Source organism: Croceicoccus marinus, assembly GCF_001661675.2.
Lineage (GTDB): Bacteria > Pseudomonadota > Alphaproteobacteria > Sphingomonadales > Sphingomonadaceae > Croceicoccus > Croceicoccus marinus.
Genome location: NZ_CP019602.1, coordinates 2,007,137 through 2,061,662 on the forward strand (window position 1 = coordinate 2,007,137; position 54,526 = coordinate 2,061,662).

Consider the following 54,526-nt stretch of genomic DNA (forward strand, 5'->3'; position numbering starts at 1 on the left):
TCAGATGATCGACCGTCGCGGGAATATGGTGACGATAGGCCCCCGCCCCCAGGAAGAACGGCGCATCCGCCGCCGACAGGTTCTGCGCGGCCAGCTTCTTCATGTGCCGCTCGACCGCCATCTCGCTGGCATGCATCGGCAGGCCCGAAACCGGGTCTTTCAGCAGCGCTTCTGCCGGAACATCGGCGAACAGCGCATCGACATCGTCCACGCCGATGGCCGCCAGCATGGCGGATCGGTCGCTCTGGGTCAGCGGAAGGTAACGCATCAGGTAAAATCCTTAAGGGATCCGCCCATCACAGGCTCTCGAGGAACTTCTTGTAGGCGTCTTCGTCCATCAGCCCTTCCAGTTCGGACGGGTCGGACAGGGCGACCTTGAACAGCCAGCCATCGCCCTCGGCATCGCTGTTGACCAGCTCGGGCTCGTCCTCCAGCGCGCCGTTCACCTCGGTGATCGTGCCCGATACGGGGGTATAGACGTCGCTGGCCGCCTTGACCGAATCGACCACGGCGGCGCTGTCGCCCTTGCCGAAGTCGCTGTCCTTTTCAGGCAGTTCGATGAAGGTGATGTCGCCCAGCTGTTCCTGCGCGTGGTCGGTGATGCCCACGGTGCCGGTCTTGCCTTCGACGGCGATCCATTCGTGGTCTTCGGTGAAATAGATGGTCATGGCGTAGTGGTCCTTTGCAGGGGAAATTCAGGATTGGGCCGTTTGTGCGTTTCGGCGGAAATAGCGATGCGGCACAAAGGGCATGTCGGTGACGGTCGCCGCGATCTGCTTGCCGCGCATCTCGATGGTCAGCGCCGTGCCGGACAGGGCATGCCCCGCCTCGACATAGCCCATGGCGATGGGCTGGCCGACGCTGGGCGCGAAACCGCCGCTGGTGACGGTGCCGATCCGCGCATTGCCCGCATGGATGGCAGCTCCCTCGCGCGCGGCCATGCGGCCATCTATCAAAAGGCCGACCCGTTTCGCGCTGGGCCCGTGGTCCAGCAGGTGCAGGATCTTGTCCGCGCCCGGAAAGCCGCCGGTCTCGCGCCGCTTCTTCGACAGCGCGAAGGCAAGATCGGCGGTGACCGGATCGGTCTCCTCGTCGAGGTCGTGGCCGTACAGCGGCAGCCCCGCCTCAAGCCGCAGCGAATCGCGCGCGCCAAGGCCGACCGGCTTCACCATGTCCTGCGCGCACAGCGCCTCGGCCAGCGCCTCGACCTGTTCGGCGGGAATCGACAGTTCGAACCCGTCCTCGCCGGTATAGCCCGAGCGTCCGACGCCCACGTCGACGCCGTTCCATTTCGCATTGCCCGCCTGCATGAAGCTCAGCTCGGCAGCGATGCCGGGGATGACCCGCTCCAGCGCCTCGGCCGCGCGCGGGCCCTGCAGCGCCAGCAGCGCGCGGTCGTCCAGATGGCTGATCGCGATCTCGTCGGGCAGGAATTCGCGCAGATGGCCGATGTCGTCCCACTTGGTCGCGCCGTTGACGACCAGGTAATAGGTCGGCTCGCCGTCCTCCTGCGTGACATTGGTCACCATCAGATCGTCGAGAATGCCGCCATCCTCGTTCAGCAGCAGCGAATAGCGCACGCGTCCCGGCTTCAGGGCGGAGATGTCGCCCGGCAGCAGATTCTCCAGCGCCTCGGCCGCGCCATGGCCCGATACGATCAGCTGGCCCATGTGGCTGACGTCGAACAGGCCGGCTTTGGTGCGCGTCCATTCGTGCTCGGCGATGATGCCCCCAAGCTGACCAGGGTACTGGATCGGCATCAGGTAACCGGCGAACGGCACCATGCGCGCGCCGCGTGCGCGGTGCCACGCATCCAGCGGCAGCGTTTCGGGAGCGGGGGCTTCGAAAGCGTCCTGCTCGTCGATGTGGTCTTCGGAAATACTCTCGGTCAAGATAAAGGCTCCGTGAATAGGCAGGCCTGCGCGTCCGGCAGGCGGATACGCGCAAAACCCCCTCTGTCGCGGAAACCTGAGAGCTTCGCCGGTGGCCTTTTCAGGCAGCCGGAATACCCCTTCGGTGGCCTTGGCATGTCCGCCGCGGCACTTTCCAGAGCATCGCTATCGACCCACATGGTCCCTGTTGCCTGAGAGTTTCCGGGGCGGTTGCTCCTTCGGCGGCGCGCACCCCCGCCAAAAATGGCGAATCGCGCGCTCTCTCCCACACGGGTCAGCGATGTGGCGGCAAATTCCTATGCTGCGCCCGCAAAGTCAATCTGAGCTGCTGCATTTAGCCGGGCAAAGCGCGTGTTATTCGCCCGCCAGCGCCGGCTTTTTGACTGAGCCGCGCAGCTGCGCGGCACGGATCGCGTCATTGTCGTGCACGAAACGGCCATCGGCGCGCATCTGCGCCATCGCCAGGATCGCATCGGCGACCACGCCCGCCGGGATCGAGCGGTACTGCCGCAGCGATCCATTCATCAGCAGGTCGGTCACCGGCGACAGCATGGCGGCCAGCCGCTCCTTGCCGCGCGGATCTTCCTCGCGCCTGCCCTTCAGCAGGCCGGGGCGCAGCATGTCGACGCGGGCGAAGGGCAGCTTCTTGATCGCCTGCTCCATCTCGCCCTTGGTCCGCAGGTACAGGTTCCTGGAAAACCGGTCCGCCCCCACTGACGACATGCCGATGAACTGCCGCACCCGCGCCTGCGACGCGCCCTCGGCGCAGCGCAGCACTAGCTGAAGGTCGACCGCCTGGAACGCCGCCTCGTCGCGGCCTGCCTTGCGAAAGGTGGTGCCCAGCGCGCAGGCCAGCACGTCGGGTGCCAGCTGCGCGATCACCTGCCCCCAATCCTCGGGATCGGCGATGATCATCTCCATGCGCGCACCGCCCGGCAGCGGCACTTCGCGCCGGGCGATGGCGGTCAGGCGGATGTCGGGACGCTGGCCGCTGCGCGCCATGATCCGGCGCCCCACCAGGCCGGTCGCGCCGACCAGCACCATGTGGACCGCACCGCCCCCCATGCCGCCGCGTTCAGACATTGCTGAGCTCTTCGGGCGCGTGCCCAAAGATCTCCGCATGGGCGCGGATCGCATAGCGGTCGGTCATGCCCGCGATGAAATCGGCGATGTGGCGGCTGCGCTGCGGCTCGCCCTCGGGCAGCGCCGTGCGCCAGTCTTCGGGCATCAGCGAGGGATCGTCCGCATAGGCCGCGAACAGCCCCGCGATCAGCGCGTCGGCCAGCTCGGCGGTGCGCTTTTGCGCGGGGTGGTAATAGAGCTTCTCGTACATGAAGCCCTTCAGCGCCCGCTCCGCCTCGGCCACGCCGAGCGAGAAGCCCGCCAGCTGCATTCCCGCTTCGCGCACGTCCTGCGCAGTCTCGACCCCGGCCTGCGCGATGCGGCCCCTCGTCTCGGCGATCACGTCGGTCACCATCCAGCCAATCTGCGAACGGATCAGCTCGCGCTGCAGCCGGTCCTTCGCGACGCCGGGAAACTTGCGATTGATGGCGTCCCACTGGTCCGCGACGAAGGGCATCGACAGGATCTGGTCGAGCGAGAGGAAACCGGCGCGGATCCCGTCCTCGATATCGTGATTGTCATAGGCGATGTCGTCGGCCAGCGCCGCCACCTGCGCCTCGAGGCTGGGCCAGCCCGCCAGGTCCAGCGGGAACGCCCGGTCCAGTTCGCGCAGCGCCCACGGCATCGGCTTGTCGCCCGTCACCGGTCCGTTGTGCTTGGCCAGCCCCTCCAGCGTCTCCCACGACAGGTTGAGCCCTTCATGGGTGCAGTACGGGCTTTCCAGCCGCATCAGCACGCGCAGGGTATGGGCGTTGTGGTCGAACCCGCCATGGTCCGACCCGCCATCTGCGGAAAGGGCGCGCTGCAGCGCCCGCTCGCCCGCATGGCCGAACGGGCCGTGGCCGATGTCGTGGGCCAGGCACAATGCCTCGGTCAGATCCTCGTCCAGGCCCAGCGCGCGGGCGATCACCCGGCCGACCTGCGCGACTTCCAGGCTGTGGGTCAGCCGCGTGCGGTAATGGTCGCCATAGGGCGCGACGAACACCTGCGCCTTGTGCTTCAGCCGGCGAAACGCGATCGAATGGATGATGCGGTCGCGGTCGCGCTGGTATGCGCTGCGCGGGCCGCGCACCCCGCCCTCGACCTCGCCGAACTCGCGCCCGCGCGTACGCGCCGGATCGGCGGCATAGCGGGCGCGCGGATTGCCCGCAGGCACGGTGTCGGCTTCGGCCGGTGCAAGAACGTCGTCCATCGCTAGACCCGATGGCAGATCGCGGCGATCACGCAAACGGGATCAAAACCGGAACGCGCGCGCAAATCACCGCAAACCGGCGAAAAAGCGCCGGCTTTCAGCCCTGGGCCGCATCCTCGCCGATGATCCAGTCCGCCGCCGCAGCCGCATGGATATGCCCGGAATCGAAGATTGGCAGCACGTTGGCGCCTGTGTCGATCAGCAGGTCCAGCTCGGTACAGGCCATCACCACGGCCTCGGCCCCGGCCTTTTCCAGATTGGTGATCATGGTGCGCAGCTCGCGCTCGCTGTCACGGCGCACCTTGCCGTGCATCAGCTCGTCATAGATGATGGTGTCCAGCGTCTCGACGATGTCCATGTTGGGGGGCAGCAGTTCGATATCCTCGACCACCAGCCGCTCGCGATAGAAATCCTCCATCATCACGTTGCGCGTGCCTAGCAGGGCGGCGCGCTTGATGCCCTTTTCGGTCATGCGGGCGGCGACGCAATCGGCGATGTGGATGACCGGAATGCCGATCGCCTCTGCCACGCGGTCATAGACCGCATGCATCGAATTGGCCGCGATCACCAGCGCCCCCGCGCCCGCGTTTTCCAGCCGGCGGGCCGAATCGATCAGCACCTGCGCGGCATGGTCCCACTGATCGGATCCGTGGGTGCGGTACAGGCGCGAGAAATCGATGCTTTCTATCAGCAAAGGCGCGCTGGCCGTGGGGCTGACGCGGCGCTGGATGATCTGGTTGATGTCTTCGTAATAGGCTCGGGTCGAAACCCAGCTCATGCCCCCGATCAGGCCGAGTTTTCGCAACAGTCGCAGCCCCCTGAATAATGATCGTCCCGCACCATGCCTACGCAAAAAGGCCCCGCATGCCAACCGGCAGCGTGGCCCATTCGCCGCGGTGTGACGGATGATATCCCCGGAAACTGGCCCGGCCCTGCGGGCGGGCCGCAGCGGCCGGGGCGGCGGATCAGGCGATGATCAGCACCACGACGGCCGCCAGGATGGCGACGACGATCGAACCCCATTTGAACCATGCGATGAAATTCGCATAGGTCGACCGCGCCTTTTCGATGGGTTCGTGTTTTGCCATGGCCCTGCAGTTCCTTTTGAATATGTGCCAGTTCGAATCCTGGCCAGTTCGAATCTTGGCCGGTTCGAATTTTAGCCAGTCACCATGCCCGGCCCCTTATGGCTGCGGGCCGCATGATGGCCACCGCCTCTAATGCGCCTCGCCGCGCGCGACAAGACGCCTTGGACAGCTCGCTTGCGCGGGCGAACGGCGGATGCGCCGGGCCCGATTGCATCTTCCGCGCGGTCGCGGCAAACCCGGTGCCGCCGGTCCGGAACCCGAAGCGCGGGATGCGCGTTGAGCACCTACCGCACTGCTGCCGACCTGTCCCTAAACAGGATAAACAGCTTATTCATTATATCCCGTTACAGCCGTCAGGGGGCGGCAACGGGTTTCCGTCTCCCGATACGGGGCAAGCAATGGTGGATGACGAACCGCGCCTGATGCTTCTGGTGGCAGACGATGCCAGCCAGATCAGGCAGATCAACGCTTTGGCAGGCCGTGCCGGCTGGCGCATGCGCACCGTCCCTGACGGAGAGACGGCGCTGCGCATGCTGGACGATACCAGCGACGAAAAACCCCAGGCGCTGATGCTGGACAGCTGGATCGCGGGCGACGAATCGTGCCGCCTGATCGGGCGCTTCCGCGCCGCTGCCCCCGAAATGCCGCTGTTGTTCCTGACAGGCAGCACCTCCCCGCTGCTGGCGGTAGAGGCGATGCGCGCGGGCGCGACCGATTATCTGATGAAGCCGATCGCATCCGAACGGCTGATCTATGCGCTGGAAAGCAGCGTGCAGCACGCGCTTGCCAGCGACGAGCTTGCGCCCCTGACCGAAAAGATCGAGGCGACTCTCGATTTCGACCTGATGATCGGCTCATCGCCCAATTTCCGCACCGCGCTGGCCCGCGCGGCCAAGACGGCGCGCGGCCATTCGCCGCTGCTGATCGCGGGCGAGCCGGGCACGGGCAAGGAACTGCTGTCGCGCGCGATCCATTCGGCCAGCCCGCGCTCGCGCGGTCCGCTCAGGATACTGCACACCACGGGCATGGCGCCCGCCGCGATCGAATCGGCTCTATACGGCCATGAACGCGGCGCTTTTCCCGGCGCGTTCGAACAGCGCACCGGCGCGTTGCAGGACGCCGACGGCGGATCGCTGATGATCGACGATCTGGAACGCCTGCCGCCCGCGCTGCAGCACCGGCTGGCCGACACGATCATGACCGGCATCGCCAAGCCGCTGGGCGCGGCGCACAGCTTCCGCGTCGACGTCCGCATCCTGGCGACTGCGGGGCACGACGCGCATACGCTGGCGCAGCAGGGGGTGATCGAACCCGTGCTGGCCGAATCGTTCAACAGCAATTCCATTTCCCTACCCGCGCTGCGCGACCGGCAGGTCGACGTCGCCCCGCTGACGCGCCATTTCCTCAAGCTGATCGGCGAGCAGCCGGGCCTGCGCCATCTGGGTATCACCGACGACGCGCTCGCCCTGCTGGAAGGCTATGGCTGGCCGGGCAATCTGCGCCAGCTTCAGGCGGTGCTGTTCCGCGCCGTGGTATTCTGCGACCGCGACGCGCTGACCGAGGCGGATTTCCCCCAGCTGGCCAATATCGTGGGCGAGATCGGGCCGCGCACCGCCGCCGCGGCGGGCGGGGTGACATTGTTCGGCCCCGACGGCCACCTGCGCTCTCTGGAAGAGATCGAGGCCGATGTCATCCGCCTGGCCATCGGCCATTACCGCGGCCGGATGAGCGAGGTCGCCCGCCGGCTCGGCATCGGGCGCTCGACATTGTATCGCAAGCTGTCCGACCTAGGTATCGATAACGCGGCCTGAAGGCCGCTCGGGGCATCGATAACGCGGCCTGAAGGCCGCTTGGGGCATCGACAACGCCGCCTGATCGCGCCACGCTGCCGCGCATGGCAGCAGATTTGGACTTTTCGAACCGCAACGCGCTGGTCACCGGCGCGGCATCGGGCATCGGCGCGGCCACCGCGCACTGGCTGGACCGGCACGGCATCGCGCGGCTGGTGCTGGTCGACCGCAACGCCGACGGGCTGGCCGCCCTGACCCTCGGCTGTCAGGTCGAGCTTCTGCCGGGCGACGTATCCGACCCCGATTTCTGGAGCGGTTTCGGAGGTCGGCCCGCCTTTGATCTCCTCGTCGTCAATGCGGGCATCCCCGATGCCGTGGCCGCTGGCTTCGTCATGGCGAAAGGCCGGCGCCGCCCCCCTCGGCCCATTCCGCTATCCGGCTTACCGCATCGCGCGCGCTCATGAAGGTAGTTGCGAGAAATCCGTCAGCGCAGCGTCGCGCAATCCCCGCCATACATGCATCGCCTGCACCGTCTCCGCCGCATCGTGGGCGCGAATCATCTGCGCGCCCGCATCCATCGCCCGCATGGCGACCGCCAGCGATCCGCCCAGCCGCCTGTCCGCGGGTGCCTCGTTCGACAGCGCGCCGATGAAGCGCTTACGACTTGCCGCGAACAGCAGCGGCTGGCCCAGCGCATGGAACAGCGGCAAAGCCTCGATCAAAGCGAGGTTTTCCGCCAATGCCTTGCCGAACCCGATACCGGGGTCGAGCACGATCCTGCCGCGCTCGATCCCAGCCGCCAGCGCCGCATCGCGCCGGGCGCGCAGATGGTCGAACACGTCGAATACCACGTGATCGTATTTCGCGTCGGCATGCAGGTCCGCGCCCTTTCCGGGCGCATGCATCAGCACCACCGCCGCGCCTGCCTCGGCCACGATTTCGGCGCCGCGCGGATCGTGGCGCAGCGCTGATACGTCGTTGATCATCGTCGCGCCCGCGGCCAGCGCCTCGCGCATTGTCGCGCCGTTGCGCGTGTCGACCGACACCGCCGCCCCGCCGCGCGCCAGCCTTTCGACCACCGGCACGACGCGCGCGATCTCGTCGCCTTCCCACACGGCCGCCGCGCCGGGACGCGTGCTTTCGCCGCCCACGTCGATGATCGCCGCGCCCGCTTCCAGCATGTCGACGCCGTGGCCGACCGCGGCTGCCACATCGTCATGCGCTCCGCCGTCCGAAAAGCTGTCGGGGGTGACATTCAGGATGCCCATGATTTGCGGCTGGTCCAGCCGGATCGTCCGCTCGCCCAGCTGCAGCGGCGGATGCGCCGTGCGCAGGCTGGCATATTGCTCCTCGCCATCGGCAGCCAGATCATCGGGCAGCGACGCCAGCACCGGCGCGATTTCCGACGGGCGCAGCACCTGCCGCCGCGTCACCCGCGCGCCTTCCCTAACGATCAGCGCGATCTGCGAGACATAGCACATCGTGCCCGCCAGCCGGATCACGTCGGGCGGATCCCTGCCCTCGTCGAACGCCTGCGGAGAAGGCGCGAAGCCCAGCGGCAATAGGTAGAGCTTGCTCATGCGCCGCTGGCTAACGGATCAGTCTTCGGTGGCCAACAGGTAAAGCTGCCGCGCATCGTCGAGCGGCTGCAGCCCCTTCTCGCCCTCCATGTGCCAGAAGGTCCAGCCATTGCACGAGGGCGCGCCCTGCAGCGATGCGCCGAGGCCATGGATCGACCCGCTTTCCTTGCCCGACACGAGCGACCCGTCGGCGCGCACGGTGGCGCTGAAGCGGCGCTTCTTGTCGGTGACGGTGCTGCCCGCGGGCACATAGCCTGCCTCCACCAAAGCGCCGAATGCCACGCGCGGGGCGGAGCGCTTCGACTGCATCACCTTCAGCGCGCTCTCGTCCAGCGGCAGCGCGCTTTCGATGCGTTCCAGCGCGGCCTCGCGGTAATTGCCCTCGCGCTCGCAGCCGATCCACTGGCGGCCGAGCCGCTTGGCGACCGCGCCGGTGGTGCCGGTGCCAAAGAACGGGTCCAGCACGACATCGCCCGGATTGGTCGTCGCCAGCATCACCCGGTACAGCAAAGCCTCTGGCTTTTGCGTCGGGTGAACCTTGGTGCCGCCCTTCTTCAGCCGCTCCTGCCCGCCGCAGATCGGCAGCACCCAGTCGCTGCGCATCTGAAGCTCGTCGTTCAGCGTCTTCATCGCGCGGTAGTTGAACGTATATTTCGCCTTCTCGCCCATCGACGCCCAGATCAGCGTTTCATGCGCATTGGTGAAGCGCGTGCCCTTGAAATTGGGCATCGGGTTCGACTTGCGCCACACTACATCGTTCAGGATCCAGAAGCCTGCGTCCTGCATCGCCGTGCCGACGCGGAAGATATTGTGATAGCTGCCGATCACCCAGATCGAACCGTTCGGCTTCAGGATGCGCCGTGCCTCGCCCAGCCATCGCTGCGTGAAATCGTCATAGGTCGCAAAGCTGGCGAACTTGTCCCAGTCGTCGTCCACCGCATCGACGCGGCTGCCATCGGGCCGGTCGAGGTCGCCGCCCAGCTGCAGGTTATAGGGCGGATCGGCGAAAATCATGTCGATCGTGCCCGATGGGATGCTGCGCATCGCCTCTACGCAATCGCCGTCCAGGATCTGCCCCAGCGGCAGCTCCACGCTCATCTGGCGCGGCTGCTCTCGCGGCTGGATCAGCGTGGTGCGCTGCACCGTGCGGGTCTTCAAAATCGTTGCCATGCCGTCCCTTACGGGGCCTTCTTCAAGGCCCGCCCCCTGTGGATAAGTCCCCTTAGTGAATCCACACGGACTCGCCGTCAAGCGCGGATCGGCCAGCCGAATCCGCTTCGCGCCGCCCGGTGAGTCCGTGCCGCAACAGCCGAAACAGCGCCCGGCGCAACATGTTGAGTCCCCCTCGCACGGCCGGACTCATCATCTTGGGGCTGTGTCCCCGCGGACTCGCCGCCTGCCAAAACCGAAATCTGGCGCAAGTGGATTGCGGACGCCCGCCGCCGCGCGCATGTTCGGCCAGCGTCAGGGTCGCGACCTGATACGGGGGATGAACCCATGGCACTCGAAGTGATCGGCGCCGGGCTGGGCCGCAACGCGACCTTCACGCTGAAATTCGCGCCGGAGAGACTGGGCTTCGGCCCCTGCTTCCACATGGCGGAACTGTTCGCCGACACGCGCCGCCGCCTGCCGCTGTGGCTGGACGTGATCGACGGCAGGCCAGACTGGGATGCGGTGTTCGAAGGCTTCCGGTCGGTCACCGACTATCCGGCCTGCACCTACTGGCGCGAACTGTCCGAACATTTCCCCGATGCCAGGATCGTCCTCACCACCCGCGATCCCGACAGCTGGTTCGATTCGGTAAGCGAAACGATCTTCAGCCCGCGCATGCAGGCAGGCTTTGCCGGAACCCCGGTGGAAAGGATGATGCAGGGCGCGATCTTCGATGCCTTTGCGGCGGGCTCCATGCAGGATCGCGCCTTCATGACCGACTGGTATCGCCGCCGCAACGAAGAGGTGATCGCCAGCCTGCCGCCCGAACGGCTGCTGGTGTTCCATCCCAAGGAAGGCTGGGAACCCCTGTGCGCCTTTCTGGATGTGCCGGTGCCCGATGGTCCCTTCCCCCGCGTCAACAGCCGGGACGAGCTGGGCACGGCCAATGACGAGGCAGGCGGTCTGCCCGCCGATTTGCAGGAACTGGAACAATGGGGGCAAGCCTATATCGACGCCATGCGCGCCAAGGCCATGGCCTGACGTCTAGGCTGGCGGCAGCTCCGGATCGACGCCGGTCATCCGGACCGACAAATCCCACAACCGCCCCGCCAGCTGCGGATCGCGTGACGCCGCGCTGCGCCATGCCGGACCCGACGGGCCGCGCGCCTCGAACAAGCCGCGCGATCCGACATATTCGCCGCCCTCCAGCGCTGGATCGCAGGCCGCTTGCAGCGCGGGCCACGCGCCCTGCCTTGAAGTGTTGAGCACCAGCCCCGCCAGCGGCGTGAAGAAACGGCGCAGCGGGATATGCCGGGTCAGTTCGCTTTGCGCGACGCCGGGGTGGCATGCGATCGCCTTCACCCGGCTGTCTTGCGCCCGCAGCCGCCGGTCCAGCTCCGCCGCGAACAGCAGATTGGCCAGCTTCGACTGCTGATAGAAAGGCATGCGCGCATAGCCCCGCGATCCATCCAGATTGGCAAAGTCGATCCGGCCCTTCTTGTGCGCGATGCTGGCGGTCACGACCACCCGCGCCTCGCCGTGATCGGCGGCGGTCTTATCCAGCAGCGGCAGCATCAGCGCGGTCAGCGCGAACGTGCCGAGGTGGTTGACCCCGAACTGCATCTCGAACCCGTCCTTCGTATAGGACAGCGGCGGCACCATCACGCCCGCATTGTTGATCAGCGCATCGATGCGCGGTTCCGCAGCCGCCAGCGCCGCGGCCTTGCGCACCGACGCCAGATCGGCCTGGTCCAGCGGCATGAACGCCAGATCGGCGGCGGGATGGCCGCGCCGGATCCGGTCCATCGCCGCTCGGGCGCGCTCCTCGCTGCGGCAGGCCATCACCACCCTCGCATGTTTCGCGGCCAGCGCCTGCGCGATGGCGAATCCGATCCCGGCATTCGCGCCGGTCACGACGAAGCACTTGCCCGACTGATCGGTCAGGTCGGCACCGGTAAACTCGTTCACAGCCGCATCTCCATCTGCGCGACGGGGGCGAAACTGCGGCGGTGCAATGGGGTAGGACCATATGTGCGCAGCGCCTCCAGGTGCTCCGGCGTGCCGTATCCCGCGTTGCGGTCCCAGCCGTAATGCGGATGCCGCGCCGCCGCCTCGCGCATCATTCGGTCGCGGTGTTCCTTGGCGATGATCGATGCGGCCGAGATGCAGGGCTCCTTCGCGTCGCCCTTGACGATGGCGCGCGCGGGCCAGCGCCATTCGGGGCGGCGGCCCGCGGGCGTCAGATTGCCGTCCACCAGCACCTCCAGCGGGTCGCAGCCGATCCGGGCGCATACCGCTTCAACCGCCAGCGTCATCGCCAGCATGGTCGCGCCGAAGATGTTGAGCCGGTCGATCTCCTCGACCTCCACCACCCCTACGCCCCAGGCGCAGCGGCGCTTGATCGTGCCTTCCAGCTCGGCGCGTTTTTCGCGGCTCAGCACCTTGGAATCGGCCAGCCCTGCAGGTCGCGGCTTGCACAGCAGCACGGCAGCGGCCACAACCGGCCCCGCCAGGGGCCCGCGGCCCGCTTCGTCCACCCCGACAATCACGGGCGGACCGCCAAAGCGTACCGCGCCCCGCAGCAGGAAACATCACGAACCATGGAGCTTATATCAGTGCGTCTTGCCAGCATCGCCCTTGTTTCGCTTGCCTTCGCGCCGCTTGCAAGCTGCCAGGAGGCCGCCACCCCCGCCGCCGGTGGACAGGCCGGGGATAATCCCGCCAGCGTCGATTTCGCGCGCGAGGACATGGGCACCTTCGACGAGCCATGGGCCATGGCGTTCGAACCCGGCACCGGCACATTGTTCGTCACCGAAAAGGCCGGCACGCTCAAGTTCCGCAAGGCCGACGGCACGGTGGGCACCGTCAGCAATGTGCCCGAGGTGGATTACGGCGGCCAGGGCGGGCTGGGCGACATCGTGTTCGCGCCCGACTATGCCAGCAGCCACGCGGTCTATCTCAGCTTTGTCGAGGCGGGGCCCGGCGACACCCGCGGCGCGGCGGTGACGCGCGCGACGCTGCAATGCGACCAGCCCGACAGCTGCACGCTGCGCGACCCCCGCGTGATCTGGCGTCAGGACGAGAAGGTGACCGGCAGCGGCCATTTCTCGCACCGCATCGCCTTTTCGCCCGACGGCGACTTCCTGTTCATCGCATCGGGCGACCGGCAGAAGATGCAGCCCGCGCAGGACCTGTCGAACAATCTGGGCACCATCGTCCGCCTGCTGCCCGACGGCAGCCCCGCGCCGGGCAACCCCTTCACGGCCGAGGCGAACGCCAACGAGGAAATCTGGTCCTATGGCCACCGCAACATCCTTGGCCTCGCCTTCGACGCGCGCGGGCAGCTGTGGGATCTGGAACACGGGCCGCAGGGCGGGGACGAGCTGAACCTGGTGGAGCGCGGCGCGAACTATGGCTGGCCCAACGTGTCGAACGGCATCCATTACGACAACGCGCCGATCCCCGACCATGCGCCGGGCGATCCCTATGTCGCGCCGGTCGAATGGTGGGACCCGGTGATCGCGCCGGGCGGCATGATCTTCTATTCGGGCGCCCTGTTCCCCGCATGGCAGAACAATGCGCTGATCGCCGGCCTGGTCAGCCAGGGCCTGGTGCTGGTGAAGATGGATGGCACCGCCGCCACCGAAACCGCCCGCTACGATTTCGGCGAACGCCTGCGCGCCGTAGCCGAAGCGCCCGACGGTTCGGTCTGGGTGGCCGAGGACGGGCCGGAGGCGACCATCTGGCGCCTGACCCCCGGTAGCTGAACCTACCCCCGGCAGCTGAACCCTGCCCGCCATCCAGGCGGCCAGCCATGGTGACAGGGCAGAATATCATCGACAGCGCCGCGCGGGGTTCCTATTCGCGCGGCGCTTTCGTTTCCGCCCGTTACGTCCTGCCAGAGTCGCCATTCCCCATGCCCACCATCATCCCGCTAGACCAGGTCGACCCCGCCATGGTCGAGGAACTGCTCGACCGCGCGTTCGGGCCCGACCGCCACGGACGCACCGCATACAGCGTGCGCGATGGGACCGAGCCGCTGGGCGCGCTGTCCTTTGCCGCGCTGGACGACGACGACTGGCTGGCGGGATCGATCCAGTGCTGGCCCGTCGCGCTGACCGATCCGTCGGGCCGACCGCACCCGATGATCATGATCGGCCCGGTCGCGGTCGTGCCCGAACTGCAGAACGCCGGCTATGGCAAGGCGCTGATGCTGGCGAGCATCGCCGCGCTGCAGGCGGGCGGCGCCGTGCCGCTGCCGCAGGTGCTGATCGGGGACGCCGATTACTATGGCCGCTTCTTCGGTTTCGTGGCCGAGCCGACGCAGGGCTGGAGCCTGCCCGGCCCCTATGACCCGGCCCGGCTGCTGGTGCGGTGCGAAAACCTGTCCGTATTGCCTCAGCTCGGCGCGCTGGGGCCTTGGCGCGGCTGACCCGATCTGGCATCGCCTGTCGCTGCGATGCCTTATGAGATACCCCCCGATCTGGCAGGCCTCGGCCTTGCCGAGATAGCCGAAGCGGTCGCCGCCCGCCGCCTGCCCCCCGTGGACGAATGGCAGCCCGATGCCACCGCCGACAGCGGCATGGAAATCCGCGCCGATGGCCGCTGGTTTCACGAAGGAAGCGAGATACGCCGCCCCGGCATGGTGCGCGCCTTCTCCTCGCTGCTGCGCAGGGACGAGGACGGCTTCTGGCTGGTCCTGCCCTATCAGAAGCAGAGCATCGCGGTTGCCGACGCGCCCTTCGTCGCGGTGGATGTCAAGCAGGACGAGGAGGATGGCGCGCCCGTGCTGACCTTCCGCCTCAATACCGACGAATTCGTCACCGCCGATGCCGAACACCCCATCACTGCGCGCGGCGATGCCGACACGCCCGCGCTCTATGTGCGGGTGCGCGGTGGGCTCGACGCACGGCTAGACCGCTCCACCTATGCCCAGCTGGCCGAGATCGCGATCGCCCGCGATCCCGATACGCTTGCCGTCGAAAGCCGCGGCGCCGCCTTCCCGCTGGTGCCGCGTTGAGCGAACTGCACGACCGCCTCGCCTCGCTCTACCGCGCAGGCCATCGCCGCACGGTCACGGGGCTGCGCGACGACGCCGAATGGCTGCCCGAGGGGGAACGTGCGCGCCGCGCCGCCGTGCTGGTCGCGATCACCGACCGCCCGCTGCCCGCAAACGAACCCGCCAGCCCCGGCCCCGGCATCCTCTTCATCCAGCGCCCCACCCGCATGCGCCGCCATCCGGGCCAGGTCGCCTTCCCCGGCGGCGGCATCGACCCCGGCGAAACCCCGATCCAGGCCGCTTTGCGCGAGGCGGAGGAGGAGATCGCCCTGCCCCCCACCCGCGTGAAGATCATCGGCGAAAGCGACCGCTATCGCACCGGCAGCGGCTTCGACATCTCGCCCGTGCTGGCGATCGTCCCGCCCGACCTGCCGCTGAACGCCAACCCGGCCGAGGTCGACAGCTGGTTCGAGGCGCCGCTCTCCTTCCTGCTCGATACCGGCAATGTCCGCGTGGGCACGGGCGAGCTGAACGGCAGGAAGCGCCGCTTCCTGGAAATGCAGTACCAGAACTACCGCATCTGGGGCGTCACCGCGGCGATCCTGTATAATCTGCGCCGCCGCCTGCTGCGGGGGCCGCAGCTATGAGCGAGACCGTGATGCCCGCCGCCGATTGGGCCGAGCGCGACGACCTGCCCGCGCTGGTCGCTGCGCTGGGGGCCGACGATTGCCGCTATGTCGGCGGCTGCGTGCGCGACGCGCTGCTGGGCGTGCCCGCCAGCGACGTCGACATCGCCACCCGCCACCGGCCCGAAACTACGCAGAATTTGCTGAAACAGGCCGGCATCCGCAGCGTGCCCACCGGCATCGACCATGGCACAATCACCGCGATCCTGCCCCGCGGCCCGGTCGAGATCACGACCCTGCGCAAGGATGTCGATACCGACGGCCGCCACGCCATTGTCGCCTTCGCCAATGAATGGTTCGACGATGCCGCGCGCCGCGACTTCACGATCAACGCGCTCTACGCCCACCCGGAAACCTTGCGAATTTCGGATTATTTCGGCGGGCTCGATGATCTAGAGGCGCGCGTGGTGCGCTTCATCGGCGATGCCGAGACCCGCATCCGCGAGGATCATCTGCGGATCCTGCGCTATTTCCGCTTCCAGGCGCGCTTCGGATCGAAAGTGGACGACAAGGCCGAGACCGCCTGCCGCGACCTCGCCTCCACGCTCAAGGGCCTGTCGCGCGAACGCGTCGCTGGCGAACTGCTGGCGATCCTTGCCCTGCCCGATCCCGCCGCCAGCTTCGAACGCATGGCGCAGCTGGGCGTGCTGCCCGTGATCCTGCCCGAGGTGGACGACGAAGGCATCGCTACCCTCGCCGCGCTGCAACAGGCCGAGAGCCGCGAACACTTGCCCCCCGATCCCATCCGCCGGCTGGCCGCACTGCTGCCGCCCGATGCCGAACAGGCCCGGCAGGTTGCATCGCGCCTGCGGCTGTCGAACGCGCAGAAGAAGCGCATCGGCCTTGCCGCCGACCGGCAGACGCATGACGGGGACGATCCCCGCTCGCTCGCCTATCGCCTGGGCATCGAAACCGCGCGGGATCGCCTGCTGCTGCTGGGCGAAGGCATTGGCCCGATCACCGGCTGGACCGTTCCCCGGCTGCCCGTATCGGGCGGCGACATCATGCGCGCCGGCATCGGCCAGGGCCCGCTGATCGCCCGCACGCTCCACGCCATCGAAGGGCGCTGGATCGCCGAGGGCTTTCCCGACGCGGAACGCACCCGCGCCATACTCGTAGAGGAAGTCGGGAAGGCGCGCATGTAGCGGCGTCTTACGTTTCATCCAGGCCGGTCATGCGGGCGAAAGCCTGCCCGTGCTAACTCCATTGCATGCTATCTGGGCGACACATGGACCTCGAACGCCTTTCCCAGCTTCCCTATGGCGAGCTTTTCGCCAGCAACCCGCTTCTGATGGGGGCGCTGATCGCGCTCGGCATCTCGATCGTGGGCGGCGCGATCATCCGCACCATGCCGCGCATCGGCTCGCTGATGCGGGGCCTTGGCAGTTTCGGCCTGGCCGTGGTGCTGGTGCTGACCATTATCGATGTCGCGCGCCTGTCGGGCGGCAGCGATTTCGCGCGCAGCCTGTCGGTCGCCGAACTGGGCATGCCCGAACAGGTGGTCGAGGGGGGCGAGACGCAGGTCCCGCTGTCGCGCGACGGACATTACTGGCTGGAAGGCACGGTCAACGGCCATCCCGAACGTTTCCTGATCGACACCGGCGCCTCGCTCACCGCGATCTCGCCCGACACCGCCGAACGCGGGCGGGTAGAGGCGAATCCGATGCGCGGCACCATCGCGCTGCAGACCGCGAACGGCGCCTCGCCGGGCCGCGTCGCCACCATGCAGGAACTGCGCGCGGGCAATATCCTGGCCCGCGACCTCGACGTGGTGATCGCGCCGGGGCTGAACGGCATCAACGTGCTGGGCATGAATTTCCTGTCCCGCCTGCAGGGCTGGCGGGTGGAGAACGGCACGCTGATCCTGGTGCCGCACAACCCGCAGCCAGCCTGATCCGCGCCTGTTATCGCTTGCCAAATTGCTGCGTGTGCGAATTTCATTGCGCAATATGCAAATGATCCCTATCTAGCCGCTTGTGACAGTGTCGGACGAACCGGCACCTTCGTATGCCCGCGTGAGCCGCGCCGACCTTAAACGGCGAATTCTGGCCCCGCATGCGAACCGTGGATCAAACCGCGGGTGCACACCGCAGCTTCCCGATCACGCTAAGGGTCGCCGTAAGGCCCCGCACGTCCGCAAAAGGCGGATCCGTGCCCATGTGAGTATAGATATTTGTCCTATTTTTCGGATCTCGGCCTCGCCGAGCCCATTACACGCGCTCTGACCTCCAAGGGTTATGACGAGCCGACCCCGATCCAGCGGCAGGCGATCCCCGCCCTGATGGAAGGGCGCGACCTGCTGGGCATCGCCCAGACCGGCACCGGCAAGACCGCTGCCTTCGCGCTCCCCTCGATCCACCGCCTCGTCGAAAACGAAAAGCGTCCGCAGGCGGCCTCGTGCCGTATGCTGGTGCTGTCGCCGACGCGCGAATTGGCGGCGCAGATCGCCGACAACATGCGCTTCTATGCCAAGAACACGCGGCTGCAGGTGCAGTGCATCTTCGGCGGCGTTCCCGCCGGCAAGCAGGCGAAGAAGCTGGTCGCTGGCACCGACATCCTCGTCGCCACGCCCGGCCGCCTGCTCGACCTGATCGACCAGCGCGCGCTGACCCTGCGCGATGTCGAGATTTTCGTGCTGGACGAAGCCGACCAGATGATGGACCTTGGCTTCATCAAGCCGCTGACCCGCGTTGCCGCCCTGCTTCCGCAGGACCGGCAGAGCCTGTTCTTCTCGGCCACCATGCCCGATGCGATCGCCAGCCTCGGCAAGCGCTTCATCAAGGACCCGGTGAAGGTCGAGGTCGCCCCGCAGTCGACCACCGCCGAGCGGGTCGAGCAATTCGCGATCCACATCGACCAGAGCGAGAAGCAGTCGCTCCTCACCCTCTCGCTGCTGAAAGGCATTGAGAGCGGCGAGATCGACCGCACCCTCGTCTTCACGCGCACCAAGCACGGCGCCGACCGCGTCGTTCGCCATTTGGCCGCGGCGGGCATCAATGCCGCCGCGATCCACGGCAACAAGACGCAGGCACAGCGCACCCGCGCACTCGACGGCTTTCGCGACGGCAAGGTGCCGGTGCTGGTCGCCACCGACATCGCGGCGCGCGGCATCGACGTTTCGGGCGTTTCGCACGTCTTCAACTTCGAAATCCCGAACGTGCCCGAACAATATGTCCACCGCATCGGCCGCACCGCGCGTGCGGGTGCGGACGGCATGGCGATCAGCTTCGTCGCGCCCGATGAAAAGCCGTATATGCGCGACATCGAGCTTCTGACGAAGAACAAGCCCGCGATCCTGCCGATCCCGGAAAACTTCGTTGCCAATGCGGCGAAGCTGCCCAAGCCCACCCGCGCGCCGGCCGGTGCCGAACGCAACCCCGACGCACGCGGCGGACGCGGGCGCGGCGGCGGCGGCGGCGGCGGCGGACGCGGTCGCAGCGGCGGCGGCGGATCCAAGCAGTTCGAGGATCGCCAGCAGCGCAAGTCGGCCGAGAACCGCGGCGACGGCCTTCCGCGCGACGACATGGGCCGCAAGCGCCGCTTCCGACCCAAGGGCGCGAATGGCGTGGGCGCACACAAGGGCGCGGTTAAGGCCCGCTAAGGCCAGGCCGGACTAAGAAAAAGGGGCGGGAAGGCAGATGCTTTCCCGCCCCTTTTCATGTCCGGCTTCGGCTGGGGAGTTTTCAGCTGGGCCGGTGCAGCTTGCGGAACAGCGCGGCGCGCTTGCTCTTCGCGCCGACGATCGGCTCGAAGAAATCGCCCGGATCCTCGGGGTCCAGCCATTCCTCGTCCGCCATGCGCTTTTCCAGCTCGTTCAGCTCGCGCGCGGGCAGCGGCTTCAGCCTGCGTCCCGGCTGCGGATGCTGCGCGATCATCGCATGCATCGATCCATAACGCTCCAGCAGGCCTGCGATCTCGCCGGGCTCGGCGCCGATATGCTCGGCCAGCAGCGAGTGGCGGATCGCCCGTATCTGCTCTCCGCAGCCCGCATTGGCCGGGCGGGTCGCATCGATCAGCAGGTCGCATTCGCTGTCCAGCCCAAGCGAACGGTTGTTCATGTTGGCCGAGCCCACCTTCATCATCTCGTCATCGACGATGGTCAGCTTGGCATGGACATAGATCGGCCTGTCGCCGGCGGTATGCGGCACATAGATGCGGAACCGCTGGTGCGTATCGACCGCCTTGATCGTCTCCACCAGCCGCGCACGCGCAGTATCCATCGCCTCCTGCTCCAGCCAGCCATCGGCGAACAGCGGGTTCACCAGCACGATCTCGGGCGGATTCGGTTCGGCCACGCGCTCCGCAATCACCTCGGCGATCTTGCGCGACGCGAAATACTGGTTCTCGGCATAGATGAAGCGCTTCGCCTTGCGGATCATGTCGAGGAACAGCGTCTCGATCTCGGCAATCTCGCCATTGCCGTTCCACTTGGCGCGGGTGCGCGCGATGCCGATCTCGATGTCGGTGAACTGCGGCTCCAGCCCGTCGGGCCACGGGCTTTCGGGCTGGTGAGGCAGCTGGCCGATGGCCTCGCCCCCGGCGATGCGCCAGCGATTGCGCCCCAACTCGTCCAGCGCGCCCGCGACCTCGCCCTCCACCAGCATGGTCAGGTCGTGCCACGGCATGTATCGCCGCCCGCCCGGCGCACGGCGCAGCCGCTCGCCGTCGCCATGTTCGCGGGTGTCCCAGCGGTCGGCGGTCATGTCGATCCCCCCGCACACGGCGAAGCGGTCGTCGATCACCACGATCTTCTGGTGATGGCTGCACCCCATCGGATGCGCCGAATCCAGCTTCAGCTCGATCTGCCTGTTTTTGTACCAGCGCCACAGGTCCAGGATCATCGAGCCGCGGAAGAACATCTTGAACGCGGCGAAATTCCATTTCAGCACCCGGATCTTCAGATCGGGGTTCTGCCTGGTCAGCCACACGATGAACGCGCCCAGCCTTCGCGGCGGGTGGCGGCGCTTGAAGATGTTCAACCAGCCCCGCCCGCGCCCCAGCGCGATGCGCGTGTCGAAATCCCAGCCGATCAGCATGATCCGCCGGCGGGCCTTCATCATCGCTTCCTGGATCAGCAGGAAATAATCCGCGGCATCGACGACCAGCGTCGCGCGGGTGCAATGCTCATAGCGCCAGACCCCGCGCGCCTCGCTTTCGGAGTCGGCAGGGCCTGGTTCGTCTTCCGCGGGCCACAGCGATCCCGGTTCTGCCTCGCCATCGGGCGAGAGCGGCCGTGGCCGCCTTTCTTCATCAACGCTCGTCAATCCCACCTCCGGCGGTAGATGCGGAAAAAAGCGGGTGCTTACTCCTTTGCATCCTCCATGGCGACAGGCGTCACCTCGGCTTCCTCGCATTCCTCGGCCTTGCGGCGGTCGAACACCTCGCGCATGTGCTCCTTGTCCGCATCGGTCAGATATTGCTCATAATCGGGGAAGTTCTCTTCCTCTTCCTCGTCGATGTGGTGGGTATAGCGGTGCTCAAGCTTGTCGAACTTGGTCTTCCAGGCGCTGCTCGACATGTCGGTCGCGGCCAGATCGTTGAGCATTTCCTCGATCTCGTGATGCTCGGCGACCGAATGGCGCGTCTCGTCATTGGTCGGCGGCTTGCGCAGCATCGTGGAATACAGCGCCATTTCCTCGGCGGCGGCATGGCTCTTCACCTCCTTGGTGAAGCGTTCCAGCAAATCGCGCCGCTCGTCGCTGTCGCCCTCGGTCTTGCTCATCTGCTTGAGCAGTTCACGGTGCTTATCGTGGTCCTCGATCAGTCGGGCGAATATCTTGTCTGCCATGGGGCGGCTCCTGTTGATGGGTGTTTGTCCGATCAACAGGCGAAGGCACGCTGGGGTTCCACAAGCTTCCCATGGGGGCAGAAACGATCATGCCGGCCCGAACCGCTAAAGCCGCATGCCGAAGCGGGCCCTCGTCCAGGTCATCGCGCCATACACTACGATGGTCAGGGCGCAGCCCGCCGCCAGCGATCCCCCGAAACCGAACCCCTGCCGCAGCAGCAGCGGGATCACCAGGAACATCGGCAGCGACGGCAGCACGAACCGGAAAATCGCCCCGGCATGGGCGGCCATGTTGGCGGGGTCCGGCCTGTCCTTCCACAGGCACATCATGCCCAGCCCTGACACCAGTGGCAGCGAGGCGATCTACGCGCCGAAACCCGGATAGCGCTTGGCGACTTCGGAAATGATCGCGATCAGTTCGGGATAAGGGATGCCCGCGCCCCCCGTCACCCCCGTCCCTAGATCCCCGCATACCATTCGTATGCGCCGCGATCCTCCCAATAGCCGCCCTGCCCTCCGTTGATCGGTGCCAGCGAATCGACGATCTCGATCCCCTCGACATATTTGGCGTGCTTGTATCCCAGCTGCCGCTCCACCCGCAGCCGCAGCGGCGCGCCATGCGGGATCGGCAGCAGCCCATCGTTCATCGCCCACGCCAGGATCGTCTGCGGATGGAACGCGTCGATCAGGTCGATCGATTCGTAATAGGGGATGCCGTTGTACAGGTCGGCGCAGCGGAACACCGCATAGCGCGCATTGGTCTTCAGCCCCACCGCCTGCAGCAGCAGCGACAATTGCGGCCCGTGCCACTTGCCGATGGCGCTCCACCCCTCGACGCAGTCGTGGCGGGTGATCTGGGTGCGCGCGGGCATGGCGCGGATCTGGTCCAGCGACAGCACCATAGGCCTTTCGACCAGCCCGGTGATCGGCAGGGTCCAGTCGGCAAAGCCGTTCGCCGCCATCGCATTATAGCTGGGCGTATCGGGATCGCGCGTGCCGTTGGAGCGGAAGATCGGCGACATGTCGCTCTCGTCGAATTCGCGGGCCAGCGCATTCCGGTCCATGATCGTGCGCTGCAGCGCCTTGTTCGCGGTCTCTCCGCTGAACAAGATGGCGCGGCCGACATCGCTCTGCTGGAAAGCGTCGCAGCCGGTCAGCGCCGCGCCCGCCAGACCGCCGATTATTGCGCGCCGGGTCAGGCGGATATTGGTGGGATCAGCGCTCATGCGGAACTCTCCAGCGGCCGGTGATCATCGACCTGATTTCGTTCACCGGCCCCGCCAGCACCACCAGCAGGACGTGGACGACGATGAAGGCCATCACCAGCCAGCAGGCGATGAAATGGATCGAGCGCGCCGATTGCCGCCCGCCGAACAGGTCGAGCAGCCAGGGCCACGCCGCATCCATCGCGGGCGACAGGGTCAGCCCCGTCAGTATCAGCAGGGGCAGCGCCACGAAGATCACGCCCACATAGGACAGCTTCTGCAGGATATTATAGGCCGTGGGCCGGTCGGGATCGTGGAAGCGCAGCCGCAGATGCGCCTTTGCGTCCGACCACAGATGCGCCGGGCGCACTTCGGCCAGGCGAATTCGCAGATCGCGCGCGATATGGCCATTGATCGCGCTCCAGATCATGAACACCAGCAGGTTGAACGCGAACAGCAGCGCAAAGGTCAGGTGCCAGCGCCGCGCCATCGCCAGATTATAGTCGCTGGGAATGGTGATCCACCCCGGAAAGCGCGGCGGATCGAGCCATGACGGATCGTAATTCGCGCCGTATTCCCCCCAGTAGAGATGCGGATGCGCGTTCGAGATCATCAGCCCGCTGCCGATCGTCACGAACACCGCCAGCACGTTGATCCAGTGCCACAGCCGCGTCGGCACGCGGTGGCGATACACCGCCCTTCCCGATGCCAAATCCGCTTCGGCGGGCGCGCTGCCACTTTCCAGGCTGGCCTCGGCCAAGCTGCTTCTCCTTCGCTGGATCGTCCCTGCCATGCGCCAGCCTAGCCGCGCCCTTCCCTTTCGTCACGGTGGTCGCGCGGGCTTTTTTCGCCGCGGTGAAAAATTCGGCCACGCGGGGGGTTGCCAAGGTCCCGGCCCCGCCGTATTGGGCCCCCTCCACGGCGCGCCCGTAGCTCAGCTGGATAGAGTACCTGACTACGAATCAGGGGGCCGGAGGTTCGAATCCTTCCGGGCGCACCAATAAAACACCCGGCTCCTCGCATGAGGGGCCGGGTGTTTTGTTTTGGGGCCAAGCAGGATCCCGGCGGTTCGAATAGGGCCAAGGCGAGGCCGGGCCCATCCTTCCGGGCGCGCTGCGGAAGGCCTAACCGCCGAACCCCGCCCGCAACTGCCCCAGCAGAACCCGGTCCAGCGGCGCCAGCTCCAGCGATTCGATCTGGCGAATCGCGAACCAGCCCAGCTCGCCGCCTTCCAGTGGAGCCGGGATTCCGGTCCAGATTCGGCAGCTGTAAAGAAGCAATACAATCCCGCGCGGCGGCTGCGGGGGCGAAAAATCCCGCATCTCATGCGCGAATCCGCAAGGCTGAAAAGCGCTGTCGCAAATCGAAACGCCCAGCTCCTCGGTAAGCTCGCGGGCCAGCGCGGCAGGCGGGGTCTCGCCGATCTCGACCTTCCCGCCGGGAAATTCCCACAAGCCTTCCAGATGCTTACCCGGCGGCCGCCGATGCATCAGCACAAGCCCCGCCCGATTGACCAGCGCGCCGGCGACCACCAGCAGCGGCGGCATCACCGGCCCCGGCCCGGCGCCCGCGTCACCCTGTGTCGGCCCGCTTTTCAACTCATGCTCCCCCATCAACCAAATTTTAATTCCTGTCGGCGATTTTAATGATCGGACCACACGGGGAGGCCCGGCGAGCAATGACGACCATGATTTCAAGGCTGCTGCAGGACGAGCAAGGCGCGACGGCCATCGAATATGGCCTGCTCTGCGCTTTGATCGCCATTGCCACACTCGGCGCGCTACAGTCATTCGCCGGATCGACAATAACTATGTGGATGCGAGTTTCTAGCGAAACCTTGGATGCAAACGCTGAAAATTTCAAGTAACCGTTTACTGAAAATTCAGGGTTTTATTCTAGAAAGTAGGAGCTTGATCCAGACTTTGGGGGCACCAGAGGTTACGAAGACTTCTGCCAAATACGGAATGAGCTGGTGAATTGAAGTACTTTATTTGACCAGGAGAACGACCATGAAGCTTTTCAACGAAATTCTGAACGACGAATCTGGCGCGACCGCGATCGAATACGGCCTGATCGCTGCGCTGATCGCCGTCGCCCTGATCGCTGCCCTCGGTTCGCTGGGCGGTTCGCTCAACAACACCTTCAATGGCGTCGGTGGTGAGCTGAACACCGCCAACAAAAAGATGGCTGACTAATTTAACGGATCATCCGTTACTGAGCGGAGGGGCGGCAGGAAACTGCCGCCCCTTTGTCGTTGGTTCACACTTCAAGCGCGATCAATAAACGACCAGCTTCACCTTCTGTCCCGGCTGCAGCACCGCGTTCGTATCCAGCGAGTTCAGCACCAGAAACCGTTCCAGCTTGCCATTGTCGTAAGCCATGCGGTTCGCCAGCCCCTGCAGCGTATCGCCCGATTTCACCGTCACCACATCGATCTTGCGCGGCTTCACCGCCGCCGCCTGGCTGGCCGAGATTCGGCGCATCGACTGGTACATCGGGTTGAACACGCCCGCCTGCCCGGCCTGCGTGATGGTGACGAAATGGAACGCCTGGCTGTTCGAGAATTCATAGGCGAACACCGTCACGTCGACCGCGCCATTGCCCGTATTGGCCCGCGCGGTGCCATAGGCGGCAGGCAGGCCGTTGACCGTGGTGCGCTGGATCTGCGCAGGCTGGACCTGCGGCTGCCCTTCGCCCGCCAGCTGCCCGAACACCTTGCCGACATAGTTGTTGAGATCGCCCGAATAGGGCGCCCCCGCCAGCTGGCCGCGGCCCGACTGGCCCGAGATCGACACCGCCTGCGTGCCATTGACCAGGAAAAAGCCATTTGGCGCGTCGAAGGCGAAGCGCAGCTCGGGGTGCACGAAGCTGTTGCCGTCGACGATGCCCTGCTTGGGATCGTCGCCATACAGCATGCCGTCGACCGCGGTCAGGAATGCGTCGCGATTCGTCACCGTGCCCGGCATGCCCTGCGCTTCCTGAAAGGCGTCGCGCACGCGGCTGGCAGGATCGGGGTGGGTGCTCGCCCATTCGGGCACCGCGTTCGAGCCCGAGGACCCTGCAAGCCGCGCATCCAGCGTGTTCTGCTGCGCCAGGCTTTCCAGCACCGATGCCATCGCCATCGGATCATATCCGGCGCTCGACAGATAGGCGATGCCAAGGTCGTCTGCCTGATGCTCCTGGCTACGCGAATATTTCAGCGTCAGCAGCTGCGAACCCTGCATCGCCAGTTCCTGGCCCAGCTGGCCCAGCTGCGAATTGCCCAGCAGCACGCCCGAAACGACCGCCCCCAGCACCCCCAGCAGCGAATTCTGCTGCTGCGCCTGCTGGCGCGTTTGCGAATGGCGCGCGGCGACATGGCCGACCTCGTGCCCCAGCACGGCGGCCAGCTCTGCCTCGTTGTCCATCAGGCCGACAAGCTGGCGGGTGGTGTAGATATAGCCGCCGGGAATCGCGAAGGCATTGTTCACCGGGCTGTTGAGCAGCGTCACCGTATAGGCCTCGCGCGCGGTGGCGAGCCCGGATTGCGCGGCGATGTTCTTGCCCACGCGCTCGACGTAATTGGTCACCGGCGCGTTATATTCGCCGCCGAACTGCGCCAGAAGCTGCGGATGCGCCTCGGCCCCGTACTGACGCTCCTGCTGCGTGATCGATCCGGCCTGGCCGGGTACCACCGGCGGGGTGGTGGTGCCGGCGCAGGCGGACAGCGCCAGCGCCATGGCGACGGCACCCCCCTTGAAAACTGTCTTGCGGCGGCGTGACGGAACGGCTGACGGCTTGGGCGCGGCAGCGCGGGATTGGCGGTTCATTGGCATCGGCTCCCTCGAAGAAATTACCTGCATTACAGGATCAATCGGCGCCGCCCGAGCCGAGCAGCGCCGAAGGTCCCCATGCGGGGTAAAACCGAGATATGACAGCAATTGTTCCCGCAAGCTGAACGGGAATCGCGCCGAGCCGTCCGGCGACAAAGGCCTAGAAGCGCGATCCGATCTGCAGGAACCGCTCGGCCCGGCGCGAGCGAAGCTGCGCCGCGCCCTGGCCCGCCAGCCTGCCCAGCTCCTCGTCGATCGCCTTGCCCAGCGCGTCCGCGGCCGCGGCATGATCTCGGTGCGCGCCGCCCAGGGGTTCGGGCACGATCCGGTCGATCACGCCCAGCTCCTTCAGGTTCTGCGCGGTCACCTTCATCGCCTCGGCCGCGTCGGGCGCCTTTTCGGCGGTGCGCCACAGGATCGATGCGCAGCCTTCGGGGCTGATCACCGAATAGACCGCATGCTCCATCATCATCACGCATTCGGCCGATGCCAGCGCCACCGCGCCGCCCGATCCGCCCTCGCCCACGATGGTGGCGACCATCGGCACCGGCAGGTCCAGGCAGGCCTGCGTCGCGCGGGCGATCGCCTCGGCCTGTCCGCGCTCTTCCGCCTCGATCCCCGGAAACGCGCCCGACGTATCGACCAGCGTGACGACCGGCAGGCCGAAACGCCCCGCCATCTCCATCAGCCGCACCGCCTTGCGATAGCCTTCGGGCTTGCCCATGCCGAAATTGTGGCGAAGCCGCGACTGGACGTCATGGCCCTTTTCATGGCCGATCAGCATCACCTTCTGCCCGGTCTTCAGCGTGGCGAAACCGCCCAGGATCGCCTGGTCGTCGGCAAAGCTGCGGTCGCCGCCCAGCGCCATGAAATCGTCGGTCAGCTGCGCGACGTAGTCCTTGAAGTGCGGGCGCTGCGGATGGCGGGCGACCTGCGTCTTCTGCCACGGCGACAGCTGGCGATAGATCTGCGCGCGCTGGTTGGCGGCCTTCGCCTCAAGCTTCGACACTTCCGAACTGATATCGACGACATCGTCCTTGTCCGACGTGTCGCGCAGCGCCTTGATCTGCGCTTCCAGCTCGGCCAGCGGCTTTTCGAATTCAAGATAGGAAATCATGGCCGGAGCGCTAACCGCACATCGTGCAAACGGCAAGAGGCTGCCGTTCAGCGCGCACCGCCGCCACCCATCCCGCGTGCGAGCGGATGCCGCGCATTGACCAGTTCCACCAGCCGCGCCGAATCGACATGGGTATAGATCTGCGTGGTCGAGATATCGGCATGGCCCAGCAGCGTCTGCAGCACGCGCAGATCCGCCCCGCCTTCCAGCAGATGAGTGGCGAATGCGTGGCGCAGCACATGCGGGCTGATCGCTTGCGGATCGATGCCCGCGCGCCCCGCCAGTTCGCGCAGCAGCTGGAACAGCCGCACCCGGCTGATATGCCCGGTGCGCGATGGGAACAGGAATCGCGCACCCCCGGAACCGACCGCGCCCGAATTCGCGGGCACGACGCGCTTCGCCAGCCATGCCGACAGTGCCTGTTTCGCGCGGGTCGATACCGGCACCATGCGCTGCTTGCCGCCCTTGCCCGTCAGCGTCAGCAGCGGCGCATCGCGCGGCACGCTGCTCAGCGGCAGCGACACCAGCTCGGTCGCGCGCAGCCCCGATCCATACAGCAGTTCCAGCAGCGCCAGCATTCGCACCGCCTCGGGCCTTTCGGTCCGGGCCTCTTCCTCGGCGGCGGCGAACAGGGCGGCAATCTGGTCATGCGTCAGCAGGCGAGGCAGCGGCCGGCGGGTTTGCGGGCGGGGCAGCGCGTCCGACGGATCGTCCTCGCGCAGCCTCTCGTCCACCAGGAAGCCATAGAACTGGCGCAAGGCCGAACAGCGCCGCGCCAGGCTTGAAGGCGCCAGATGCGCCCATTCGCCGCCCAGCCCGGCCAGCGCGGCGCCGCTCGCATGGACCAGATCCGGCACCGCCTCGCGCGCAGCTTCCAAGTCGCGGGCATATGCCGCCAGCGTGTTGGTCGCCGCCCCGCGCTCCGCCGCCAGATGGGCCAGGAATTCGCGGATCTCGGCGCGGCTCATGCGCGCGGGCGCCCCTTACGCCCTGGCGACGGCTTCGGCCGCGATCATCCGGGCCTCGGCCTCAAGCCCCGCGGCCTTCATCGCCGAGACGATGTGATACAGGTGCAGCGGCGTCATCTTGGACCAGCTCGACCCCTGCATGCCAAGCCCCGCCAGCATGGTGACCAGCGCCGCATTGCGCCGCTCGCCCGCCCGCGCGATGGCGCGGGTCCAGGCGGTCTGGCGCGACAGGTCGAACCCCATGTCGCCCGACAGCTCCTCCGCATTCGCCTGCGTCATCCGGTCCAGCCCCGCCAGCCCCGCGACCAGCAGGCGCGATCGCAGGCCGTCTCCGTCATTCTCCATGAAGCTGCGGACGCCGCTTTCCTCGACCGGCGTCCCCCGGCCCGGCGCCGCCAGCGCCAGCTGCGCCCAGCCGCTGCTGCCCACCGGCACCACGCCGGCCCAGCGCAGCGCATTGCGGTCCAGCCCCGCCGCCAGCATGGATGCGATCAGGTCTCCCGCCGCGTCCGCCATCTCGGCATTCACCGGCATGCGCGCGGCGGCATAGGCGGTCAGCACCTGGCGCGCATAGCGGTCCTCGCCGTCGCCCCAGATGTCCTGCATCGCGTCCAGCCGCTGCGCCGGCGTCCCGACATAGGCCTCGCGCAGCAGGGCGGCGCGCGCCGCCTGGTCGCCCGAAAGCTCGGTATCGTCATAGATCTGCGAATAGAGATCGACCATCGCGGTGCTGGAAAAGATGCCGCGCCGCGCGGCCAGGTCCGATGCCGCGGCACGGGTGACGATGTCGACCGAAGGCGACAGCGCCGCCAGCAGCCGGTATTGCGGCCCGCCCGCCGCGCTCAGCCCCTCGGGCACCTCGGCCCCGGTCGCGGTCGCCAGCGCATAGCGCCACGGCGTCAGCGCATCGACCTCGTCCCATTCCAGCGTGACCGCGCGGCGCTGCCGCCCGACCGCGCCCGCGTATTTCTGCGCCAGCAGCGCGTCGAAGCGCCCCTCGCCGCCGCGCCTGACCACGCGCTCGATCCGGTCCATCCCGCCGCTCTCGCCCGAATAGGTCGAGCACAGCGCGCGCCACAGCTCCCACTGCTCGTCGTCGCGGGTCGCGCCGTGCAGCCGCATCATCGGGCAGGCACCGGTGAAATCGCCAGTACCGATATAGGCGTCATAGGCCGCGGAAATCAGCGGCTGCGTATAATCGGCGGTATCGACTTCCTGCACCAAGGCGCGGGCGACCACCGGCTCGCCCAGCCGGTTCAGCAGACCGGCGCGCAGCGCGGCGAATTCCATGCCGTCCATGCCCGCGGGCGGCGCCATCCGGCTCGCCAATGCGCGGCGCAGCGCGATATGGCCCCAGCGCGACACCAGCGGCCCGCGCGTGCCGCGCAGCACGTTGCGCACGAACAGCGCCCGCGTGTTGGCCACCGCGCCCACGCCCATCCCGCCTTCCTCGCGGTCGAGCAGGCCGACGCGTTCGGAAGAACGGCGCGCGGCGGGCGGAATGTCGAAAGTCGGCTTCAGGCCCAGCAGCTCGTCCAGCTCGTCCGGGTCCATCGCCTCCAGCTCCTCCAGCGAGGGGAGCCGGTCCAGCATCTCGCGCGCAGCCTCGGCGCGCGACTGCTGCCGCTCCGCCGCCGATGGCGCGTCGGGCACATCCTGCACCACGGGCCGCGACACCGCATCCCCCGTCGATGGCGCGGGCGCGGGCGTTCGCGGCTGCGCAGGCGTTTGCCTGGGCGCAGGCGTCGGCCTCGGCGCGGGAGCGGGAGCCGGTGCGGGCGCAGGCTCGTCGAAGCCCGGGGGCAGCAGCGATTCGGGCGAATCCTGCGCCATCAGCACGGCGGCGGGCGTGGCCGCCAGCAGCCCGGCGACGAACAGCCGCGCACGCAGCCTCATGCCGCGTCTCCGCCATTGGCAGTGACCGGATCGAGCGGCTGCTCGATCACGTGCACGTCGGTATATCCGCCGTCGATCCATGCATAAAGGACGACAGCCGCCAGCAGCGCCGCCACAAGCCAGACCCAGGACTTCGAAGTTTTGCGGGAAATCGTACTCACCATCACCTGCTCTGCGCGCGTCATGCGATTCTGCCGCCCGGCCCCGAATTGCAAAGGGGCACGCGGCGCGCGCTTGCATGACCGGTTAGCCCAACTATAGGCATTGCTCAATGTCCCAGGCCCGCAATTCACCGCCGATTGACCACAGCACAGGCCCAGCCCCCGCTCTGCCCGACGCGGCGGCGCTGGCGCGGCTGACCGCGCGGCTGGACAAGCCGGTGGTGATGGTGGGCCTGATGGGCGTGGGCAAGTCGACCGTGGGCAAGCGCCTGTCGCAGTGCCTGAACACCCCCTTCGTCGACGCCGACGACGAGGTGGTGAAGGCCGCGCAGATGAGCATTCCGGAAATCTTCGACCGGTTCGGAGAGGATTATTTCCGCGACGGCGAACGCCGCGTGATCGCCCGGCTGATAGAGGAAAACGCCGGGCGCCCCGCCGTGATCGCCACCGGCGGCGGCGCGTTCGCCGACGACGAGACCCGGGCCCTGATCCTGGACCGCGCCATCGCGGTCTGGCTTTACGCCGATCTCGACACGCTGGTCGCGCGGGTCGGCCGCAAGAACACCCGCCCGCTGCTGACCGGCAGGAACCCGCGCGAGGTGCTGGGCGAGCTGATGGAAAGGCGCGGCCCCGCCTATGCGCAGGCCCCGATCCGCGTCATCAGCGACGCGGGACCGCAATCGAACGGCGTCGCACGCATCATCGCCGCGCTTGAGGATTATCTGGCATGACCATCTCCACCGTTCCCGTGGCGCTTGCGGGGCGCGGCTATGACGTGCGCGTCGGCAGCGGCCTGCTGGCCGACATCGCGGCACAGTGCGGCCCGCTGCTGCGCAAGCCCGCGGTGCCCATCGTGACGGACGCGCATGTCGCCCCGCTGTGGCAGGACGCGATCGACGCCTCGCTGGCGGCGGCGGGCAAACGGGCGCGCTGGCTGGTCCTGCCCGCGGGCGAGGCGACGAAGGACTGGGCGCATCTGGAGGAAGTCTGCGACTTCCTGCTGGCCGAGGGGGTCGACCGGGGCGACCACATACTGGCCCTTGGCGGAGGCGTGATCGGCGACCTGACCGGCTTCGCCACCTCGGTGCTGAAACGCGGCTGCGGCTTCGTCCAGCTTCCCACCAGCTTGCTCGCACAAGTCGATTCCAGCGTCGGCGGCAAGACCGCGATCAACACGCGCGCGGGCAAGAACCTGATCGGCGCGTTCCACCAGCCCGCGCTGGTGCTGGCCGACATCGGCGCGCTGGCCACCCTGCCCCCGCGCGAATTGCGCGCCGGCTATGCCGAGGTGGTGAAATACGGCCTCATCGACGATCCCGCCTTCTTCGCATGGTGCGAGGCGAACGGCGCCGCCCTGCTGGCAGGCGACGAGGACCTGCGCGCCGAAGCCGTGCGCCGCTCGGTCGAGGCGAAGGCCCGCGTCGTCGCCGCGGACGAGCGCGAGACGACCGGCACCCGCGCCCTGCTCAACCTGGGCCATACCTTCGGCCACGCGCTGGAAGCCGAATGCGGCTATGACGGCACGCTGCTCCACGGCGAGGCGGTGGCGATGGGCATGGTGCTGGCCGCGCGCTATTCGGTGCGGCGCGGCGAGATGGCCGGACAGGACGCAGAGCGTATCGCCGCCCATTTCCGCGCGATGGACATGCGCGCCGAGCTGCCCCAGCTGAACCTGTCGTGCGACGGGCGCACGCTGGCGAATCACATGCTGCACGACAAGAAGATGGACGCGGGCACGCTGCCCTTCCTGCTGATGCGCGGCATCGGGCAGGCGTGGCTGGCCAAGGATGTCGCGCTGGACGACGTGGCGCGTTTTCTGGACGAACAACTCGCCCGCTGACGCGCCGCCGACGCGACAGGCTGCCATCCTCGCGCTAGGAAGCGCCGCGGGCGACACCCGCATCGGGTAACCGCCCGCCTGGGGAGTTTCGATCTTGGGAGCGTATACCGGCAATTCGATCATTGGACCGCGCTGGCCTTTGTTCTGGGCGGGCTGCACCGCCATCGCGGCGGGCGTGCTGCTGCACCTGCCGATGCTGGCGATGGCGCACCGGATGGGCAACCACCTCCACGGGATGGCGATGGACGGGTGGATGTACCTGGGCATGGCGCTGATCGGCATCGGCGTGCCGCTGGCCATCGTCGGCGCGCTGCCCCGGCGGCGGCCCGCACACAGCGCCAGCGCAGGCACCAGCTATGAAGCGGCGGACGATACGCCGCTGAACCGCTCGCACGCGGCGGTGCTGGCGGTGCTGGTGCTGGCGCTGGTCATCGACACGATGAAACCCGCGACGCTGGGCTTCGTCATCCCCGGCATGCGCGGCGAATATGGCATCACCCGCTCGGCCGCCGCGCTGCTGCCGCTGGCCGCGCTGTCGGGCACGGTGGTCGGATCGTTCGTGTGGGGCCTGCTGGCGGATCTGTACGGGCGGCGCGTGTCGATCCTGCTGTCGACGATCCTGTTCGTCTCCACCGCGATCTGCGGGGCGATGCCGTCCTATGGCTGGAACCTGGTGATGTGCTTCCTGATGGGCAGTTCGGCGGGCGGCATGCTGCCCGTCGTCTATACCTTGCTGGCCGAGATCATGCCCCCGCGCCACCGCAACTGGGTGCTGGTGCTGGTGGGGGGCACCGGCCTTGTCGGCGGCTATCTGTCGGCCAGCGGCGCGGCGCATCTGTTCGAGCCGGTGTATGGCTGGCGCAGCCTGTGGCTGCTGGGCTTTCCCACCGGTATCGCGCTGCTGGCACTGGCGCGCTGGATCCCCGAATCGCCGCGCTTCCTGGCTGAACGCGGCCGCGACGCAGAGCTGGCCGACATGGCGCGCCGCTTCGGCATCGTCCCCCGCCCGCGCGCTGCACGGGCGGAAGCGGCGGCTTCCACACCCGCCGCCCAGCCGCTCACCACGGGCAGCCACCGCTTCCTCACCCCCGCGCTGGTGCTGGCCGCGCTGGCGTGGAGCTTCGTCACTTTCGGCCTGCTGCTGTGGCTGCCTTCGGACCTGCAGGACCGGGGCTATGACGCGGGGCTGGCCAGCGGGATCATCGCCAGCTCCTCGCTGCTGGCGCTGCCGACGATCGCTCTCGCCGCGCTGTTCTACAGCCGGTGGAGCAGCGTGAAGACGCTGGTCGGCACCGTACTGCTGACCATGGCGGGTCTGGCGGGCGCGCTGCTGCCGCCATCGCTGCTGGCGCAGCCGCCGGTGCTGATCGCGGTGATCGCGCTGCTGGTGGTCGGATCGAACGGGCTGATCGCGGTGCTGCTGCCCTATGCGGCGGAAAACTACCCGCTGGGTATCAGGGGCCGGGCGACCGGGCTGGTCGCCGCCAGCAGCAAGTTCGGCGGCGTCGTGATCCAGCTTGGGGCGCTGGTCGGCCTGATCCCCACCCTTGGCGGTGTGGCAGCCGCGCTGCTGCTGCCCTTCGCACTGGCCGCCGCCGCCATCGCCGCCTTCGGCCGCGAAACCCGCGGCCGCAGCCTGCGCGAGATCGAGGCGGACCGATAGAATCTGGCGCCCCGATTTCGCTGTCCTACAGCGCCGCCGCCGTGCCACACGAAACGCATCGCCGTGGCGGGCGATACGGCTGTTTGAACGATGTGAATTTTCCCGGACGCCAATGGTGTCAACCGGCAGCCGGAAACCCGCGGAAATCCGCGCCCCCGCACAGGGTGACAGCGTCTGTAGGAAGTGTCGTCTGTGTCAACCGGACGGGCAGCGTTCCGGCTGGCAGGCAGGCAGGCAGGCACGCAGGCAGGCAGGGGCCAGTTGGGAGTTGGGGGTCAGCGACCCTTGATCGGAACCCCCGGCAGGTTCTTGTGCGTGCGGATCACCAGCGATGTCTTGACACTGGCGACATTGGGCGCGGGCGTCAGCTTGCTGGTCAGGAATTCCTGGAAGCTCTGCAGATCGTGGCTGACGATTTTCAGCATGAAGTCGATCTCGCCGTTGAGCATGTGACACTCGCGCACTTCGGGCAGCGTGTTCATGTGCTCCTCGAACGCCTTCAGCGATTCCTCGGCCTGGCTCTTCAGGCTGACCATCGCGAAAACGGTGATCGTATAGCTCAGCGCCGCTGCATCGAGCTCGGCGTGATAGCCGCGAATGATGCCCGCTTCCTCAAGCGCGCGAACCCGGCGCAGGCAGGGCGGTGCGGTCAGCCCGACTCGGCTGGCAAGCTCGACATTGGTGATGCGGCCTTCCGACTGCAGTTCGGCCAGCAGGTGGCGGTCAATTTCATCCAGTATCATAAGGCGTTCTTCCTTCACCGTCTTCTACGCCAGAAACGCGTTCGGCCCGGGGGCGATGCACGTGGGGGGACGGATGGCAAAACACATAACAAAGTTTTTGGCGTGTTTCTCCGCAATTATTTTACTCCAACGCAATCCGCGCAGGGGTTGTTCCAGTTTGCAACGTGCGCGCCATCGCAGTTTTGATATGTTAAGAATTTGTTTACCCGTGGTCCCGCGGCAGATCCTGGGCACGTTTCCCGGCCCCGGCTGCCGCACCGGCTTCGGCCGCGGCCATGGGGGCCGCCGGGTCAGCATGGGGGTTCGATGACACTGGACGATCGCTTGCGCACGGTATTGGGGGTCGCCGTCGACGGCGAACGTGCCGCGCTTGCCCAGTATCGCCAGCTCGTCGACCTGCTCGGTTCGGGCGGAACGGTCGCCGATGGCCAGCTCGTCGCCTCGGCCTTCCTGCGCCTGTCGGTCCTGTCGCGCCGCCTGCCGGTGCCGGAACGGGTCGCCATCCTGCGCGAACCCGGCCTGCGGCTGCGCACGCCCTCGCTGGTCGCGCAACTGTGCGAAGGCGACGTCACCGTGGCGCAGGCCGCGATCGAATCGGCAGCGCTCGATCCCGACGGCTGGGACGCAGTGATCCCGATGCTGCGCAACGGTCTCAGCACCCATGCCAAGGCCCGCCGCCAGCAATCGCGGAAAGACGCCGAAACGCCGCCCGCCCCGCCGCTGGAACTGCGCGCCGAGGACGAGACCCGGCCTGAAACGATCCGCACCGAACCGGCGGTGGGGGCCATGGAAGGATCGATCGAGAGTACCGTGACCGTTCCTGCACCGGTCGCCGACCGCCCGGCTTCCGAAGCCGAGGCCGCAGTCAAGCCCGCCCCGGCATCCGGGCCCGCACCCAAGCCTGCATCAGGGCCTGCACAAGGGCTTGCACAAGGGCCTGCACAAGGGCCTGCATCCAGTCCCGCTCCGGCCCCCAATGGCTGGCGCAAGCCGGCGGGCCGGACCGGTACCGCCGACATCGCCAGCCTGGTCCAGAGGATCGAGGAATACCGCGAACAGCGCGCCAGTCGCACCGGTCCCGCAGGCCGGTCGCCGGGCGCCGCGGCCGAGGAACCGGGCGAGATACGCGCCGCAATGGTCGACTGCCGCATCGGGCCCGACGGACGGATCGGCTGGGCAGGCGCCCTGCCTTCGCTGCTGACCGGACTGACCTTCTCCACGGCGGACGAGGCATCCGTCCGGATCGACAAGCGCTCCGCCACCGCCCTGCGGCGGCAGCAGGTCGTGCGAGGGGGTCAGGTCACCATCGCCACCGCACCGGCGATCGCGGGAAGCTGGCGGCTGGACGCGGTGCCGCGCTTCGACCAAGCGGGCCGTTTCCTGGGCCATCATGCCCGGCTGACCCGCCAGCCTGCCAAGCGCGACGACAGCGATCCGCGCGGCGACGAGGTCCGGCAGGCGCTGCACGAATTGCGCACGCCGCTGGGCGCGATCCAGGGTTTCGCCGAGATCATCCAGCAGCAGTTGTTCGGCGATGTGCCCAATCGCTACCGTGCGCAGGCCGCCTATATCGCCGCCGAAAGCGCCCGCCTGCTGGCCGGGCTGGAGGAAGTCGAACGGCTGGTCCGCATGCGCAAGGGCCGCATTGCCATGCCTGAAGGCGAAACCGCCCTGGCGGCGATGCTGGGGCAACTGGTCGACCAGTTCGCCTCGATCGAACAGGGTCAGGGCGCGAAATTCGTACTCGACGCGCCCGGCCCCGACGTGGTCGTCCCGGTCGAGGAACACGAGGCCGAAACGATGCTCTGGCGCCTGCTGGCGACGCTTTCGGCCGCGGCGGAACCCGGCGAACGGCTGGATGCCGTGCTCGAGGATGGCAGTCAGGTCGAGCTGACGATCACCCTCCCCCGCGCGCTGCGCGACATCGCGCTGTTCGACGCGAAGCTCGATCTCAGCGAACACGGCGAACCGGTGCTGGGAATGCTGGGCGCAGGGTTCGCGCTGCGGCTGGCTGCCGCCGAAATGCGCGCCGCCGGCGGCAGCTTCGGCCACGACGACGAGCGGGTGGTGCTGCGCCTTCCGCCTGCACGCCACCGCGCCGAACACAGCGCGAGCGCGGCCTGAACAGATAATGCGCGCCGGATGCGCCTGCGGCTTGCCAAGACCCGGCGGTGCGGCTAACCGCTCTGTCGCGATGGGCCTGTAGCTCAGCGGTTAGAGCTGGCCGCTCATAACGGCTAGGTCGCGGGTTCGAATCCTGCCGGGCCCACCATCCGCCTAATGGCAGGCATCCAGCGTCGGGGAGTGGCGCAGTCCGGTAGCGCGCCTGCTTTGGGAGCAGGATGTCGCAGGTTCGAATCCTGTCTCCCCGACCATTTTGCCGGAAGCCCTGTTTCAAAGCGACCGGTTGTGCTGGCGAGCGGCGGAAGCCGCATGCTCTGACACGGCGCACGCTTATGGGCCGCAGACTGGCAGATCTGACGCTTGGCGAATTTCCCCCAAGTCGATCGCATCAACCTGCTGGCTTTTTGCTTTCCCCTTCAGGGGACCAAAGAACCGAACCGAGTTTGCGCACTCGCCAGCCCGGCGATGTCCACCCCCAGTCGCAGGACCGCCCCGGCTTTCGGCACTTCCTCGTTTCCGCCCGTCGCGACGAACAGGCTTTTCGCATCGGTCGTTCCAAAGCAGAGGCTGACGACGTGCGGAAAGGGAAAGGTCAGCGCCTGCATGGCCGCGCCCCCGGGCGAATATTGCACCAGCTTTCCGGTGCTCCAGCATGCCAGCCACAGATTGCCATCGCTGTCGGCGGCCAGCCCGTCTGCTGCCTCTTCCTCGACCAGCAGATGCCCTGCTTCGGGAAGGCCATTCGCGTTCAGCGGATAGCGCCATATCCCGCGCGAAGTCTCGGAATGATAGAGGTAGCGGTCGCATGGGCTGAACGCGATGCCGTTGGAGGCGAAGACATCGCGCCGCAGGACCGTGACCTCCCCCGCGGCGGACATATGGAAGAACCGGCCGGGAGAAGGGGTCTCGCCCGTTTCCATGATCGATACGAAGTCGATCGTGCCTGCGAACAGCCCGCCGCGACCGTCGGCCTCCATGTCGTTGATGGCGATGATCGGCTCGCCCTCGATCTCGGTCAGGATGTCGGTGCTTTCGCCGGTTCGGGGATCGAACGCGATGATGCCGCCGCGCCCGCCGCAGATTATCTTGCCCGATTCGTCGAACACCATGCCGCCGACCCATTGGCGGTCCGCCAGCATGGTCTCGACCTCGCCGCCAAGCCGCTTGCGATATATGCCGCCGCCGGTCAGGTCGGAAAACCAGACGTCGCCGCCGGGCGAAACGCGCGGCGCTTCGACGAAATCATATCCCCGTGCGACGATTTCGAAACCGGTTGCCTGTTGTGTCTGCATGCGCGCTCTCCCGCCTTCGACCCTAATGTAGCGGGAAGGCCGGCGCAGTTGGCCAATGTGTCAGGTGGGCGGCGGGCGGCAGTGGCCAAGGCAGCGGCGGGCGGCTAGATGCGGAAAATGACGTTGCACCGCGACCCCACGGCCCCGCTCGGCTCGATCGCTTTCGATCAGGATCCCGCGCGATGGATGGAAGGCAGCGCCGCCTTCACCAGGCCGCAGCAGCAGCGCAGCCGGGACGCGCTCGAACGCATCGTGGCCAGCGCGGTCGGCCTGTTCTCCCGCAGCGGCTTCGACGCGGCGCGGGTGTCCGACATTGCCAGCGAAGCCGGCGTGCCAGTCGGCACCGTCTATCAGCATTTCCCCGACAAGGAGGCGCTGCTTGCGGCGATCGTTGCCGGATATCGCGCCTGCCGGATGCGCGAGATACGGGAACTGTGCACCTCTGCCGAGGCTCGTGCGGCCAGCCCGCGCCAGCTTGTCGAACTGCACCTCGACATCGTGTTCAGCGCATTCAGCGCGGATGCAGGCCTGCTCCGCCTGATCGAGCGCAAGCGGCTGGAAGACGTCAGCGTGCACCGCGACCAGAGCATGGCCAACGATGTGGTCGCGACCTGGATCGCGGATCTTCTGGTCGAACGACTGCCCGACCGCGACCCCGCCGAATTGCGGCGGCAGGTTCATTACGCCCACTCGATCATTCGCGGGGCGGTGGTATGGTCGGTGCTGCCAACGGTTGGCGAACTGGGCGAAGGTCTGAAGGTGACCGACACCGGATTCGCGGTCGAAGCCCTGAAAATGGCGCTGCGCTATCTTGGGATAGACGAGTAACTCCGCCGGACGCGAAGCGCAGCAACCTATCCTTTTGCTGCGTTGACCCGAAGCACCCGCCAGATCACCCTTTCCGAAACAGAAGATGAATTCACATTCATCTCTCAGATGGAGAGGATACGGCGATGAACGATATCCAGCAGGTCATGCGCGAGCGCTATCCCGGCAACACATGGGCGGATGTCGCACGCCGCGACGGTCCGCTACCCGATGTGCTGTCCCTGCAGGCCAACCCCGAACAGAACCTGCGCGACATTTCCTTTGCGCGCTATACCGATCAGGCGTTTTTCGATCTGGAAATGCAGCGCATTTGGAAGCGCACGTGGCAATTCGCCTGCCGCGCGGAGCATGTCGCGGAGGTCGGCGATTTCTTCGTCTATGACATCGGCCGCCTGTCCGTGCTGATCGTCCGCAGCGAGGAAGGGCTGAAGGCCTATTACAATTCCTGCCTCCACCGCGGCACCAAGCTGAAGGCGTCGGGATCGTGCGGCTGGGCATCGGGCATCACCTGCCCGTTCCACAATTGGAGCTGGAACCTGGACGGCTCGCTGAAATCCATACCCTGCGACTTCGAATTCCCGCAGGTCGACCATGCGAAGGCCGGACTGGCCGAGGTTCAGGTCGCCAGCTGGAACGGCATGGTCATGGTGAACTTCGATCCCAAGGCCCCGCCGCTGATCGATTATCTTGAGGTTCTGCCCCGGCATTTCGCCAATTGGGACCTGACGGGCTGGTATGTCGCAACCCATGTCCGAAAGCATCTGCCGGGCAACTGGAAACTGTCGATGGAAGCCTTCATGGAGGCCTATCACACCCCCTACGTCCACCCCGAGATGACCAATGTCGTGGGCGACCACAACATGCAGCACGACATATTCTCGGACCATGTCAGCCGCGACCTGTGCGCCATGGCATCGCCCAGCCCGACCTCGCAGCGGGCAATGAGCGAGCAGGAACTGCTCGACAGCATGCTGGTCGCCGACGGCGCGATGGTCGGCGCACGCGCCAGGGTGCCCGAGGGCAAAACCGCGCGCTGGGTGATGGCGCAGCAATTGCGCGAACAGATGCGCGAGAAGCACGGCCTCGACTATTCGGGCCATTCGGTGCCCGAGATGATCGATTCGCTGAAATATCACCTGTTCCCGAACCTGCTGATCTATCCCGCGCCGGGGCTGTGCCTGGTGCAGCAGTTCCGTCCGGACGGGCATGACCGCGACCGCGCGATCTTCGACCAGTATGTCCTGCATCCCAAGCCGCAAAACGGTGATTTCGAGGTCGCCGAGGTCCAGGTAATCCGCGAGGACGAGAGCTTCGCCAGCATCGAGAGCATGGACCCGTTCCTGGCCAGCGTGCTCGACCAGGACACCGACATCATGCGCATGCAGCGCGAGGGCATGTACGCCAGCGGCAAGGGCGCGGAGACGCTGTCGATCTATCAGGAAGCCCGCATCCGGCACCTGCACGACACGCTCGACAAATATCTGGAGAGGGCGGAATGAAACAGCACATCAACGGCGTCCATCACATCTCGGTCTCGGTCCCCGACATCGACACCGCGCGGCGCTTCTACATCGAACTGCTGGGCGCCGAGGAAGTCTTTACCGGCGAATGGGAACCGGGCAATGCCTGGATCGATGCCATCGTCGGGATCGAGGATTCCGCCGCCAAGTCCTTCATGGCGCGGCTGAAGAACATCTATATCGAGGTGTTCGAATATGTGTCGCCCAAGTCGCCGCCGCAGGATCCGGCGCGTCCGGTCAGCCACAACGGATACACCCATATCGGTTTCCAGGTAGACGACATCCAGGCCGTCCATGCCCGCATGGTCGAGGCCGGGCTGACCTTCAACACCGCCCCGGACATGAGCGTGATCACCACCGACGAGAACGGCAACAAGACCGGCCATGCCGCGACCTATGGCCGCGACTTCTTCGGCAATCTGTTCGAGATCATGGAGATCCACCCGAACGAGAGCATTCCGGCTCTCTGACGCCGAACACGAAAGCGGGAGGGTAGATTGGATCTCGAACTCAAGGGTAAGAAGGTCATCGTGAGCGCCGCGACGCGCGGCATCGGGCGCCGGATCGTCGAGGGCTTTCTGGACGAAGGCGCGATAGTTTCCTTCTGCGGCCGCCGCGCGCGGGCCGACCAGGCCAATCCCAGCGACAAGGACGTCTATGCCAACCAGCTGCCCGGCGACGGGGTCGAGGATGCAGTCCGGGCCCTCTCGCAGCGCGGGAAGGTCCATGGCAGCGTGGTCGACTGCGGTTATTTCGACCAGGTCACGCAGTGGGTGGAAAAGGCCGCGGCCGACATGGGCGGGATCGACATCGTCGTATCGAACGCCAGCGCGCTAGGCGGCACGCCGCGCAGCCGCAAGGGGTGGGACATCAACTACAACGTCGACCTGATGTCGGCGGTCGCCATGTTCGACACCGCCCTGCCGCACATGAAGGCGGCGGGCGGCGGCGCCTTCGTGCAGATGTCGACCATCACCGCGATCGAGAACCACGCATTCGGCGAAGCGGGGCTGAGCTATGGCGCGATCAAGGCGGCGCTGATCAACTATACGCACCAGCTATCGATTGATTACATGAAGGACGGGATCCGCTGCAATTGCGTGTGTCCCGGACCGGTCCTGATCCCCGACGGAAGCTGGGGTTTCCTAGAGCAGGAACTGCCCGAATATTATGAGGCGAACCGCGCGAAGCACCCCGCGGGCCGCTTCGGTCGTCCCGAAGAGATCGCCGATGCCGTGCTGTTCCTTGCCTCGGCGCGCGCGTCGTGGATCACGGGCGTCAACCTGACGGTCGATGGCGGCTTCACCCGCAACGTCAAATACTGACCCTGCGGGACAGCGCGGCCGGTTGGGAATGTCGCTCTGGTCGGTTCAGCGGACCGGAGGACGCGTTGGTCAGGAACGGGCCTTTCCGGCCATGTCCCGATGCTGCCCCGGCCCGATGACCGACCTCACGCGAATCCTTTCGGGAACACCTGCCAGCGAAGGGCATTGGCCAAGGGACAGATGCATTTCGCAACGGGCAGGTTCGTGCTGCCCTGGCTTACAGGAAGGACAGCCCCCATGAACACAAGATCCATCGCCACCACCATGCTGGCCGGCATCGGCGCACTCGCCCTGACGGCATGCGCCGAGGAACCGACCCCGGCCGAACCGGTTGCCGACAACGACATGGAAATGTCGACCGCCGAAATGGGCACGGAAACTGCCTCCGCCGTGCTGCGCGACACCGAGGGTAACGAGGTTGGCACCGTGACCGCCACGGGCAATGGCGAGATGCTGATGGTCTCGGTCGACGCGATGGGCATGCCCGAAGGCATGCACGGGGCGCATATCCATACGACGGGCGATTGCTCGGCCAGCGACTTCACCAGCGCGGGCGGCCATTGGAACCCGACGGACGTCAATCACGGCACGCAGAGCGAGGAACCCAATCCGCACGCTGGCGACCTGCCGAATATCGAGATCGGCGCTGACGGCACCGGAACCCTCGAAGGCACGTCCACCGGCACATTCTCGGGCCTCATGGATGCCGACGGCTCGGCCTTCGTCATTCATGCCAATCCGGACGATTACGAAAGCCAGCCCAGCGGCGATGCGGGCGACCGGATCGCATGCGGTGTGTTCTCCGCCAGCTGACCGTCCGGACGAATCACATCAAAAAGGGGCGGCCCATGCAGCCGCCCCTTTTTTGTATCCTCAATCCGCCTGCAGCGCACCGGGCGCATTGGCCAGCAGCGCCACCGTGGCCGTCCAGGCCGCGACATTCTGGCGAAGCTGGGCAGGGTCGATCTTGTCCAGCGTATCGTCGGGCGTGTGGTGCAGGTCGAAATAGCGCGTGCCGTCCTGCTGCAGGTCGATCACCGTCGGCTGCACCGCCTCGACGATCGCGCCGGTGTCCGCGCCGCCGGTCGCCGGCTGCGTTCCGCGCGTCACGCCCATCGGGGCCAGCAGCGCCGCCAACCGGTCGGCCAAAGGCTGGCCAAGCCGCGTGGTATCGACCCGCCACACTCTGTCGGCACCGAAATCGCTCTCCATCGCAAAGGCATGCGCCTCGTCCTTGTGCGCCGCGCCATAGGCATCGCCGCCGAACACCCCGACTTCCTCGGCGCCCGCGAACAGCAAACGGATCGTGCGGCGCGGCTGCCCCATGGCGGCGACGCGCTTGGCAGCCGCCGCGATGATGCCGCAGCCCGCCCCGTCGTCGAACGCACCCGTCGCCAGGTCCCAGCTGTCGAGATGGCAGGCCAGCAGCGCCACGCCGGCATCAGGATCGCTGCCGGGAATTTCGGCGATCACATTGCCGCTTGTCGTCATGCCCATGTCGCGCGGGGTGAGCGTCAGTTTCAGCATCAGCGGCTGGCCGGCGGCAGCCGCCCGCTGCGCCATGCGCTCTAGGTTTTCGGCATCGGGGATCGACAGCGCGCCTGCGGGGATCGCGTCCTGCCCTTCCTCGAAACTCGTCCCGCCCGCATGAGGGTTGCGGTGATGGTCGGTGCCGATCGACTTGATGACGATGGCCGATGCGCCCTTCTTTTCCGCCAGCGAAGCGCCGGTCCAGCGCGCGGGACCAGCCAGCCCATAGCCCGATCCGTCCTGCGTCGGCTCCATGCCGTGCGAGATATAGGCGATCTTCCCGTCGAGGCTCCCGTCCGGCACCGCCTCAAGCGCTGCGCGCGAGGGGAACACGGCGACCTCGCCGGTCATCCCCTGCGGTCCGGTCGACGCGCTGTTGCCCAGCGCGGTGACATGCATCGGCTGCCGATAGGGCGCGACGATCTCGGCCTCTTCCTCTCCGCGAACCCAGGTCCGCATCTGGAACGGCTCGTCCCGTACGTTCGAGAAGCCCTGCGCCTTCAGCCAGCGCATCGCCCATTCTCGGCCGCGCGCCTCGTCCTCGGTCCCCGCCATGCGCGGCCCGATCTCGGTCGTGATGCCCTCGACGAAATCCCAGGCGATGTCGTCGTTCGCCAGCGCTTCCTCTCGGGCAGCGGCGATTTCCGCATCGGGCATCTGCTGCGCGGCTGCGGGCTGCACGGCAAGGGTGGAAACGCTGGCGGAAAGCGCGGCAAGCGCGAGAAGGGTCTTGTGCATGCGCGAAGTGCTAATGCGCCGAACCCACGCTGTCGAGCCGGAGATTGGCGGATTGCCCACATCTCGCTAACGGCTTGCCCGATGCGGCCGCAGCCCCTATCTGCGCGGGCAAACCTCCTTACACCTTTTCCTTCACGAAGGACGTCCGATGGCCGCCCAATACGCATATGTCATGAAGAACATGACAAAGACCTTCCCCGGCGCGCAGAAGCCGGTGCTTTCCGACATCAACCTGCAGTTCTACCAGGGCGCCAAGATCGGCATCGTCGGCCCCAACGGCGCAGGTAAATCCACGCTGATCAAGATCATGGCCGGCGTCGACAAGGACTATACCGGCGAAGCATGGGCGGGTGAGAACATCACGGTCGGCTATCTTGAGCAGGAGCCCGAGCTTGATCCGACCAAGACCGTGCTGGAAAACGTCAAGGACGGCGCGCGCGAAACCGCGGACATGGTCGAACGCTTTAACGCGATCGGAATGGAAATGGCCGAGGAAGACGCCGATTTCGACGCATTGGGCGCCGAAATGGCCGAGCTTCAGGACAAGATCGACGCGGTCGATGGGTGGACATTGGACAACCAGCTGGAAATCGCGATGGAGGCCCTGCGCTGCCCTCCCGGCGACTGGCCGGTGACCGACCTGTCGGGTGGTGAAAAGCGCCGCGTGGCGCTGACCCGCCTGCTGATCCAGAAGCCGTCGATCCTGCTGCTCGACGAACCGACCAACCACCTCGATGCCGAAAGCGTCGAATGGCTGGAAAACCACCTCAAGGAATATGCGGGCGCGGTGCTGATGATCACCCACGACCGCTACTTCCTCGACAATGTGGTGGGCTGGATCCTCGAACTCGATCGCGGGAAGTATTTCCCGTACGAGGGCAACTACTCCACCTACCTCGAAAAGAAGGCCAAGCGCCTGTCGCAGGAAGAGCGCGAGGAAAGCGGCCGTTCCAAGGCTCTCAAGGAAGAGCTGGAGTGGATCCGGCAGACCCCCGCCGCGCGCCAGACCAAGTCCAAGGCGCGTATCCGCAAGTTCGAGCAGCTGCAGGAAGCACAGGCCGACCGCCGTCCCGGCAAGGCCCAGATCGTCATTCAGGTGCCCGAACGTCTTGGCAGCAAGGTGATCGAGGCGAAGAACATCACCAAGGCCTACGGCGACAAGCTGTTGTTCGAGGATCTGTCCTTCATTCTTCCGCCCGGCGGCATCGTCGGCGTGATCGGCCCCAACGGCGCGGGTAAGTCCACTCTGTTCAAGATCCTGACCGGCAAGGAAACGCCCGACAGCGGCGAGGTTGCGATCGGCGAGACCGTCCACCTCGGCTTCGTCGACCAGAGCCGCGATCACCTCAACGACAAGAACAATGTCTGGCAGGAGATCTCCGACGGGCTCGACTACATGAAGGTCAACGGCCACGACATGTCGACGCGTGCCTATGTCGGCGCGTTCAACTTCAAGGGCCAGGACCAGCAGAAGAACGTCGGCAAGCTGTCGGGCGGCGAACGCAACCGCGTCCACATGGCCAAGATGCTGAAGGAGGGCGGCAACGTGCTCCTGCTCGACGAACCGACCAACGACCTCGACGTGGAAACGCTGGGCGCGCTGGAAGACGCGATCGAGAATTTCGCGGGCTGCGCCGTGGTCATCTCGCACGACCGCTTCTTCCTCGACCGTCTGGCGACCCATATCCTGGCGTTCGAGGGCAATTCCCACGTCGAATGGTTCGAAGGCAACTTCGAGGCCTATGAAGAGGACAAGCGCCGCCGCCTGGGCGACGCGGCGGACCGCCCGACCAAGCTGCAATACAAGAAGCTGACGCGCTGAGGGCGGCTTGGCGGCGGTTCGGCTCATCCTCCACGGAAAGGTCCAGGGCGTGTTCTATCGCGACTGGACCGTTTCCACCGCGCGCGATTTCGGCCTGACCGGCTGGGTCCGCAACCTGCCCGACGATACGGTCGAGGCATGGTTGGAGGGTGACGGCACCGCCATCGACCGCATGATCGCGGCGATGCAGGACGGCCCGCCCCGCGCCCGGGTCGACAATGTCGACCGCGAGGATGTCGAAGCGGAAGGTTTCGGCAGCTTCGACAGGCGCTAGGCGGCGGGCTCGCCCCGTTTCGTCTTGCCTTTTGCCTTGGACAGGACCGAGCGCGGCGGGAAATCTCGCGCCAGCTCGTGATAGAGCCGCTTGCGGCAAACCATCGATCCCGCCCAGTCCGATCAGGGCAGTGGCGAACAGCGGCAGGATCGCATGGCTGCTGTCGGTCGCCTCGCTCAGGATGATCACCGCGGTCAGCGGCGCGCGCACAACGCCGGTGAGGTAGCCTGCCATGCCCAGCAGCACTATCAGCCCCGCCCGCTCGGTCGGGAACAGCGGGGCCATCAGTTCGCCGAAACCGGTGCCCACCGCGAGCGAGGGCGCGAAGATGCCGCCCGCGATCCCGCTGGCGCTGGTCGCCAGAGTGGCCGCGAACTTGGCGGGGCCGTACCACCAGAAGCCGCCCCCCCCTCCAGCATGGCGCGGGTCGGTTCATAACCGGTGCCCGCGGTCAAACCGCCGCTGGCGAGGCCCAGCAAGGCCACGATCACGCCGCAGACAAAGGCGCTCAGCAGCGGCCGCGCCTTCAGCCTCGCCGCCAGTGCAGAGCCAGAACCGCGCAGCGCCAGAATCGCGCGGCTGAACAGCCCGCCCAGCACGCCGCCGACGATCCCCGCAAGCGGCGCGGCAAGCACGACGGTCCCGATCGACAGCCCGCCGCCCATCTGTCCGAAATAGACGTAATTGCCCGCCAGGCCCTGCGTGGTCAGGCCCGCGATCATCACCGCGCCCATGACCAGCATGGCCACGCGCTGCTCATAGGCCACGGCCAGCTCCTCGATCGCGATGGCGATTCCCGCCAGCGGCCTGTTGAAAGCCGCCGCGACGCCTGCCGCTCCACCCGCGATCAGCACGCACGGCGTCATCGGCACGCGCAGGAAGCGGGTGGACGGCCGCCATGATCGCCGCGCCGAGCTGCACCGTCGGCCCTTCGCGGCCCACGGCCCCGCCGCCCGCCAGTGCGCCCAAGGTCAGGACGATCTTGCCCACCGCCGAGCGCATCGACACCAGCGCACGCGCCGCCCGTCCGCGCGGCTAGCGGCTGGCCGCGATGATCTGCGGAATGCCCGATCGGCACGCTTCGGGGGCCAGCCTGGTCTGGATCAGCGTGATGCCGACAAAGATCGGAGGGGTCATCACAAGCGGAATCAGCGGATCGACCGGCCTTACCCGCAGGAACAGCCAGTGCGCCAGATCGGCAGCCTGCGCGAACAGGATGGCGATGATGCCCACCGGCACCCCACCGATCGTGGTCGCCACCCGCCGGCCTCACTTACGCCGGCTGATCAGCAATTCGGAAAGAAGGTCTGGCAAAATGCGGCTGGCCGGCCGGTTGCGTAACAAGCCACCTATGGCCTCGATACCGAGCCGTCCACCCCGCAGGTCGGCGCAAATCGAGTCGTTCAGAAAAAAAGCCGCATTAATGAATGGCCGCGAACCGGTTCAGAATTGCGACAGGCGGTTATGAATACAACGAGTCCATCAGAAAACGGCGCGAGGTCCCTTGGAAGCCCTCACGCGTTCACAGTTCGGAGAATGCCATGAAAGGGTTCGAAAACCTGAAAAGGCTTACCGGTCTGGCGCTGGCGACCACGATGCTGGCCGGCGCACCGGTCACGCAAGCCGCGGAAGCGCGGATCGCTCAGCAGGCCGCCGACCGGTCCGCCGTGCCGGTAACTCCGGCAAGCGCCCTCGCGCCGGGTGACGGTCCCTGGAACCGTGCGCGGCAGAATGCCGAGAATCGCCGATCCTCGGGTCGCCAGCAACCCGCCGCGCGGCAACGCAGCGAACCGCGAGTGCGAAGCGAACCGCGCCCGCAGATGCGGCAGGCACAGCGGGCGGAACCGCAGCGTACCCCCCGCAGCCAGCAGGAACGGCTAGTAACCCGCCCCGCGATGCGCGGGGACGGCGGCGCCCTTGGTCGCCCCGACCGGTCGGCCAATCGTCCCGAAACGCGTCCGGTCATCGGCCAGGATGGCCGCAACCGCAACTATGCCGATCGGGACCGCAATCGCAGCTATGCCCACCGCGGCGAGCCGGGCTGGCGCGGCGACAGGAACCGGGACCGCGATGGAGAGCGCGGCTGGAAACGCGACCGCGACGGCGATCGGAATTGGGACCGCGACCGTGACAGGGATCGCGACAGGGACCGAGATCGCTTCCGCGACCGCAGGCATGACAATGATCGCTGGCGCGACAACGATCGCCGACGCTATGGCGACAATCGCTGGCGCGGCGACCATCGCAGGTGGGATCGCAACTGGCGCGGCAACAACCGTTACGACTGGTACCGCTATCGCTCGTACAACCGGAACCTCTATCGGGCCGGTGCGTATTATGTGCCTTATCGCGACTGGAGCTACCGCAGGGTCGGTGTCGGCTTCACGCTTGGCTCGCTGTTCTACAGCTCGCGATACTGGATCAACGATCCGTGGCGCTATCGTCTGCCGGAAGTGTACGGCCCCTACCGCTGGGTTCGTTACTATGACGATGTGATGCTGGTGGACATGTACAGCGGCGAAGTCGTGGACGTCATTCACGATTTCTTCTGGTAGGGCCGCAAGGGTCGCAGACCTTCGCCGGTAAGGCGGAGCCTGACAGAAGCGAGGCCCTCGTCTGGCGGCGGGGGCCTTTGCTTGTGCGGGATGCAAGCGATGGCTTGAAAGCGGCTGCCTTGCGTGCTTTACGAATCCGCGACAGGCATCGGCCCGATCGCGGGCGACCGGGCGGCACCGGTCCCGCAGGATGACATCATGGCGAAAGTCGCAAAGATCGACGAGACGAACCGCAAGCAGCTGAGCGCGATGAACAGCGCGACGCTGGCCCGCATACGCGCCGACGACAGCGTTCAGGTCCTGTCGGACGACGGTCTGCAGCTGTTCGGCATCCCCGATTTCTTCTCGGCCGAGGAATGCGAGCGGCTGATGGAGATGATCGACATGGTCGCTCGCCCCTCTCCCGTGTTCCAGGTCGATTACGGCCGCCAGGCGCGCACCAGCTTTTCCGGTGACCTCAACCATAACGATCCCTTCGTGCGCAGCCTGCACCGCCGGATGGACGATCTGCTGGGCGTCGACGAGCAGTTCGGCGAGACGCTGCAGGGCCAGCGGTACGAGGTGGGACAGGAATTCAAGCCGCACCACGACTGGTTCGACACCAGCCAGGATTACTGGAAGGGCGACGTCGCCAGCGGCGGCCAGCGCGCATGGACGCTGATGGTCTATCTGAACGAGGTGGAGGAAGGCGGAAACACCGATTTTCCCAAGGCCAACATCTCGGTCCCGCCCCAGCCCGGCACCCTGATCATGTGGAGCAACGTGCTGGCCGACGGGAAGCCCAACATGGACACACTGCACGCCGGAACGCCGGTGGTGAAGGGCGTGAAATATGTCGTCACGCGCTGGTACCGCGGGCGGCGGTGGTACTAGGCGGCGGTGGTGCAGGGGAAGACACGTCGCTAATCCGGCGCACCATCCTCCAGCGCGTGCATGTCGTCGTCCGAGAGTCCGAAATGATGCCCGATCTCATGCACCACCACATGAAAGATCAGAGCATCCAGCCTGCCGCCCGATTCCACCCATTCGGCAAGCAGCGGCAGGCGGAACAGCGTGACGACGGGCGGCATGTCGCCGCTGTCCCAGATCGATTGCTGGTCCAGCGGGCGGCCGTGATAGAGCCCGGTCAGCTCCCACGGATTCTCGATCCCGAGTTCGCGCAGGACCTCGTCCTCGGCGAAGTCGGCGACCTGCACGACCACGCCTTCGACATGGGGTTTGAACGCATCGGGCAGGCGCGCCATCGCCGCCATCGCCATCGCCTCCAGATCGGAGGTGCCGGGCGGTTCGCCGGTGATGCGCGTGCCGGTCACGCGCGCTCCAGCGCCTCGGCGATCAGGCGGCGGGTGTTGGCGACGCCATAAAGAGCGATAAAGCTGCCCATGCGCGGGCCCTGGCTTGAACCCAGCAGGGTTTCGTACAGCGCCTTGAACCAGTCGCGCAGATTGCCGAAGCCGAATTCCTCGCGCTTGCCGATCTCGTACACTGCGGTCTGCAGATCCTCTGCCGGCGTGTCCTCGGCGAACCCGGCCAGCGCATCGTCCAGCGCCTTCAGCGCCGACGCTTCGTTTGCTTCCGGCGCGCGGCGCTGCAGCGTGGGCGCGACGAACGCATCGTTATAGGCCAGCGCAGACGTGACCAGCGCATCCAGTGCCGGATGCGCTGCCGGATCGGCATCATCGACATAATTGCCGAGATAGGCCCACACCTGCTCGCGCGTGGCATCCGCGCCCAGCACGCCGACAAGGTTCAGCAGCAGGCCATAGGTGACCGGCAGGCTGTCCCCTGCACCCGGCGGCAAGCCGTCCTGACCGTGCCCGCCATTAGCGCCCAGCAAATGCCAGGCCGGATTGCCCAGCTGCTGCTCCACGGGCTGCTGCGGCAGCTTTTCGCGGAACTGCCAGTATTCGTCGACCGCGCGCGGGATGACGCCCACATGCAGCTGCTTGGCGCTCTTGGGATTGGCGTAGAGATAGTGGCCGAGGCTTTCCTCGGTGCCATATTCCAGCCACTCCTCGATCGTCAGACCGTTGCCCTTGGACTTCGATATCTTCTCGCCATTCGCATCCAGGAACAGCTCGTAGATCATGCCATCGGGCTTGCGACCGCCCAGGATCTTCGCGATCTTGCCCGACTGGGTGACGCTGTCGGTCAAATCCTTGCCGCACATCTCGTAATCCACGCCCAGCGCGACCCAGCGCATCGCCCAGTCGACCTTCCACTGCAGCTTGGACTTGCCGCCAAGAATCGACTGCGTGACCACGCTGCCGTCGCTGTCGGTGAAGCGGATCGTGCCTTCCCCGGCGTCCACAACCTCGACCGGCACCTGTAGCACTTCGCCCGTCGAAGGGCTGACCGGCAGCACAGGCGAATAGGTCGCGCGGCGTTCCTCGCGCAGGGTCGGCAGCATCACCGCCATGATCGCGTCGAAGTTGCGCAGCACGTTCTTCAGCGCATCATCGAAACCGCCGCTGTTGTACCGCTCGCTCGCCGCCACGAATTCGTAGTCGAAGCCGAACCGGTCGAGGAATTCGCGCAACATCGCATTGTTGCGCCCGCCGAAACTGTCGTTGCTACCGAACGGATCGGGGATCCGGCTCAGCGGCATGCCCAGATGTTCGGTGAGCATCTCCTTGTTCGGCACGTTGTCGGGCACCTTGCGCAGCCCGTCCATGTCGTCGCTGAACGCGACCAGCCTTGTCGGATGGCCGCCGGTCAGCACTTCATAGGCGCGGCGCACGAAAGTGGTGCGCAGCACTTCCTGGAAGGTGCCGATATGCGGCAGGCCGCTGGGGCCATAGCCGGTCTCGAACAGCACCGGGACCAGATTGCCGCCTGCGTCCCGCTTGCCGCCGGGGTAGCGTTTCGCCAGCCTCTGCGCCTCTTGGAAGGGCCAGGCCTTGGAGTTCGCGGCTGCCTCGCGCAGCGTGTCGGCGGTCATCGTGTCCATGGCGCGGGCCTTGCGGCAAACGGGGGCGAATCGCAAGACCCGCGGCCCGTGTTTGTGGCCCCCGCCTGCCCCCCCGCCTGCCCCACCCCCGCCGCATTCACAGCCGATTTGCTGCTGCGACATGAACGGCGGATAAACCTGCGATAAACCGCAGATGAACGCGCTCTGCCGGGCTTTTGCAGCGCACATCTGGCCGCTTGGCTGCTGCAATTCGCGCCGCCCGCCCCCATATTCAACATCGACCCGGACAAGGCAAACGCAAGCCGAAGCCGGACGTTGAAAAGGCCGGATGGTCCGCACTTCATTCCCCTCCCCCTGTGCGGTGCCGTCCGGCCGATTTCCCCTTCCCCACCTTCAAATCGCTGTTGAGCCGCCATGGCTTTTCCCTAAGCTGCCAGCCTGTTGTTCGGGCCTGCCGCGAAAGGGTTTATCATGCGCGCTTTTCTTCCCGTCATTGCCGCCGCGTCGCTTGTCGCCGCATTGGGTGGCTGCACCACTATGGGGCAGGCGGGCGGCGGGCTGGCGGGAGACGGTGCGCCGCAAACCGCCGCGACCTGCCCTGACGAAACGCGGGAATGGGCCGCATGGAGCAACGCCATGCCCGGTCCGGGCGCCGCCCCGACCCTAATCGTTACCGGCAAGGTATTCGTGCCCGCCGGCACTTCCGCCACGCTGAGCGCGGGGCCGACGGACCGGATGATGCCGCCTTCGCAGCGCTTCACGCTGGCGCTGTCGTCGCGGCCCGATGCGCCGGGCGGGTGGCAGCCAGTGCGCGGCGAGATCACGCCAGCGCTGGCGCAATACCGATCGGTCATCGTGGGCTGCGACGGGGCGGCCGTGGCCACGATCACCGACATCCAGACGGCGCACTGACGATGGGCGGCATCAAGAAATCCGACTATTACGACGCGCTGGAAGGACTTGAGCACGAGCTGGTCGGCATGGCGCGCTGGGCGCGGGCCAGGGGCGAGCGGATCGTGGTGATCTTCGAGGGGCGCGACACCGCGGGCAAGGGCGGCGCGATCAAGGCGATCGCGGGCTGCCTGGACCCGCGCCAGTGCCGGGTGGCGGCGCTGCCCAAGCCTTCGGAGGACGAGCAGGGCCAGTGGTATTTCCAGCGCTATGTCAGCCATCTGCCCACCAGCGGAGAGATCGTTCTGTTCGACCGCAGCTGGTACAATCGCGCCGGGGTGGAACGGGTGATGGGCTGGGCCGGCGAGGACGAGGTGGCCCGCTTCCTGCGCGACACCCCGGTGTTCGAGAAGATGCTGGTCGACGACGGGATCCGCCTGTTCAAATACTGGCTGAGCTGCGACCAGGAACACCAGGAGGAACGCTTCAAGGAGCGGCTGGACGATCCGCTCAAGCGCTGGAAGCTGTCGCCGACCGATGTCGCGGCGCGGTGGAAATACCGCGACTATACCGCGGCGCGGGAAGCCATCTTTGCGGAGACGCACATGGGCTGGTCGCCGTGGACGGTGGTGGATTTCAACGACCAGAAGCGCGGGCGGCTGACCCTGATCCGCAATCTGCTGGACCGGCTGCCGGACACGCATGTGCCGCCCGAGGCGATCGACTGGCCCGAACTGGGCCACGAACCTTACGGCGAGGAATTCGAGCGGCTGGAGCCGATCGAGCCGTTTCCGATGAAGGACTGATGCGGCCGGATCGACCGGCTGCGGCGCTGAAGGCCCATGTGCTGGGAGCGGGCGCGCTCTATTTCGCGGCGGTGTTCGCGCTGGGCTTCGTGCTGGGTACGGTGCGGGCGGTGTGGCTGACCCGGGCGCTGGGCGCCCTGCCCGCGGTCCTTGTGGAATTGCCGGTGATGCTGGCGGCCAGCTGGCTGGTGGCGCGCTGGCTGATGCGGCGGCAGATGCTGGCGGGGCGCGTGTTCGGCAGGGCAGAGGCGCTGGCGATGGGCGGGTTCGCCTTCATCCTGCTGATGCTGGCCGAAGCGGCGCTGGCCTTCGTGCTGGCCGGGCAGGGTCCGGGCGAGTGGCTGTCCGCGATGGCGAGCCCTGCAGGTCTTGCGGGGCTGACCGGCCAGATCCTGTTCGCGCTGATCCCGCTGCTGGCGCGGCGCGGCGGGCGGCTCGCCTAGGGGATCAGGTTGACACAGGCGACACATCCTACAGAGGCTGTCACCCGCTGTTTCGCCGCGGAATTGTACGGGTTTCGGGTCATTGGTTGACACCTGCGGGGGCCGGAGAAAACCGCTGTGCTTGCGAGGGACGACGATGGGAAAGAGCCAGCGTCGGTTATGGCAGGGTGTGGTGGTGTAGGAAAATAAACCCGCTGATTAAGCTCGCAAGTTACTTACGCTTTGGTGGAGGCGGCGGCAATGGCGGAGCAGCAGACCGCGTTTTATCACCAAGATCAATTCGTCGCGGGGGCGGCGGTGTTGGACGCGGGGGAGGCGGCGGCGCGCGGCGATCGTTCGACATTTGTTACTCCCACACTTAAAATAGCAGCCAAGCCAATAAGAACGAGACTGATGACGAAAGATACGAATGCCGCAAGTTGAGATTTTCGGACATATCGATTTTCTTCTGGCTCAGTATAGTTCGCGATTTTCTTAGTATAATAATCTTCGACTTTCTTTTGCTGCGAAAGATACGCTTTTGAAGAAAAATAATGCTCAGAAAGCCCCGATACAACGGATACGACTAAAGACAATAGCGATCCAATAACCAGCATCTGAAGCAAAACGCCTTCGAGACCTCGTTCCTTCAAAAGGAAGCCTGCAATTAGGACAATTAAGGCTGAAGATAGCTGTATCAGCGTTTTTACGAGGCTATCTTCGGCTTCCCGTCGAGCAGTGATTAATGTTGTCCGCTCTTGCATCATGATCCTATAAGAGTCTGATTCAAAACT

At 66.5% G+C, this 54,526-nt stretch carries 59 protein-coding genes, 3 tRNA genes, 1 pseudogene and 2 riboswitches (1 of these 65 only partly in view); of the genes and pseudogenes, 31 read left to right on the forward strand and 32 right to left on the reverse strand.

Going from position 1 to position 54,526, the window contains the following annotated elements; genetic code table 11:
* The 7 genes from gcvPA to A9D14_RS09595 all read right to left on the reverse strand — a co-directional run.
* Window positions 1-268, reverse strand: the 5' portion of a protein-coding gene (gene gcvPA / locus A9D14_RS09565; protein WP_066845720.1) for an aminomethyl-transferring glycine dehydrogenase subunit GcvPA. It extends 1,094 nt beyond the left edge of the window; only the first 268 of its 1,362 coding nucleotides appear in the window; its start codon is at window positions 266-268; its stop codon lies off the left edge, out of view.
* Window positions 269-296: 28 nt separating this feature from the next.
* On the reverse strand, window positions 297-668 hold the full coding sequence (gene gcvH / locus A9D14_RS09570) for a glycine cleavage system protein GcvH (RefSeq protein ID WP_066845721.1): 372 nt from the start codon (window positions 666-668) through the stop codon (window positions 297-299).
* Window positions 669-695: 27 nt separating this feature from the next.
* A complete protein-coding gene (gene gcvT, locus A9D14_RS09575) occupies window positions 696-1,892 on the reverse strand; it encodes a glycine cleavage system aminomethyltransferase GcvT (RefSeq protein ID WP_232468492.1) in 1,197 nt (398 codons plus the stop codon).
* Between the two features lie 53 nt (window positions 1,893-1,945).
* Window positions 1,946-2,060, reverse strand: a riboswitch (glycine riboswitch).
* Window positions 2,061-2,170: riboswitch (glycine riboswitch) on the reverse strand.
* A 76-nt stretch (window positions 2,171-2,246) separates the two neighbouring features.
* A complete protein-coding gene (locus A9D14_RS09580; RefSeq protein WP_232468493.1) occupies window positions 2,247-2,975 on the reverse strand; it encodes an NAD(P)H-binding protein in 729 nt (242 codons plus the stop codon).
* Window positions 2,968-4,206, reverse strand: coding sequence for a deoxyguanosinetriphosphate triphosphohydrolase (locus A9D14_RS09585; protein WP_066845723.1), 1,239 nt, complete (start codon window positions 4,204-4,206; stop codon window positions 2,968-2,970). The genes A9D14_RS09580 and A9D14_RS09585 overlap by 8 nt, the downstream gene beginning before the upstream one ends.
* 97 nt (window positions 4,207-4,303) lie before the next feature.
* On the reverse strand, window positions 4,304-5,011 hold the full coding sequence (locus A9D14_RS09590; RefSeq protein WP_066845725.1) for an aspartate/glutamate racemase family protein: 708 nt from the start codon (window positions 5,009-5,011) through the stop codon (window positions 4,304-4,306).
* Between the two features lie 160 nt (window positions 5,012-5,171).
* On the reverse strand, window positions 5,172-5,294 hold the full coding sequence (locus A9D14_RS09595) for an aa3-type cytochrome c oxidase subunit IV (RefSeq protein WP_087910488.1): 123 nt from the start codon (window positions 5,292-5,294) through the stop codon (window positions 5,172-5,174).
* 398 nt (window positions 5,295-5,692) lie between these two features.
* Here A9D14_RS09595 and A9D14_RS09600 point away from each other — a divergent pair, with 398 nt between their 5' ends.
* Together A9D14_RS09600 and A9D14_RS09605 are read left to right on the forward strand one after the other, a co-directional pair.
* Window positions 5,693-7,105, forward strand: a complete 1,413-nt coding sequence (locus A9D14_RS09600; RefSeq protein ID WP_066845726.1) for a sigma-54-dependent transcriptional regulator — start codon at window positions 5,693-5,695, stop codon at window positions 7,103-7,105.
* Between the two features lie 83 nt (window positions 7,106-7,188).
* Complete coding sequence (locus tag A9D14_RS09605; protein WP_066845727.1) at window positions 7,189-7,548, forward strand: SDR family NAD(P)-dependent oxidoreductase; 360 nt, start codon at window positions 7,189-7,191, stop codon at window positions 7,546-7,548.
* On the opposite strand, the gene folP is transcribed toward A9D14_RS09605, so the two are convergent.
* Together folP and A9D14_RS09615 are read right to left on the reverse strand one after the other, a co-directional pair.
* Window positions 7,543-8,664, reverse strand: coding sequence for a dihydropteroate synthase (folP, locus tag A9D14_RS09610; protein WP_066845729.1), 1,122 nt, complete (start codon window positions 8,662-8,664; stop codon window positions 7,543-7,545). The two genes, A9D14_RS09605 and folP, sit on opposite strands and share 6 nt — an antisense overlap.
* 18 nt (window positions 8,665-8,682) lie before the next feature.
* Window positions 8,683-9,762 (reverse strand): site-specific DNA-methyltransferase, encoded by a 1,080-nt coding sequence (locus tag A9D14_RS09615; RefSeq protein ID WP_232468919.1) that lies wholly within the window; start codon window positions 9,760-9,762, stop codon window positions 8,683-8,685.
* Window positions 9,763-10,161: 399 nt separating this feature from the next.
* Between A9D14_RS09615 and A9D14_RS09620 the strand changes: the two genes are divergently transcribed.
* Entirely contained in the window at window positions 10,162-10,857 is a 696-nt protein-coding gene (locus tag A9D14_RS09620; protein ID WP_066845731.1) for a sulfotransferase family protein, read from the forward strand.
* A 3-nt stretch (window positions 10,858-10,860) separates the two neighbouring features.
* Here the strand turns inward: A9D14_RS09620 and A9D14_RS09625 are convergent, their stop codons facing one another.
* Both A9D14_RS09625 and A9D14_RS19820 read right to left on the reverse strand, forming a co-directional pair.
* A complete protein-coding gene (locus tag A9D14_RS09625; RefSeq protein ID WP_066845733.1) occupies window positions 10,861-11,784 on the reverse strand; it encodes an oxidoreductase in 924 nt (307 codons plus the stop codon).
* Window positions 11,781-12,362, reverse strand: coding sequence for a ribonuclease HII (locus A9D14_RS19820; RefSeq protein WP_232468921.1), 582 nt, complete (start codon window positions 12,360-12,362; stop codon window positions 11,781-11,783). Before A9D14_RS19820 ends, A9D14_RS09625 begins: the two co-directional genes overlap by 4 nt.
* A 54-nt stretch (window positions 12,363-12,416) precedes the next feature.
* On the opposite strand from A9D14_RS19820, the gene A9D14_RS09630 reads away from it, so the two are divergent.
* The 7 genes from A9D14_RS09630 (at window position 12,417) to A9D14_RS09660 (ending at window position 19,102) form a co-directional block, all read left to right on the forward strand.
* Window positions 12,417-13,583 carry a PQQ-dependent sugar dehydrogenase gene (locus A9D14_RS09630; RefSeq protein WP_066845737.1) on the forward strand — a complete coding sequence of 389 codons (1,167 nt, stop codon included), beginning with the start codon at window positions 12,417-12,419 and terminating at the stop codon, window positions 13,581-13,583.
* A gap of 149 nt (window positions 13,584-13,732) precedes the next feature.
* Entirely contained in the window at window positions 13,733-14,248 is a 516-nt protein-coding gene (locus A9D14_RS09635) for a GNAT family N-acetyltransferase (RefSeq protein WP_066848820.1), read from the forward strand.
* 27 nt (window positions 14,249-14,275) lie between these two features.
* A complete protein-coding gene (locus A9D14_RS09640; protein ID WP_066845739.1) occupies window positions 14,276-14,836 on the forward strand; it encodes a DUF1285 domain-containing protein in 561 nt (186 codons plus the stop codon).
* The gene (locus A9D14_RS09645) at window positions 14,833-15,462 is read left to right on the forward strand and encodes a CoA pyrophosphatase (RefSeq protein WP_066845741.1); all 630 of its coding nucleotides are present in this window, start codon (window positions 14,833-14,835) and stop codon (window positions 15,460-15,462) included. The genes A9D14_RS09640 and A9D14_RS09645 overlap by 4 nt, the downstream gene beginning before the upstream one ends.
* Window positions 15,459-16,646, forward strand: a complete 1,188-nt coding sequence (locus A9D14_RS09650; RefSeq protein ID WP_066845742.1) for a CCA tRNA nucleotidyltransferase — start codon at window positions 15,459-15,461, stop codon at window positions 16,644-16,646. The genes A9D14_RS09645 and A9D14_RS09650 overlap by 4 nt, the downstream gene beginning before the upstream one ends.
* A gap of 83 nt (window positions 16,647-16,729) precedes the next feature.
* The gene (locus A9D14_RS09655) at window positions 16,730-17,395 is read left to right on the forward strand and encodes a retropepsin-like aspartic protease family protein (protein WP_066845743.1); all 666 of its coding nucleotides are present in this window, start codon (window positions 16,730-16,732) and stop codon (window positions 17,393-17,395) included.
* Window positions 17,396-17,674: 279 nt separating this feature from the next.
* Window positions 17,675-19,102, forward strand: a complete 1,428-nt coding sequence (locus A9D14_RS09660; RefSeq protein ID WP_066845745.1) for a DEAD/DEAH box helicase — start codon at window positions 17,675-17,677, stop codon at window positions 19,100-19,102.
* 82 nt (window positions 19,103-19,184) lie between these two features.
* On the opposite strand, the gene A9D14_RS09665 is transcribed toward A9D14_RS09660, so the two are convergent.
* The 5 genes from A9D14_RS09665 to A9D14_RS09685 form a co-directional block, all read right to left on the reverse strand.
* Complete coding sequence (locus A9D14_RS09665) at window positions 19,185-20,765, reverse strand: phospholipase D-like domain-containing protein (RefSeq protein WP_066845747.1); 1,581 nt, start codon at window positions 20,763-20,765, stop codon at window positions 19,185-19,187.
* A gap of 38 nt (window positions 20,766-20,803) precedes the next feature.
* Window positions 20,804-21,289 carry a hemerythrin domain-containing protein gene (locus A9D14_RS09670; protein WP_066845750.1) on the reverse strand — a complete coding sequence of 162 codons (486 nt, stop codon included), beginning with the start codon at window positions 21,287-21,289 and terminating at the stop codon, window positions 20,804-20,806.
* Between the two features lie 105 nt (window positions 21,290-21,394).
* Window positions 21,395-21,634, reverse strand: coding sequence for a DUF3147 family protein (locus tag A9D14_RS09675; protein WP_463054464.1), 240 nt, complete (start codon window positions 21,632-21,634; stop codon window positions 21,395-21,397).
* Between the two features lie 113 nt (window positions 21,635-21,747).
* Window positions 21,748-22,515, reverse strand: coding sequence for a molybdopterin-binding protein (locus A9D14_RS09680; protein WP_066845752.1), 768 nt, complete (start codon window positions 22,513-22,515; stop codon window positions 21,748-21,750).
* Window positions 22,505-23,254 (reverse strand): cytochrome b/b6 domain-containing protein, encoded by a 750-nt coding sequence (locus tag A9D14_RS09685; protein ID WP_415877332.1) that lies wholly within the window; start codon window positions 23,252-23,254, stop codon window positions 22,505-22,507. The genes A9D14_RS09680 and A9D14_RS09685 overlap by 11 nt, the downstream gene beginning before the upstream one ends.
* Before the next feature lie 163 nt (window positions 23,255-23,417).
* Between A9D14_RS09685 and A9D14_RS09690 the strand changes: the two genes are divergently transcribed.
* Window positions 23,418-23,494, forward strand: a tRNA-Arg gene (locus A9D14_RS09690).
* 124 nt (window positions 23,495-23,618) lie between these two features.
* Here A9D14_RS09690 and A9D14_RS09695 read toward each other — a convergent pair.
* The gene (locus A9D14_RS09695; RefSeq protein WP_332459766.1) at window positions 23,619-24,191 is read right to left on the reverse strand and encodes a (deoxy)nucleoside triphosphate pyrophosphohydrolase; all 573 of its coding nucleotides are present in this window, start codon (window positions 24,189-24,191) and stop codon (window positions 23,619-23,621) included.
* On the opposite strand from A9D14_RS09695, the gene A9D14_RS09700 reads away from it, so the two are divergent.
* Complete coding sequence (locus tag A9D14_RS09700) at window positions 24,173-24,361, forward strand: Flp family type IVb pilin (protein ID WP_066845754.1); 189 nt, start codon at window positions 24,173-24,175, stop codon at window positions 24,359-24,361. The two genes, A9D14_RS09695 and A9D14_RS09700, sit on opposite strands and share 19 nt — an antisense overlap.
* Before the next feature lie 142 nt (window positions 24,362-24,503).
* Window positions 24,504-24,689 (forward strand): Flp family type IVb pilin, encoded by a 186-nt coding sequence (locus A9D14_RS09705; RefSeq protein WP_066845759.1) that lies wholly within the window; start codon window positions 24,504-24,506, stop codon window positions 24,687-24,689.
* A gap of 81 nt (window positions 24,690-24,770) precedes the next feature.
* On the opposite strand, the gene A9D14_RS09710 is transcribed toward A9D14_RS09705, so the two are convergent.
* The 5 genes from A9D14_RS09710 to A9D14_RS09730 form a co-directional block, all read right to left on the reverse strand.
* The gene (locus tag A9D14_RS09710) at window positions 24,771-26,303 is read right to left on the reverse strand and encodes a M48 family metalloprotease (protein ID WP_232468494.1); all 1,533 of its coding nucleotides are present in this window, start codon (window positions 26,301-26,303) and stop codon (window positions 24,771-24,773) included.
* Between the two features lie 163 nt (window positions 26,304-26,466).
* Window positions 26,467-27,423 carry an acetyl-CoA carboxylase carboxyltransferase subunit alpha gene (locus tag A9D14_RS09715; protein ID WP_066845766.1) on the reverse strand — a complete coding sequence of 319 codons (957 nt, stop codon included), beginning with the start codon at window positions 27,421-27,423 and terminating at the stop codon, window positions 26,467-26,469.
* A gap of 47 nt (window positions 27,424-27,470) precedes the next feature.
* A complete protein-coding gene (locus tag A9D14_RS09720) occupies window positions 27,471-28,391 on the reverse strand; it encodes a tyrosine recombinase (protein ID WP_066845769.1) in 921 nt (306 codons plus the stop codon).
* Window positions 28,392-28,406: 15 nt separating this feature from the next.
* Window positions 28,407-30,287, reverse strand: a complete 1,881-nt coding sequence (locus A9D14_RS09725; protein WP_066845772.1) for a hypothetical protein — start codon at window positions 30,285-30,287, stop codon at window positions 28,407-28,409.
* A complete protein-coding gene (locus A9D14_RS09730) occupies window positions 30,284-30,472 on the reverse strand; it encodes a hypothetical protein (protein WP_066845775.1) in 189 nt (62 codons plus the stop codon). Before A9D14_RS09730 ends, A9D14_RS09725 begins: the two co-directional genes overlap by 4 nt.
* Window positions 30,473-30,558: 86 nt before the next feature.
* On the opposite strand from A9D14_RS09730, the gene A9D14_RS09735 reads away from it, so the two are divergent.
* From A9D14_RS09735 to A9D14_RS09745, 3 genes are all read left to right on the forward strand, one after another.
* Window positions 30,559-31,179 (forward strand): shikimate kinase, encoded by a 621-nt coding sequence (locus tag A9D14_RS09735; RefSeq protein WP_083987829.1) that lies wholly within the window; start codon window positions 30,559-30,561, stop codon window positions 31,177-31,179.
* A gap of 2 nt (window positions 31,180-31,181) precedes the next feature.
* The gene (gene aroB, locus A9D14_RS09740) at window positions 31,182-32,288 is read left to right on the forward strand and encodes a 3-dehydroquinate synthase (protein ID WP_066848831.1); all 1,107 of its coding nucleotides are present in this window, start codon (window positions 31,182-31,184) and stop codon (window positions 32,286-32,288) included.
* Between the two features lie 94 nt (window positions 32,289-32,382).
* Window positions 32,383-33,951 (forward strand): MFS transporter, encoded by a 1,569-nt coding sequence (locus A9D14_RS09745; RefSeq protein WP_232468495.1) that lies wholly within the window; start codon window positions 32,383-32,385, stop codon window positions 33,949-33,951.
* 275 nt (window positions 33,952-34,226) lie between these two features.
* Here A9D14_RS09745 and A9D14_RS09750 read toward each other — a convergent pair whose 3' ends face one another.
* On the reverse strand, window positions 34,227-34,694 hold the full coding sequence (locus tag A9D14_RS09750; protein ID WP_066848836.1) for an Lrp/AsnC family transcriptional regulator: 468 nt from the start codon (window positions 34,692-34,694) through the stop codon (window positions 34,227-34,229).
* 306 nt (window positions 34,695-35,000) lie between these two features.
* On the opposite strand from A9D14_RS09750, the gene A9D14_RS09755 reads away from it, so the two are divergent.
* The 3 genes from A9D14_RS09755 (at window position 35,001) to A9D14_RS09765 (ending at window position 37,069) form a co-directional block, all read left to right on the forward strand.
* Window positions 35,001-36,818 (forward strand): histidine kinase dimerization/phospho-acceptor domain-containing protein, encoded by a 1,818-nt coding sequence (locus tag A9D14_RS09755; RefSeq protein WP_087910490.1) that lies wholly within the window; start codon window positions 35,001-35,003, stop codon window positions 36,816-36,818.
* Window positions 36,819-36,890: 72 nt separating this feature from the next.
* Window positions 36,891-36,966: transfer RNA gene (locus tag A9D14_RS09760), tRNA-Ile, on the forward strand.
* A gap of 26 nt (window positions 36,967-36,992) precedes the next feature.
* A tRNA-Pro gene (locus tag A9D14_RS09765) sits at window positions 36,993-37,069 on the forward strand.
* Between the two features lie 165 nt (window positions 37,070-37,234).
* Here the strand turns inward: A9D14_RS09765 and A9D14_RS09770 are convergent.
* Window positions 37,235-38,110, reverse strand: coding sequence for an SMP-30/gluconolactonase/LRE family protein (locus A9D14_RS09770; protein ID WP_083987830.1), 876 nt, complete (start codon window positions 38,108-38,110; stop codon window positions 37,235-37,237).
* Window positions 38,111-38,227: 117 nt separating this feature from the next.
* Here A9D14_RS09770 and A9D14_RS09775 point away from each other — a divergent pair, with 117 nt between their 5' ends.
* From A9D14_RS09775 to A9D14_RS09795, 5 genes are all read left to right on the forward strand, one after another.
* Window positions 38,228-38,938 (forward strand): TetR/AcrR family transcriptional regulator, encoded by a 711-nt coding sequence (locus A9D14_RS09775; RefSeq protein ID WP_066845781.1) that lies wholly within the window; start codon window positions 38,228-38,230, stop codon window positions 38,936-38,938.
* A gap of 125 nt (window positions 38,939-39,063) precedes the next feature.
* Window positions 39,064-40,437 carry an aromatic ring-hydroxylating oxygenase subunit alpha gene (locus A9D14_RS09780; protein ID WP_066845784.1) on the forward strand — a complete coding sequence of 458 codons (1,374 nt, stop codon included), beginning with the start codon at window positions 39,064-39,066 and terminating at the stop codon, window positions 40,435-40,437.
* A complete protein-coding gene (locus A9D14_RS09785) occupies window positions 40,434-40,928 on the forward strand; it encodes a VOC family protein (protein ID WP_066845787.1) in 495 nt (164 codons plus the stop codon). Before A9D14_RS09780 ends, A9D14_RS09785 begins: the two co-directional genes overlap by 4 nt.
* Window positions 40,929-40,955: 27 nt before the next feature.
* Window positions 40,956-41,783, forward strand: a complete 828-nt coding sequence (locus A9D14_RS09790; protein WP_066845790.1) for an SDR family NAD(P)-dependent oxidoreductase — start codon at window positions 40,956-40,958, stop codon at window positions 41,781-41,783.
* 237 nt (window positions 41,784-42,020) lie between these two features.
* Window positions 42,021-42,596: a superoxide dismutase family protein gene (locus A9D14_RS09795; protein WP_232468496.1), complete on the forward strand. Its 576-nt coding sequence runs from the start codon at window positions 42,021-42,023 to the stop codon at window positions 42,594-42,596.
* Between the two features lie 60 nt (window positions 42,597-42,656).
* Here the strand turns inward: A9D14_RS09795 and A9D14_RS09800 are convergent, their stop codons facing one another.
* Complete coding sequence (locus tag A9D14_RS09800) at window positions 42,657-44,051, reverse strand: M28 family peptidase (RefSeq protein ID WP_066845794.1); 1,395 nt, start codon at window positions 44,049-44,051, stop codon at window positions 42,657-42,659.
* A 148-nt stretch (window positions 44,052-44,199) separates the two neighbouring features.
* Here A9D14_RS09800 and ettA point away from each other — a divergent pair, with 148 nt between their 5' ends.
* Together ettA and A9D14_RS09810 are read left to right on the forward strand one after the other, a co-directional pair.
* Window positions 44,200-45,873 carry an energy-dependent translational throttle protein EttA gene (gene ettA / locus A9D14_RS09805; protein ID WP_066845796.1) on the forward strand — a complete coding sequence of 558 codons (1,674 nt, stop codon included), beginning with the start codon at window positions 44,200-44,202 and terminating at the stop codon, window positions 45,871-45,873.
* Between the two features lie 7 nt (window positions 45,874-45,880).
* Complete coding sequence (locus tag A9D14_RS09810) at window positions 45,881-46,147, forward strand: acylphosphatase (protein ID WP_066845799.1); 267 nt, start codon at window positions 45,881-45,883, stop codon at window positions 46,145-46,147.
* A 177-nt stretch (window positions 46,148-46,324) separates the two neighbouring features.
* On the opposite strand, the pseudogene A9D14_RS20285 reads toward A9D14_RS09810, so the two are convergent.
* The 4 genes and pseudogenes from A9D14_RS20285 to A9D14_RS20045 form a co-directional block, all read right to left on the reverse strand.
* A pseudogene (locus tag A9D14_RS20285) lies at window positions 46,325-46,510 on the reverse strand (chloride channel protein); the annotation flags it as partial.
* Window positions 46,432-47,001, reverse strand: coding sequence for a chloride channel protein (locus tag A9D14_RS09815; RefSeq protein ID WP_269769197.1), 570 nt, complete (start codon window positions 46,999-47,001; stop codon window positions 46,432-46,434). The pseudogene A9D14_RS20285 and the gene A9D14_RS09815, both read right to left, overlap by 79 nt.
* Window positions 46,904-47,149, reverse strand: a complete 246-nt coding sequence (locus A9D14_RS20290; RefSeq protein ID WP_269769228.1) for a chloride channel protein — start codon at window positions 47,147-47,149, stop codon at window positions 46,904-46,906. The genes A9D14_RS09815 and A9D14_RS20290 overlap by 98 nt, the downstream gene beginning before the upstream one ends.
* 33 nt (window positions 47,150-47,182) lie before the next feature.
* Window positions 47,183-47,407 carry a hypothetical protein gene (locus tag A9D14_RS20045; protein ID WP_232468497.1) on the reverse strand — a complete coding sequence of 75 codons (225 nt, stop codon included), beginning with the start codon at window positions 47,405-47,407 and terminating at the stop codon, window positions 47,183-47,185.
* A 281-nt stretch (window positions 47,408-47,688) separates the two neighbouring features.
* Between A9D14_RS20045 and A9D14_RS09820 the strand changes: the two genes are divergently transcribed.
* Entirely contained in the window at window positions 47,689-48,702 is a 1,014-nt protein-coding gene (locus A9D14_RS09820; protein ID WP_066845801.1) for an RcnB family protein, read from the forward strand.
* A 198-nt stretch (window positions 48,703-48,900) separates the two neighbouring features.
* Window positions 48,901-49,575: a prolyl hydroxylase family protein gene (locus A9D14_RS09825; RefSeq protein ID WP_066848841.1), complete on the forward strand. Its 675-nt coding sequence runs from the start codon at window positions 48,901-48,903 to the stop codon at window positions 49,573-49,575.
* A gap of 29 nt (window positions 49,576-49,604) precedes the next feature.
* Here A9D14_RS09825 and A9D14_RS09830 read toward each other — a convergent pair whose 3' ends face one another.
* Together A9D14_RS09830 and A9D14_RS09835 are read right to left on the reverse strand one after the other, a co-directional pair.
* Window positions 49,605-50,015 carry a metallopeptidase family protein gene (locus A9D14_RS09830; protein ID WP_332459767.1) on the reverse strand — a complete coding sequence of 137 codons (411 nt, stop codon included), beginning with the start codon at window positions 50,013-50,015 and terminating at the stop codon, window positions 49,605-49,607.
* Window positions 50,012-51,643: a lysine--tRNA ligase gene (locus A9D14_RS09835; RefSeq protein ID WP_066848843.1), complete on the reverse strand. Its 1,632-nt coding sequence runs from the start codon at window positions 51,641-51,643 to the stop codon at window positions 50,012-50,014. Before A9D14_RS09835 ends, A9D14_RS09830 begins: the two co-directional genes overlap by 4 nt.
* A gap of 441 nt (window positions 51,644-52,084) precedes the next feature.
* On the opposite strand from A9D14_RS09835, the gene A9D14_RS09840 reads away from it, so the two are divergent.
* The 3 genes from A9D14_RS09840 to A9D14_RS09850 are packed head-to-tail and all read left to right on the forward strand — an operon-like array spanning window position 52,085 to window position 53,753.
* Window positions 52,085-52,525 carry a hypothetical protein gene (locus A9D14_RS09840; protein ID WP_157668186.1) on the forward strand — a complete coding sequence of 147 codons (441 nt, stop codon included), beginning with the start codon at window positions 52,085-52,087 and terminating at the stop codon, window positions 52,523-52,525.
* 2 nt (window positions 52,526-52,527) lie between these two features.
* Window positions 52,528-53,310, forward strand: coding sequence for a polyphosphate kinase 2 (ppk2, locus tag A9D14_RS09845; protein ID WP_066845805.1), 783 nt, complete (start codon window positions 52,528-52,530; stop codon window positions 53,308-53,310).
* The gene (locus A9D14_RS09850; RefSeq protein WP_066845808.1) at window positions 53,310-53,753 is read left to right on the forward strand and encodes a hypothetical protein; all 444 of its coding nucleotides are present in this window, start codon (window positions 53,310-53,312) and stop codon (window positions 53,751-53,753) included. The genes ppk2 and A9D14_RS09850 overlap by 1 nt, the downstream gene beginning before the upstream one ends.
* A gap of 275 nt (window positions 53,754-54,028) precedes the next feature.
* On the opposite strand, the gene A9D14_RS19435 is transcribed toward A9D14_RS09850, so the two are convergent.
* Window positions 54,029-54,496 (reverse strand): hypothetical protein, encoded by a 468-nt coding sequence (locus A9D14_RS19435; protein WP_198302000.1) that lies wholly within the window; start codon window positions 54,494-54,496, stop codon window positions 54,029-54,031.
* Window positions 54,497-54,526 lie beyond the last annotated feature (30 nt).

Bases quoted from the DNA above. Each gene is read 5' to 3' on its own strand.
- gcvH (WP_066845721.1), bottom strand. From the start codon at position 668: ATGACCATCTATTTCACCGAAGACCACGAATGGATCGCCGTCGAAGGC.
- A9D14_RS09580 (WP_232468493.1), bottom strand. From the start codon at position 2,975: ATGTCTGAACGCGGCGGCATGGGGGGCGGTGCGGTCCACATGGTGCTG.
- A9D14_RS09585 (WP_066845723.1), bottom strand. From the start codon at position 4,206: ATGGACGACGTTCTTGCACCGGCCGAAGCCGACACCGTGCCTGCGGGC.
- A9D14_RS09595 (WP_087910488.1), bottom strand. From the start codon at position 5,294: ATGGCAAAACACGAACCCATCGAAAAGGCGCGGTCGACCTATGCGAAT.
- A9D14_RS09600 (WP_066845726.1), top strand. From the start codon at position 5,693: ATGGTGGATGACGAACCGCGCCTGATGCTTCTGGTGGCAGACGATGCC.
- A9D14_RS09605 (WP_066845727.1), top strand. From the start codon at position 7,189: ATGGCAGCAGATTTGGACTTTTCGAACCGCAACGCGCTGGTCACCGGC.
- folP (WP_066845729.1), bottom strand. From the start codon at position 8,664: ATGAGCAAGCTCTACCTATTGCCGCTGGGCTTCGCGCCTTCTCCGCAG.
- A9D14_RS09615 (WP_232468919.1), bottom strand. From the start codon at position 9,762: ATGAGCGTGGAGCTGCCGCTGGGGCAGATCCTGGACGGCGATTGCGTA.
- A9D14_RS09620 (WP_066845731.1), top strand. From the start codon at position 10,162: ATGGCACTCGAAGTGATCGGCGCCGGGCTGGGCCGCAACGCGACCTTC.
- A9D14_RS09630 (WP_066845737.1), top strand. From the start codon at position 12,417: ATGGAGCTTATATCAGTGCGTCTTGCCAGCATCGCCCTTGTTTCGCTT.
- A9D14_RS09635 (WP_066848820.1), top strand. From the start codon at position 13,733: ATGCCCACCATCATCCCGCTAGACCAGGTCGACCCCGCCATGGTCGAG.
- A9D14_RS09640 (WP_066845739.1), top strand. From the start codon at position 14,276: ATGCCTTATGAGATACCCCCCGATCTGGCAGGCCTCGGCCTTGCCGAG.
- A9D14_RS09650 (WP_066845742.1), top strand. From the start codon at position 15,459: ATGAGCGAGACCGTGATGCCCGCCGCCGATTGGGCCGAGCGCGACGAC.
- A9D14_RS09655 (WP_066845743.1), top strand. From the start codon at position 16,730: ATGGACCTCGAACGCCTTTCCCAGCTTCCCTATGGCGAGCTTTTCGCC.
- A9D14_RS09670 (WP_066845750.1), bottom strand. From the start codon at position 21,289: ATGGCAGACAAGATATTCGCCCGACTGATCGAGGACCACGATAAGCAC.
- A9D14_RS09680 (WP_066845752.1), bottom strand. From the start codon at position 22,515: ATGAGCGCTGATCCCACCAATATCCGCCTGACCCGGCGCGCAATAATC.
- A9D14_RS09700 (WP_066845754.1), top strand. From the start codon at position 24,173: ATGACGACCATGATTTCAAGGCTGCTGCAGGACGAGCAAGGCGCGACG.
- A9D14_RS09705 (WP_066845759.1), top strand. From the start codon at position 24,504: ATGAAGCTTTTCAACGAAATTCTGAACGACGAATCTGGCGCGACCGCG.
- A9D14_RS09710 (WP_232468494.1), bottom strand. From the start codon at position 26,303: ATGAACCGCCAATCCCGCGCTGCCGCGCCCAAGCCGTCAGCCGTTCCG.
- A9D14_RS09715 (WP_066845766.1), bottom strand. From the start codon at position 27,423: ATGATTTCCTATCTTGAATTCGAAAAGCCGCTGGCCGAGCTGGAAGCG.
- A9D14_RS09720 (WP_066845769.1), bottom strand. From the start codon at position 28,391: ATGAGCCGCGCCGAGATCCGCGAATTCCTGGCCCATCTGGCGGCGGAG.
- A9D14_RS09725 (WP_066845772.1), bottom strand. From the start codon at position 30,287: ATGAGGCTGCGTGCGCGGCTGTTCGTCGCCGGGCTGCTGGCGGCCACG.
- A9D14_RS09730 (WP_066845775.1), bottom strand. From the start codon at position 30,472: ATGACGCGCGCAGAGCAGGTGATGGTGAGTACGATTTCCCGCAAAACT.
- A9D14_RS09735 (WP_083987829.1), top strand. From the start codon at position 30,559: ATGTCCCAGGCCCGCAATTCACCGCCGATTGACCACAGCACAGGCCCA.
- A9D14_RS09750 (WP_066848836.1), bottom strand. From the start codon at position 34,694: ATGATACTGGATGAAATTGACCGCCACCTGCTGGCCGAACTGCAGTCG.
- A9D14_RS09755 (WP_087910490.1), top strand. From the start codon at position 35,001: ATGACACTGGACGATCGCTTGCGCACGGTATTGGGGGTCGCCGTCGAC.
- A9D14_RS09770 (WP_083987830.1), bottom strand. From the start codon at position 38,110: ATGCAGACACAACAGGCAACCGGTTTCGAAATCGTCGCACGGGGATAT.
- A9D14_RS09775 (WP_066845781.1), top strand. From the start codon at position 38,228: ATGACGTTGCACCGCGACCCCACGGCCCCGCTCGGCTCGATCGCTTTC.
- A9D14_RS09780 (WP_066845784.1), top strand. From the start codon at position 39,064: ATGAACGATATCCAGCAGGTCATGCGCGAGCGCTATCCCGGCAACACA.
- A9D14_RS09785 (WP_066845787.1), top strand. From the start codon at position 40,434: ATGAAACAGCACATCAACGGCGTCCATCACATCTCGGTCTCGGTCCCC.
- A9D14_RS09795 (WP_232468496.1), top strand. From the start codon at position 42,021: ATGAACACAAGATCCATCGCCACCACCATGCTGGCCGGCATCGGCGCA.
- A9D14_RS09800 (WP_066845794.1), bottom strand. From the start codon at position 44,051: ATGCACAAGACCCTTCTCGCGCTTGCCGCGCTTTCCGCCAGCGTTTCC.
- ettA (WP_066845796.1), top strand. From the start codon at position 44,200: ATGGCCGCCCAATACGCATATGTCATGAAGAACATGACAAAGACCTTC.
- A9D14_RS20290 (WP_269769228.1), bottom strand. From the start codon at position 47,149: ATGCGCTCGGCGGTGGGCAAGATCGTCCTGACCTTGGGCGCACTGGCG.
- A9D14_RS09820 (WP_066845801.1), top strand. From the start codon at position 47,689: ATGAAAGGGTTCGAAAACCTGAAAAGGCTTACCGGTCTGGCGCTGGCG.
- A9D14_RS09825 (WP_066848841.1), top strand. From the start codon at position 48,901: ATGGCGAAAGTCGCAAAGATCGACGAGACGAACCGCAAGCAGCTGAGC.
- A9D14_RS09835 (WP_066848843.1), bottom strand. From the start codon at position 51,643: ATGACCGCCGACACGCTGCGCGAGGCAGCCGCGAACTCCAAGGCCTGG.
- A9D14_RS09840 (WP_157668186.1), top strand. From the start codon at position 52,085: ATGCGCGCTTTTCTTCCCGTCATTGCCGCCGCGTCGCTTGTCGCCGCA.
- ppk2 (WP_066845805.1), top strand. From the start codon at position 52,528: ATGGGCGGCATCAAGAAATCCGACTATTACGACGCGCTGGAAGGACTT.
- A9D14_RS09850 (WP_066845808.1), top strand. From the start codon at position 53,310: ATGCGGCCGGATCGACCGGCTGCGGCGCTGAAGGCCCATGTGCTGGGA.
- A9D14_RS19435 (WP_198302000.1), bottom strand. From the start codon at position 54,496: ATGCAAGAGCGGACAACATTAATCACTGCTCGACGGGAAGCCGAAGAT.